The organism is Streptomyces dysideae (assembly GCF_001514305.1).
In the GTDB taxonomy this organism is placed as follows: domain Bacteria; phylum Actinomycetota; class Actinomycetes; order Streptomycetales; family Streptomycetaceae; genus Streptomyces; species Streptomyces dysideae.
The window spans coordinates 1,966-56,256 of sequence record NZ_KQ949108.1; the positions used below are offsets into that span (position 1 = coordinate 1,966).

A 54,291-nucleotide genomic window follows, 5' to 3' on the forward strand; every position below is an offset into this window, starting at 1 on the left:
CACAATGGTGATCATGACTTCGTCCATGACGTTCGCGCCGGTCCTGGAACGCATCGCCGAGGAGATCGAGCGCACTCCCGGCCGTGGCCGGCCAGCCGACTACATCCCGGCGCTCGCTGCTTGCGATCCGCGCAGTTTCGGCATGGCCGTCGCGGAACTGGACGGCACGGTGTACGGCGTCGGGGAGTGGCGCGAGCCGTTCTCGACGCAGTCCATCACCAAGGTCTTCACCCTCGCCCTCGACCTGGCCCGCGAAGGCGCCGTCCTGTGGGAGCACGTGGGCCGCGAACCCTCCGGCAACCCCTTCAACTCCCTGGTCCAGCTGGAGTACGAGAGCGGCATCCCGCGCAACCCGTTCATCAACGCGGGTGCGCTGGTCGTCACCGACCGCCTCCAGACCCGTACCGGCGACGCGGCGGGGGAGCTGCTGTCGTTCCTCCGCACGGAGAGCGGCAACCCGGCCCTGCACTTCGACAAGGAGGTCGCCGCCTCCGAGACCGCGCACGGCGACCGCAACGCCGCGCTCGCCCACTTCATGGCGGCGTACGGCAACATCGACAACCCCGTGCCGGTCCTGCTCGACCAGTACTTCCGCCAGTGCTCCATCAAGGCGTCCTGCGCCGACCTCGCCCTCGCCACCAGCTACCTGGCCCGCCACGGCATCCGAGCCGACGGCTCCCGCCTCCTCAGCCAGAGCCAGGCCAAACAGGTCAACGCGGTGATGCTGACCTGCGGCACCTACGACGCGGCGGGCGAGTTCGCCTACCGGGTCGGCCTGCCGGGGAAGAGCGGTGTGGGCGGCGGAATCATCGCGGTCGTACCGGGCCGGTGCACGCTGTGCGTGTGGAGCCCGGGGTTGGACGAGCGGGGCAATTCGGTGGCAGGGGTGGCGGCCCTGGACCGATTCACGACACTGACGGGCCTGTCAGTGTTCTGAGCTGAGTCTAAGACGGACCGTCCGCGGCGGCGCCACCGCGTCCGTGGGGAACCCTGCCCGACGGCGGGACCAGCGGATTCCGATAGCCTCACAGCCGTGACGGAACAGCACGGGTGAAGGCGGGGCGGTGGCCGGTGACCGTGGTGCCGTAGGGGAGTCGTGGCGTAGACCTGGGGCATGACTTCTCACGCCTTCGATGTGGACGCCTTCCTGCGCCAGCCCCTCACGGCACGTCTCGCCACGAACGGGCCGACGGTGCGGCCCGTGTGGTTCCTCTGGGAGGACAGGGCCTTCTGGGTCCTGACCGGGCCGTGGGCCCGCCTGTTCGACCGGGTCACGGCGGATCCGCGGGTCGCGCTCGTGGTGGACGAGTGCGACCCGGCGACCGGGCTGGTCCGGCAGGTGATCGCACGCGGGCGGGCCGAGCTGGTGCCGTTCGACGTGCCGCGGGGGCGGCGCAAGCTCGTCCGCTACCTGGGGGCGGACGAAGAGCGGTGGGACGAGCGCTTCGTCCACTATCTGCACGACGATCCGGCGGAGCGCGGGACGATGTGGCTGCGGCTCGCGCCGGACTCGCTGGTGGCGACGGATCTCAGTTACACCGTCGCCGGATGACGGTCCGTCAGAGGGCGTGGAGGAAGTCCAGCAGGACGCGGTTGAAGACCTCCGGCTTCTCCAGGTTCGGGTAGTGGCCGACGCCCTCGACGGTCTCGGCGCGGCCGTGGCGGACGGTGCGGGCGAGCCGCTCGGCGGCGTCGAGCATGGCGGCGGGTTCGAGGCCGCCGTTGAGGGTGAGCAGCGGTACGTCGATCTCCGGCGCGCGGGCGAAGGTGTCGGTCACGGGCACGAACCAGTCCTTCTCGCCGGGCGTGTGCTTCGAGAGCGTGCCGACGGCCATCCCCCGCAGCCGGCGCGCGATGTCCTGGTCGATGTCGTCGGAGGTCCGGTGCTCGCCGGCCACGCCCCGCAGGAAGGCCTTGAGCCAGCCCTCGATGTCTCCGGCGGCCAGCGTCCGCGCCATCTCGGCCTGGATCTCGCGGGTCCAGGCATCCGTGTACCGGAACTCTCCCGTTGCGGCGCCGCAGGTGACCACCGCGCGGACGAGGTCCGGGTATTCCAGCGCCGTGTTGGTGGTGATCAGCCCGCCCATCGACAGGCCGACGAGGACCGCGGGCCCGGCGTCCAGGTGGCGCAGCAGGCCGGCCAGGTCGTCGGCCCAGCGGTAGGGCTCGGTCGCGTTGGCGGAGGATCCGTGGCCGCGTACGTCCGGGGCGATCACCCGGTATGCGGCGGCCAGGGCCGGGATCTGTGCGTGCCAGACCCGGTGATCGACGTATCCGGAGTGGAGCAGGACCACCGGATCGCCGGAGCCGGTGTCGAGGTAGGCGAGGTCACCGTCGGCGGACGCGAAGAAGCTCAGTTCCGAAGCAACTGTCATGACAACCAAGGTGTCATCTTCGGGCGACTTTGGCAACCAAGGTGTCATGATGGCCGGGTGAACGACATCGACGAACCGCTGTCACCCGACGATCTCGGCGACCGGGTCAGCGAGGTGTTCGACCTGATCGGCGCGCTCTACCGGCGCGGCCTGCGCAAGCTCGAGCAGGTCGATGCAGTCGAGGCGGTCGAGGGGGTGTCCGTCGGCGTGCGCTCCGTCCTGGTTCTGCTGCACAGATACGGGCCCATGACGGTGCCTCAGATGGGCCGGGTCATGACGCTGACCCGGCAGTTCGTGCAGCGCATGGTCAACGACGCGGCGGCCAGGGGCTGGATCGAGGTCACGCCCAACCCCGCACACCAGCGGTCCTCGCTGATCCGGATCACGGACGCGGGCGAGGCCGTCATCACCGCGATCCTCGCGCGCGAGCACGCCCTGAACCGGCAGGTCGGTGGCGATCTGACCGACGGTGAGCTCCGGGCGTGCAAGCGCGTACTGAAGGAGATGCTGCGGACCTTCGACCACGTGGACGCAGACTGACCTCTACTTCCCCATGACCAGGCCGTCCTGCGCCGCGCCCCGGCTGAGGACGACGTCCCGGATGCGGTCGCGCACCGCGCCCAGGTCGGCACCCTGCGCGATCACCTGGTTGAGGTTGACCACCCGGCCGGCGTCGACGTCGAACAGCTGCGGTACGAACTCCGCCTTCGTCACCGCCCAGCGTCCGCCGGGCTTCGCGGGCGGGGTGAAGGTGAAGCGGCCGAGGGTGGACTGGTTGCCGCGCGGGTCCTGGGCGCCCTGGTGGTTGTTCATCGCGCCGGCGATCTGGTCACCCATGCCGTAGACGACCCAGGTGCCGTTGACCTTCTCGTACGCCTGCGGGACATGGGCGTGGGTACCGAGGATCAGGTCGACGTCGGGGCGGTCACCGGTGCGGGCGGCGGTGAGTTCGCGCGCCAGGGTCAGCTGCCGTTCGTCGGGGGCGTCCTGCCATTCGGTGCCCCAGTGCAGCGATACGACGACCACGTCGGCGCCGGCCTGCCGGGCGGCCCGTGCGTCGGCCAGGATCCTGTTCCCGTCGATGAGGTTGACGGCCCAGGGCTGGCCGGGCGGGAGCGGGTAGCCGTTCGTGTCGTACGTGTACGCGAGGTGGGCGACCTGGGCCGCGCCCGCGCGCAGGACGGTCACGGCGCGCGCCTCGGCCTCGGTGCGCGCCGATCCGGCGTGCCGTACGCCCGCGCGGTCGAGGGCGTCCAGGGTGCGCAGGATGCCGGCGGCGCCGTCGTCGAGGCTGTGGTTGGAGGCGGTGGAGCAGCCGTCGTAGCCGGTGGCGGCAAGGCCTGCCGCCACCTCGGGCGGGGACTTGAAGGCGGGATAGCCGGTGTAGTTGCCGTCGGCGCCGTAGACGGTCTCCATGTGGCACAGGGCCAGATCGGCGCGGGAGACGACGGGCCGGACCCCGGCGAGCATCGGGCGGAAGTCGTAGCCGGTGCCGCCCGCGTCGAAGCGGGCCCGGTCGATGATCGAGGTGTGCGGGAGGACGTCGCCGGAGGCGACGAGCGTGAAGCCGCGGGCGCCGTCGGCGGACGGAGCCGGGCGTCCCGGCGATTCGTGTTCGTGGGCCTGGCAGGCGGCGCCCGCGGCGAGGACCGCGGTCAGCACGAGGGCCACCTGTCGACTGCGTGCAATCATCAGCTCACCCCTTGTGGTCATATTTACGCAGCAATAGGTACGAAGCTGCACGCGCCCGCAAACAATCCGGCCACCGCCGTTAGCCCGTCCGGCGTGTCGGCGAGAGGCGGAAGGGACCGTTCGTCGAACCGTTCGTCGACGCGATCGACCGTCCGCCGCAGATCCGTGTGCGTGCCCTGTCCCCGGGGCGCCGCCTGAGGTGCCATACGGCCATGACGGCCGGAACCACCCTCACAAACGGGACGACCGCCGAGCACGAGCTCGCCGCACTGCAGCGGGAGCACGGCCGGCCTCTCTTCGCGCTCCTTCTCCGGCTCTGCGACGGTGACCGGCAGCGCGCCGAGGACCTTGTGCAGGAGACGCTCGTGCGCGCCTGGCAGCATCCCGAGGCACTGCGCGCCGACGACTTCGACTCCGTACGGCCGTGGCTGCTCACGGTCGGGCGCAGGCTCGCGATAGACGCGCGGCGGGCCCGGCAGGCGCGGCCCCCGGAGGTCGGGGACGCGATCCTGGAGAACGCCCGGGTGATGGCCGATCACGCCGAGCGGGCCGCGGAGATGCTCGATGTGCGCGAGGCTGTGAAGACACTCACTCCGGAGCACCGTGAAGTCCTGGTGCTCGTGTACTTCCAAGGGGCAAGTGTGGCGGAGGCCGCGGAAGCCCTGGGAATCCCGCCCGGTACCGTGAAGTCCCGCGCGTACTACGCGCTGCGCGCCCTGCGCCGGGTGCTTCCGGGATACGCGGCCGACCTGCGGTGAAACCAATGGCTGAGTCAAACCTCCGTAAAGCGCCTTGCCAGTGACCCCGGTTGAGTAATCGGCTGTCTTCATCCGTGTTCCGGACTGGGGCCCGGGGTCGGGCGACGCGCACGCACCGGAGGAAGGCAGGAAGGGATGCTGCACAGAGGTCAAGAGAGCACTGACGGCACCGGCGGCGGTGAACTGACCGTCCCCATGGCGTGGTTGTACGCCGAGTACATCGCCGACGAGCTGCTGCGGACCGGCGATCTCATGCCGCCGACGTCCTTCGAGTTCCGCGCCGGGCGCGACGCCCTGGCGCTGACCGTCTTCCTGTCCGACACCGGCGGTGAGCTCTCCGGCATCCGGGTCGTCTCCCAGCTGGAGACCTGGCTGTCGCTGACGGCGTACGACCAGCCGTGGCAGGACTGGGTGCGCGAGCGCATGGCGCACCTCGCGGCCGAGGCGATCGAGTCCGGGGGGCCGGCTCCCGACCTGGATCTGGCGGAGGCCGCCTGGCGCTGGCTGGAGGAGACCGAGCTGCTGGCGCCCGATCTGAACGCGGTACCGGGTGGTGCTGCGGTGTTCGGCGAGGACGAGGGACCGAAGGTGTGGACGCCCGCGTGGCAGCTGGGGCTGCCGCTCGGTCACCTCGCCATCCACCTTTTTTAGACCGGTTTCGTTCGGGACCAATCCTCCGCCCCGGCCGCTCCGAATCCCTTGGTTGCGATTCTGTGTGTGCCTTGAGTGATTCGGCTGTCTGGTGCGTACCGGTGGGAGCAAGGAGTAACCCACCCCGCACCCAACGGCACGAGGATTCGGCATGAGGTCCCTGGAGAGGCATCGCGACGTCGCCGCGTACGCGCTCGGCGTGCTGGACGAGGCGGACGCGTTCCGCTTCGAGGACCACCTCATGGAGTGCCCCCGCTGTGCGGCACACGTGACCGAATTTGGGCCTGCCGCACGGCAGTTGATGCTGTACCGGCGGTCCACGCCGCGCGCCGTGCACCCCATGGCCAAGCCCGGCCCACAACTGCTGAACCGGCTCCTCACCGAGGTGGCGGCCCGGCACCGGGCGCGGCGCCGGCGGCTGCTGTACGGCCTGGCCGCGTCGGTGGTGTTCGCGGTCGCCGGTCCCGGGGTCGTGATGCTCGCGGGCGGCGGCGACGAACCGGTACGCATCGAGGCGACCGACGCACGCTCCGGTGTGTGGGCGCAGGTCACGACCGAGAGCGAGCCCTGGGGCAGCCAGGTCGAACTCAAGGTCAAGGACGGCGCGGGCCCCCGGGTCTGCCATCTGATCGCCGTGGGCCGCGACGGCTCGGAACAGACGATCACCAGCTGGACGGTCTCCCGCCACGACGCCCGCGAGAACACCATGATGGGCGCGGCGGCCATGCACCCCGACCAGATCGCCCGCTACGAGCTGCGGGCGGCGGACGGGGAGCATCTGGTGACGCTGAAGTCCCAGCTCTAAGGCCTGTCCTGGCAGGGTTGGTTACTTGAGCAGCCTCGACAGCCTCCGGTCCGCCAGCGGCTTGCCGCCCGTCTGGCAGGTGGGGCAGTACTGGAGCGAGGAGTCACTGAAGGACACCTCGCGGATGGTGTCGCCGCAGACCGGGCAGGGTTCGCCGGTACGGCCGTGGACGCGCAGGCCGGATTTCTTCTCGGACTTCAGCCGTCCCGCCGCCACGCCGCGGGAACGCTCGACCGCCTCGGTGAGGGTCGTGCGCAGGGCCTCGTACAGCCGTCCCGTCTCCTCGGGCGACAGCGAGGCGGCCAGCTTGAACGGGGACATCTTCGCCGCGTGCAGGATCTCGTCGCTGTAGGCGTTCCCGACTCCGGCGATCAGGCTCTGGTCCCGCAGGGCGCCCTTCAACTGACGGCGTTCGTCCTTCAGCAACTCCGCGAAACGCTCCTCGTCGAAGTCGTCGGCCAGCGGGTCGGGGCCCAGGCGGGCCACCCCCGGGACCTCCCGCGGGTCCCGTACGACGTACACCGCCAGGCGCTTCTGGGTCCCGGCCTCCGTCAGGTCGAAGCCCGCGCCGGTCTCCAGGACCACGCGCAGGGCGAGAGGGCCCTTGCCGGGCCGTGACAAGAAGGGGTCGCGCGAAGCGCGTCGTTGAGGAGCGGTGGCCGGGCGACGGGTGGGCCCGTCGGGGAACCGGTCCTTCCAGTGCAGCCAGCCCGCCCGGGCCAGGTGGGTCACCAGACGGGGGCCGTCGGCGGTCTCGAGGTCGAGGAACTTGCCGTGGCGGTGGACGGCGACGACCTCGTGGCCCTCCATGGCGGTGAGGGGAGGGTCGTAGGTCTTCAGGACGCTGATCGCCACAGGCAGCACCCGGACGATCTCGTGGCCCACCAGGTTCTCGGTCAGGAAGTCCTTGAGGGCTTCGACCTCGGGGAGTTCCGGCATACGTCCAGAGTGCCATCCGGAGCGCGCGTCCTCAGGTCCGCTCCGGCACCAGGAACTCGCACCACACGCATTTGCCGCCGCCTCGCGCCTCCACTCCCCATACGTCCGTGAGCAGGTCGACCAGGAGCAGACCCCGGCCGGAGACGCCCGAGTCCCCGGCCTCGCGGCGGCGCGGCAGGGCGCTGGAGGAGTCCTCGACCTCGACACGCAGGCGGCGGTCGGAGCCGGTGAGGACCCTGAGGGTGACGATCGCGGAGCCCTCGGTGTGCATCAGGGCGTTGGTGATCAGTTCGTCGGCGACCAGCTCGACCTCGTCGGCGCGGTCGGCGGCGCCCCAGGAGCGGACCGCGGCCGCGATCATGTGCCGGGCCTGGGTGAGGGCCTCGGGGTCGCCGGGGGCCACGTGCTGCTGGAGGCGGCCGCCGGCCCGCGGGGCGTCCAGGACGCGGCGGCGGAGCAGGAGCAGGGCCACGTCGTCGTCGCCGCCCCGTTCCTCGGCCACGTCGATGAGGCAGTCGGCGAGGTCGCGTACGTCGTCGGGGCCGGAGGTGATCAGCGCCGTGAGGGTGTTCATGCCCTCGTCGAGGTCGATGCCGGGCTGTTCGACCAGGCCGTCGGTGCACAGGAGGAGGGCGTGGCCGGGGTCGAGCTCGACCGTGCTGACCGCGTACTCGAGGCTGCCGAACTCGGCGGACAGGCCGAGCGGCAGCCCGCCCGGGACGGAGACGCGGCGGCAGCTGCCGTCGGGCGCGCGGACCAGGGGGTCGATGTGGCCGGCCCGCACCACCTGGACGACTCCGGTGGACAGGTCGGCCTCGGCGTACAGGCAGGTCGCGAAGCGGTCGGTGTCCAGTTCGTGCAGGAAGACGGAGGCGCGGGCCATCACCGTGGCGGGGGTGTGGCCCTCGGCGGCGTAGGCGCGCAGCACGATGCGCAGCTGGCCCATGACGGCGGCGGCGTGGGTGTCGTGGCCCTGGACGTCGCCGATGACGGCGCCGACGCGGCCGCCGGGCAGCGGGATCAGGTCGTACCAGTCGCCGCCGATGTCCCGGCCGAGGGAGCCTGCGGCAGAACCAGCGCGGTAGCGGACGGCGACGTCGGCGCCGGGCACGCTGGGGATGGTGCGCGGCAGCATGGCCTGCTGGAGGCCGGTGGCGAGGTCCTTCTCCTGTTCGTGGAACATGGCCCGTTGCAGGCTCTGCGCGATGCTGCTGCCGAGGGCGACGAGCACGTTGCGCTCCTCGGTGGAGAAGCCGCGCCGGTCGCTGTAGAGCAGGCCCATGGCGCCGATCGGCCGGGCCTGGGCGATCAGCGGCAGATAGGCGGCCGCGGTGATGTTCAGGTCGGTGATGTGCGGCCAGAGGACCGGATAGGTGTCCGCGAACTCCTCCGGCGACTCGATGAAGCGCGGGCTGAGGGTGCGGACGACCTCGCTCATGGGGTACGGCTCGTCGATCCGGGTGACCAGGGTGCCGGGCACGAAGCTGCCCGCGGGCCCCTCGGCGACCAGCCGGATGCGGCCCGCCTCGACCAGGCCCATGACCAGGCTGGTGGCGCCGAGGTGGGTCAGGCCGTGGGTGTCCTTGAGGATGTCGATGACGTCCTGGACGGTGCGGGCGTGCGCGAGGGCGGCCGTGGTGAGCTGGACGACGTTGGTCTGGTGGCGGCGGGCCTCGTCCTGCGCGGCCTGTTCACGGCGGGCCTCGACCTCGGCGAACTCCTGGGTGGCGTCCCGGACGATGCCGATGATGCGGCGCGGCCGGCCCGTCTCGTCACGGCGGATGTAGCCCTGCGTGTGGGTCCAGCGCAGCGCTCCGTCGCGGCGGCGGATGCGGAAGTAGGTGCCGTAGTTCTCGCTGCCGTCCTTCATCGCCTGGGAGACCAGCGCGTCGAGCCGGTGGCCCTCCGGCCGCGGGACCCGGACGGCGAGGGACTCGGGGTGGCCGTCGTACTCGTCGGGGCGCAGGTCGAAGACCTCGTGGGCCTGGGCGTCCATGTGGAACAGGCCGCTGTCCAGGTCCCAGTCGAAGCTTCCCATGCGGTTGAGCGCCAGGATCGGATCCGGGTGGGCGGGCCAGTCGTGCGGGAGCGACAAGGCGCTCGCTCCCCGGTCAACCATGCGCCCACCTTGCCAGGATTCATCCGATTCTTCGAGTGGGGAGTCCACCGGTTCTGCTCAGCCGTCGAAGACGTCGGTGGGGCTGCCCAGGATGCTGTCGGAGGTGGCCCGATCGTCAGGGATCAGGCCGCCGCCGTCGGGCAGGTCGGGGGCTTCGGGGACGGCCTCGGGGCCGGTTTCGTCCGTGGCGTCGAGGGAGGTGTCGGGCTCCGCCGGGTCCGGCACCGGTTCCGTGCTCTCGTCGGACGGCAGGCTCTCGGGCTCGGTCGTCGGGGGCGTCGCCGTGACGGTGGCGGTGGGGCAGTCCGTCGGCCCGGTGGACGGCGTCTCCGTCGTCACGTCGTCGGTGGCGCCGGGGGTGACGGTGACCATCGGGGTCGCGCAGTCGCTCGGGGACGGGCTGTCCTCGTTCGAGAACGGGTTGTCCTCCCTCGGCGAGGCGCTGGACGCGCTGTCGTGCGGGCTCGGCGTCGGGCTCAGCGGCGGGGTCGGCGTCGGCGGCACCGGGGTCGGCGACGGTACGACGCGGTCGTGGTGGACGTCGTGGCCGATCCGCCGTTCGATCCAGGTGTTGCCGACGACGTTGATGATCGTGATGTTGGTGATCACCTGGACCGCCGGGGCCACCACGATCACCTGGGCGGGCCGGTAGCCGGACCAGGGCCGCCCGCTGGTGCCGGAGTTGCCCCCCGCCGCGACCGGCGGCGCGAGCGGGTTGCCGCAGGCGCAGCGAACGCGCGGGACGCCCCGGTTGTCGACGAGGACGGCGGTGCCCGCCTGGAGCACGGACTGGAAGGTGGTCGCCCGCCCGTCGCGGAACCCATGGCTGGTGACCCGGGTGTCGGCGCGGAGCTGCACCGGGGCCAGACCGCGCAGATAGCCCGGGATCGAGGCCTGGGAGATGCCCGCGGCCCACGCGAAGGCGCGCACCTTGGTCCGGTCCGCGGTCAGGTGGGTGACCTGGCGGCCCACGTCGCAGCTGCCGACCCGTTCGATGCCGCCGTAGAGGCCGGGCGTGCCGCCGGACACGGACCGCACCCCGGCCGCGCCCGACTGTGCCGGCTGCGGCGTTCGGGTGATGGGGGAGGGGGTGGCCGTCGAGGTGACCGTGGAGTCCGTGAAGGGGTCCGGCCCCTGGGCCGCGGCGGGCTGGAGGAAGAGTTCCCCGCCCGCCCTGGTGTCCTTGTCGCCGTCGGCGCCGCAGCCGGCGACGAGGAGCGCCGCCGAGAGCGCGCAGGCCGTGACGACGGTTCCGGTGGATGTCCGCACCACGCTCTCCCGCTTCGTATCGGGCATTTCGTCACTATTGTCTGCTTCACTCGCTTGGGTTACGCAAGCGGAGAGGTGGTATACGGAGAGTCACCCGGGGTTCCGGCGCGACAATGGTGGGAGGAGTGCGAGGCCATGGACTGGTTCACGGCACCCGACTACTGGCTGAGCCGGCTGGTATTCCAGCGGGCCCTGGCCGGTGTGTACCTCGTGGCGTTCCTGACGGCGGCCCTGCAGTTCCGGGCGCTGATGGGCGAGCGCGGCATGCTGCCCATCCCCCGCTTCGTCGAGCGCGTGCCTTTCAAACGCGCCCCGAGCCTCTTCCAGCTCCACTACTCGGACCGCTACTTCGCGGCCTGCGCGTGGTCCGGCTGCGCGGTGTCGGCGGCGCTGCTGGCCGGGCTGGACTCCCTGCTGCCGCTGTGGGGCGGCATGCTGCTGTGGCTGGTGCCCTGGGTGCTCTACCTGTCCATCGTCAACGTCGGCCAGACCTGGTACTCGTTCGGCTGGGAGTCCCTGCTCCTGGAGGTCGGCTTCCTCGCCGTCCTGCTCGGCAACGACGAGGTGGCCCCGCCGATCGTGGTGCTGTTCCTGCTGCGCTGGATCCTGTTCCGCGTCGAGTTCGGCGCGGGTCTGATCAAGATGCGCGGCGACGCGTGCTGGCGAAAGCTGACCTGCCTGGACCACCACCACGAGACCCAGCCGATGCCGGGACCGTTCAGCTGGTTCTTCCACCATCTGCCGCGGCCGCTGCACCGGGTCGAGGTGGCCGCGAACCACTTCACCCAACTGGTCGTCCCCGTCCTGCTGTTCACGCCGCAGCCGATCGCGACGGCCGCCGCCTCGCTGATGATCGTGACGCAGCTGTGGCTGGTCCTGTCCGGCAACTTCTCCTGGCTGAACTGGATCACCATCGTGCTGGCCCTGTCGGCGGTGGAGTTCCCGAGCGATCCGCCGTCCGTGCCGGACGCGCCGCTCTGGTACGAGGTCGTGGTCCTCGCGGTCGCCGCGCTGCTCGTCGGCCTCAGCTACCACCCGGTCCGCAACATGATCTCCCGCGGCCAGATCATGAACCGCTCGTTCGACCCGCTCCACCTGGTCAATACGTACGGTGCCTTCGGCAGCGTCAGCCGGATCCGCTACGAGGTGGTGATCGAGGGCACCGCCGACTCCGTGGCGCACGAGGATTCGGACTGGCGGGAGTACGAGTTCAAGGGCAAGCCCGGCGATCCCCGGCACTGGCCGCGCCAGTTCGCGCCGTACCATCTGCGGCTCGACTGGCTGATGTGGTTCGCCGCGCTGTCCCCCGCGTACGCCGGTGCCTGGTTCGGCGCGCTGGTGGAGCGGCTGCTGGAGAACGACCGGGACACGCTGAAGCTCCTGCGCCGCTCCCCCTTCCCGCCCGACGAGCCGCCCCGCTACGTCCGCGCCCGCCTCTTCCGCTACCGGTACACGACCTGGCGCGAGCTGCGGGAGACGGGCGCGTGCTGGGAGCGGACGTATGTGCGGGAGTTCCTGCCGCCGACGCGGCTGGAGAGGGTGGCTCAGAGGTCGTAGACGCGGGTGGCGGTGGCCCCGAAGATCTGCGTACGGTCCTGTGGTCCCGTCAACTGGTGTGCTGTGTCCATGACTTCGGCGTACGTCGCCGCCAGTGTGCACACCGGCCAGTCGGAGCCGAACATCAGCCGGTCCGGGCCGAAGGCGTCCAGCACCACGTCGGCGTACGGGCGCAGATCGTCGACGGTCCATCGCTCGGGGTCGGCTTCCGTGACCATGCCGGAGAGCTTGCAGACCGTGTTGGACAGGGCGGCGAGGGTACGGACGTCGGACGCCCAGGGATCCAGTGCGCCGGAGGCGATAGGGGGCTTGCCCAAGTGGTCGAGGACGAAGGTGAGTTCGGGCACGGCGGCCGCGGCCTTGACGCAGGCCGGCAGCTGGTGCGGCAGCACTACGAGGTCGTAGACCAACCCCGCTTCGGCCACAGCGGCCAGTCCGCGCCGTACGTCCGCCCGCAGCAGCCACTCCGGATCGGGCTCGCCCTGTACCTGGTGACGGATGCCCTTGAGATACCGGCCGCCGGGCAGGTCCCGCAGCCGGGCCAGTTCGTCGGCGACGTCCGGGCGGGTGAGGTCGGTCCAGCCGACGACGCCCGCGATCAGCTCATGCCCGGCGGCCAGGGCCAGGAACTCCGGGGTCTCCTCCGGGACGGTGATCGTCTGGACGAGGACCGTGCGGTCGACTCCGGCGGCTCGGGCCTCGGGGGCCAGGTCGGCGACGGTGAAGTTGCGGCGGAGGGACTGGAGTTCGGGCCCGGTGATCCAGTCCTGGTCGCGGACGGAGAGGTCCCAGACGTGGTGGTGCGCGTCGACCACGGTCACGGCAGCTCCCATACGACGGGCAGGCCCGCGTCGGCGCCCTCGCCGGAGTAGTCGTGCACCACGCCGAGGAGGTCGGCCATCCGGGCCTGCCAGGCGACGTTGACGGGCAGTTTCTCCAGCTCGACGAGGAGGCGGCCGTAGTCCTCGCAGTCCAGGACGTGGAAGAGGTCGGCGCCTCCCCCACCGCCAGATGGTCCAGGAGGTGGCGCCGGCGGCGCGGATCGCGTCCGTGAGTTCCTCGGGGACCTCGCGGTGGGCGGCCTCGTACTCGGCGATGCGGTCCGCGCGGACCTTCGTGTGCAGGGCGACTCTCATGACGGCTCCTCGGCGGGCAGGAGGCCGGTGTCCCGCAGCTCCTGCCAGAAGGCGGGTGGCACGGTGGCCTCGAACTGGTCGGCGCAGTCGTGGACTTCGGCCGCCGAGCGGACGCCGACGAGGACGCTCGCGACCGCCGGGTGGACGGCGCAGAAGGCCAGGGCTGCGGCGCGCAGGGTGGTGCCGTGGCGGTCGGCGACGGACCTCAGGTGCAGGGCGCGGTCGAGCAACTCCGGCGGTGCGGCGGCGTAGCCGTAGGTGGCGCCCGGTCTTGGATCAGCCAGGAGACCGGAGTTGAAGGCGCCGCCGATGACGACGGAGGTACCTCGTTCGACGGCGGCGGGAAGCAGCTCCGTCAGGGCGCTGTGGTCCAGCAGCGTGTAGCGGCCGGCGCACAGCACCACGTCGACGTCCGTGTCGCGGATGAAGCGGGTGAGCATCCCGGTCTGGTTCATGCCCGCGCCGATCGCGCCGACGACGCCTTCGGAGCGGAGCTTCTCCAGGGCCGGGTAGCCCTCCCGGAATGCCTCTTCGGCGTGTTCGTCGGGGTCGTGGAGGTAGACGACGTCGACGCGGTCGAGGCCGAGGCGTTCGAGGCAGGCCTCCAGGGTGCGGCGTACGCCGTCCTCGGTGAAGTCCCAGACGCGGCGGTGCGTGGCGGGGACGGCGAAGCCGTTGGCGAGGTCGTCCCCTCCGCCGGTCGACGGTTCCAGACGGCGGCCGACCTTCGTGGAGACCGTGTACTCGGCGCGAGGGTAGTCGCGCAGGGCCTCGCCCAGCCGGCGTTCCGACAGGCCGAGGCCGTAGTGCGGGGCGGTGTCGAAGTAGCGCACGCCCCGCTGCCAGGCCGCGGTCACCGCCTCGTGCGCCTGCTCCTCACCGACCTCGGTGTAGAGGTTGCCGATGCCGGCGGCGCCGAAGCCGAGCCGGCTGAGCGTCCTCACTGGCCCGCCGGGCGGAGACGCAGGCCCTGCATGCCGCCGTCGACGGCGAGGGAGGTGCCGGTGGTGGCGCCGGACAGAGGGCTCGCCAGGTAGGCGATGGCGCCCGCGACCTCGGCGGCGGAGACGAGGCGGCCGGTGGGCTGGCGGGCCTCCAGGGCGGCGCGTTCGGCGGCGGGGTCGTCGGCCGCGTCGAGCAGGCGGCCGATCCACGGGGTGTCCGCCGTGCCCGGGTTGACACAGTTGACGCGGATGCCCTCGCGGACGTGGTCGGCGGCCATGGCGAGGGTGAGGGAGTACACGGCGCCCTTGGTGGCGCTGTAGAGCGCGCGCTGCGGGAGGCCCGCGGTGGCTGCGATGGAGCAGGTGTTGACGATCGCGGCGTGCGAGGACGCCCGCAGGTGCGGCAGCGCGGCCCGGGCGGTGCGGACCATGCCGACCACGTTGACGTCGAGGACGCGGTGCCACTCGGCGTCGTCGTTGTCCTCGACGGTGCCCTGGGCGCCGATGCCCGCGTTGTTGACCAGTACGTCCAGTCCGCCGAGGTCGGCGACCGCGGCCGCCACGGCCTCGCGTACGGAGGCGTCGTCGGTGACGTCGGCGCGGTGGGCGAGCAGCGGCTTCTGCACCGACGACGGGTCCAGGTCGAGGACGGCGACCTGGGCGCCGCGCTCGGCGAGGAGTTCCGCGGTGGCCCGGCCGATGCCGGAGGCGCCGCCCGTCACCAGGGCCCTGAGGCCCTCGAAGTCGCTCATGCAGCCTGTCCCTTCTTGTCCGCTGCCAGGTCGGCGACCCAGAAGGTGCCGCCTGGGTAGGTGTACCGCGCGATCGACTCGGGTCGCATGGCGGCCGAGAAGCCCGGCGCGGTGGGTGCCGTGTAGTGACCCTGCCTGATCATCACCGGGTCGAGGAAGTGGTCGTGCAGATGGTCGACGTACTCGATGACGCGGTCCTCGGTGGTGCCGGCGACGGCCACGTAGTCGTACATCGACAGGTGCTGGACGAGTTCGCACAGGCCGACGCCGCCCGCGTGCGGGCAGACCGGGACGCCGAACTTGGCGGCGAGCAGCAGGATGGCGAGGTTCTCGTTGACGCCGCCGACGCGGGCCGCGTCGATCTGCACGATGTCCACGGACCCGGCCTGGAGGAGCTGCTTGAAGACGACCCGGTTCTGAACGTGCTCGCCGGTGGCCACCTTGACCGGGGCGACGGCCTTGCGGACGGCGGCGTGGCCGAGGATGTCGTCGGGGCTGGTGGGCTCCTCGATCCAGTATGGGTCGAACTCGGCGAGGGCCTTGATCCAGCGGATGGCCTCGTCGATGTCCCAGCGCTGGTTGGCGTCGATCGCCATGCGGATGTCCGGGCCGACGACGGAGCGGGCGACGCGACAGCGCCGTACGTCGTCTTCGAGGTCGGCATCGACCTTCAGCTTGATCTGCCGGAAGCCGTCGGCGACGGCCTCGGCGGCGAGGCGGGTGAGCGTCTCGTCGTCGTAGCCGAGCCAGCCCGCGGAGGTGGTGTAGGCGGGGAAGCCCCGCTCCAGGAGGGTGCTGGTGCGTGCCTCGGCGCCTTCCCGCCCCTTGCGCAGGATCTCGAGTGCCTCCTCGGGGGTGAGGGCGCCCAGGATGATCCCGCCGTAGATGGCCTGGATCCGGAAGGACGGGACCTGGGCGAGCGTGAGCAGGTTCTGGACGACACCCAGCAGGAGGACGCCGGTGAGGGCGCCGAACATGGTGCCCTTGCCGCCGTCGAGGCTGATGCCGCCGATCACCGCGGCCGCGAACACGGTGAAGATCATGTTGTTGCCCTGGTTGGCGCTGATCGCGCCGACGTAGCCGGTCTGGATGATGCCGCCGCCGCGGCCAGGGTGCCCGCGACGACGAACACGCCGAGCATCACGCGCTCGACGCGGATGCCGGCCGCGCGGGCCGCGTCGGCGTTGCCGCCGATGGCGTAGAGGGCGCGTCCGATGCGGTGGTACTTCAGCACGAACCCGACGACGCCGAAGGCGGCCGCGGCGAGCCACACCGACATCGGGATGTTCAGGAAGGTGGTGGTCGCGAGGGAGTAGAAGCTGTCGGGCATGCCGAAGAGCGTCTTGCCCTTGGTGGCGCCGACGAGCAGTCCGCGCAGGACGATCAGCATCGCGAGCGTCACGATGAACGCGTTCAGCTTGAACTTGACGACGAGGATGCCGTTGAAGGCGCCGACCGCGGCGCCGACGGCCAGGACAGCCAACAGGGCCAGTACGGCGGGTAGTTCGGTGCCCCAGCCGGACTGGGCGGCGGGCAGCACGAGGAGCGCCCCCACGGCGGGCGCGATGCCGACCACCGATTCCAGGGACAGGTCGAACTTGCCGGTGATGAGGACGAGCGACTCGGCGAGCACGACCATCGCGAGCGCGGCGGACGCGCCGAGGATCGAGATCAGGTTGCGCTCGGTGAGGAACGAGTCGTTGAGTACCGCGCCGAGCACCATGAGCAGCAACAGGGCCGGCACGAGGGCGAGTTCGCGGGCCCGGCGGAGGAGCATCGTCCTGGCCGATCGGGCGTCGGGGACCTTTACGGGCATGACCGGCGGAGCCTTGGTGTCAGCCATGGTCCACTCCTTCGATGGAGGCGATCAGCTCGTGGTCGCGCCAGCCCGCCGCGTGCTCGGCGACGACACGGCCGTGGAACAGGACGAGGACGCGGTCGCAGCGCCGCAGGTCGTCGAGTTCGTCGGAGACGACGAGGACGGCGGTGCCGTCCTCGCGGGCGCTGTCCATGCGGGAGAGCAGGGACTCCTTGGACTTCACGTCGACGCCCGCGGTGGGGTTGATCAGCACCAGCAGCCGGGGGTCGGAGGCAAGGGCGCGGGCCATGACGACCTTCTGCGCGTTGCCGCCGGACAGGTCGGAGACGGGTTGCTCCGGGCCCTCGGTGTGGATGTCGAGGCGTTCGATCAGCGCGGTGGCGAAGCCGCGCTTGCGTTCGGTGGCGACGAAGCCGAAGCGGCCGAGCCGGTCCAGGACGCTCATGGTGGCGTTGTCGCCGATGGTCATGCCGGAGACGAGCCCCTGCTCGTGCCGGTCGCGGGGGACGCAGGCGACCCCGGCTGTCAGCGCGGCCCGCACATCTCCGAACGGCAGCCGCACGCCGTCGAGTTGTGCGGTTCCGCCGGTGGGTGTGTGCAGTCCGGTGAAGGACTCGGCGAGCTCGATCTTGCCGCTGCCGCTGATGCCGGCGAGTCCGACGACCTCGCCGCGGCGCACGGTGAGGTCGATGTTCTGGTACGCCGGTGAGGTGAGCCCGCGGGCTTCGAGGAGGACGGGGGCGTCGTGGTCGACGTCCCCGGGGTCCACGGCCTGTTCGGCGATGGTCTCGATGCTCTCTCCCGCCATGGCCTCCACCAGAGCCCGGCGCGGGAGTTCGGCGACCGGGGCCGTGGTGATCCGGCGGGCGTCACGGAGAACCGTGACGGTCTGGCAGACCTCGTACACCTCCTGGAGATGGTGCGAGATGAACAGGAAGGTGACGCCGGACTCCTGCAGCGTGCGCATGCGGGTGAAGAGCCGCTCGATCTCCCGGTTGTCGAGCTGGGCGGTCGGTTCGTCGAGGATGATGAAGCGGGCGTAGCTGCCGACGACGGGACGCCGCGGCCCGGGGTCCCGGGAGCCGTGCCGTGGTGCGCATAGGCGGGCGGATCGCGCGGCCCTCGCGGCTGGAGCGGTTCCTGACCGCACGCTGGGGCCTGCACGTCTCCTGGCACGGCCGCACGGTGCATCTGCCGAACGACCACGCGCCGTGGCCGCTGTGCCGGGCCGAGCTGCTCGACCTGGACGACGGTCTGGTCACCGCGGCGGGCCTGCCGCCCATGACGGACCCGCCGGTCAACGTGCTCTACTCGCCCGGCGTCCCGGTCCGCTTCGGTTCCCCGTCGCTGCTGCGTGGGCGGGGCCGGTAGCCGGCCCCGCTCTGCTCGAAGGGGCGCAGCCGCAGGGCGACTGGTTCCCGGTTCCCGCGGAGGTGTCCGTGGTGGCCTGGAGGACTCGGCGCTGTGCCGCGTGCCGGTGCCGCGGCTGGTCGAGCGGGGCAGCACCGGCGTGGCGCGGGGCGCGTGCGGTCAGGAGCCCAGGCCCTGGAGCCCCTCGTAGGCGGTGGCGCAGACGCCGACTCCGCGTTCCTGGTAGCGGGGTACGTCGACCGTGCGTCCGGCGGGGACGCGGTCGCCCTGCGCGAGGAGCTGGAGGAGGGTGCGGGTGCCGTAGAAGGCGCCGGTCTCGGTCGCGCCGGTCACCGACAGCCGTTTGCCGGCGTGGAGTTCGTAGCCCTCGGCACCCAGGGACGCCTTGCCGGGCCGGACGTCGATAACGATGTCACCGGTTCGGGCTCCGCCCCGCACGACGGGCACCGTGCCGTGCCCCGCCGCCCGGAGATCGTCGGCAAGGGTGCCGGCGACCCGGCGTTCCACCGCGCTGTCGGCGACGAGCCGGGTGTCGGCCCCGAAGGCGTAACTGCCGGATTCCGGCGCCCAGTCGGTCAGCGCGGGCACCGTGACCGGCGGCGGCTCCTGCGCTTCCTGCGCGACCGCGGGCACTGGCGCGACGCTCAGCGCAAGCGCCGCCGCGACCCCGGTCAAGCGCAGCCATCCTCTTCTGACCTGCCTCAACAGCGGCCCCCAATCATCGGATGGCTGATAATTGAGCGGCCCACAATCGCTGTCAATGGGACGTGAAGAAGCCAGAGTTGGGCCATTGATCGGATGACCTGCGGTTCAGTGGGAGTCGACGGGCGGCCCTCGCGAGAAAAGCCCAAGAAGACCGGTCCGAATATCCAAGCCCGGCACCCTCTCGACGGGGCGCCCGAGCGGGGGCACAGTTCTCCCTGACGTACTACTCGCCAGTACGCCCCCGCACCCGTCGCCTTCCGAGGAGCGCCCGTGACCAGCTGGGTCGGCCGGACCGCCGCCGAGATAGCCGCCGCCGTACGCGAGAAGCGGGCCACGCCGCGTGAGGTGGTGGCCGAGCATCTGGCCCGGATCGAGCGGCTCGACGGCCGGGTCGGCGCCTTCCGGGTGGTGCGGGCGGAGTCGGCCCTCGCCGAGGCCGACGAGGTGGGCGGCCGCGCCGACCTGGCCGGACTGCCGCTGGCCGGGGTGCCGGTGGCCGTCAAGGACAACCTGGCGGTGCGGGGCGAGTCGATGCGGCTCGGCTCCGCCGCCACGCCGGACACGCCCGCCGAGGACGACCATGTCACGGTGGCCCGGCTGCGCGCCGCCGGTGCGGTGGTCCTGGGTCTGACGAACGTGCCGGAGCTGTGCGTCTTCGGTACCACGGAGGGCGTCCACGGCACCGCCCGCAACCCGTGGGACATCTCGCGCACGGCGGGCGGCTCGTCCGGCGGCAGCGCCGCCGCGGTCGCCGCGGGCATGGTGCCGATCGCCCTCGGCAACGACGGCATGGGCTCGCTGCGCATACCGGCGGCCAACTGCGGCCTGGTCACCATCAAGCCGGGCACCGGCGTGGTCCCGGCCGGCATCGGCGACGGCGACTGGTTCGGCATGTCGGAGAACGGGCCGCTGGCGACGACGGTCGAGGACGCGCGCCTGATGCTGTCGGTCATCGCCGACGCCGAGGTCGTACGCCCGGCCGCCGGGCCCGGCACGCACAGGATCGCCGTCTCGCTGCGCAGCCCGATCGCGGGGATCGCCGTCAGCAGGCCGTACACGGCCGCCGCCCGGGACGCGGCCGGGCTGCTGATGAAGGCCGGTCACCAGGTGCGGCGCGCGGATCCGCCGTACCCGGTGTCGCTGAGCTTCACCTCGCTCGCGCACTGGACGGCGGGCACATCGGTGGACGCCCAGGGCCTGGACCGGAGCCGGCTCACCCGCCGGACCCGGGTGCACGCGGCCGTGGGGCGGCGCTTCGTGGGCCGGGTACGGACCGGCGAGAGCCGGAACGAGCTGCGCAGGCGCCTGGAGCCGTTCTTCGCCGAGTACGACATCCTGCTCACCCCGGCGCTGGCCCGCCGCTCCCCCAGGTCCGAGGCCTGGCACGAGCGAGGCTGGCTGCGCAATGTGCTGGCCAACACCAACTACTCGCCGATGACCCCACCGTGGAACCTGACCGGCTGGCCCGCGATGTCCGTCCCCTTCGGCACCCTGCCCTCCGGCGCGCCGTGTGCCGTACAGCTGGTGGGGCGGCCGGGTTCGGAGGCCGATCTGCTGGAGCTGGCGGCGCAGTTGGAGAAGCAGCACCCGTGGGAGCGGACGGCGCCGCTCGATTAGCGCTCAGCGCCTCACAACGCCTTGTACATGATGTGCAGCCCCACCAGCCCGTGCCGTGGGTGTTCGTATGCGTCCGGGACCGTGCCCAGGATCGTGAAGCCGAGGGAGGTCCACAGCCGTACGGCCGGGTTGGACTCGACGACGGCGTTGAAGACCATGCCCTGGTAGCCGTCCGCCTTGGCGGCGGTCAGGAGGTGCTCGGCGAGGGCGCGGCCGATGCCGCGGCCGGACTGGTCGGGGTCGACCATGAAGCCCGCGTTGGCGATGCGGGCGGCGGGGCCGCCGTAGTTGGGGGTGACGTAGGCGGAGGCGACGATGGCGCCGGTGTCGTCCTCGACGACGAAGACACGTTTGGCCGGATTCATCCACAGGAGCCGGGCGGCCTCCTCGGAGGTGTCCGGGTCCCAGGCGTAGGTCTCGCCGGCGGCGACGATGCGGTGCCAGAAAGGCCAGATCCGCGGCCAGTCGTCGGCCGCGGCTTCTCTGATCTGCATGGGCGTGAGTCTCGCACGCCCATGCGTCGGCGATCGCGAAGGGTTCTGCCAGGAGGTCAGTCGACGCTGGGCAGGATGTGGGGCTCGGCGAGGTCGTCCTCGTAGCCGGCCAGGCGGATGGGAGCGGAACGGGCCCACACGTCGAGGCTGCCGATCTCCTTCGGGCCCCGGCCCGCGCGCTCCGCGCGCTCCGTGCGTTCCTTGGGGCGCTGTTCGCGATTCGTCTTCTCCGGTGTCACCGCGCACTCCTTATGTGTTCGGTCACCCTCGGGACGTGCCGTCCGGTCTGCCGATCCGGTACCTGACGCCCGCGCGGGTCTGGGTTGAAAGCAGTTCAGACGCGGTGGCGCCGGTAACTCGTCTGAGAGCAGGCCGTTGTGCACCGGCTTGTCCCGGGACGGACCGTGGGTGTGGGTGGGACCCCGTACTGCTGTCCGTCCCCTACAGACTAACCAAATGAGCGGGCGTCCGCTCGATAGCGCTGGAAACAAGGTGTAACTATCGTGCGTCAACCCGCATTCAGGGCATTCACTATTCACCTGTTTGTTACCAGATGCACTTTTCGCGGATCCCTCATTCGGCTCAACATCATCTTGCTGCCCGCCGCGCAGTTCAGGTCCCGTTGGCCGATTCGCAAGGCGGCCATGATCTGCTGACAGACGGCAACGGCTTGCCCGGCGGGAGGACTGACGCATGGAGCTGCGCAGTGTCGAAGAGCTGATGGATCTGCTGTACGCCTGCCGGGGCACCTGGGACGCCCCGGCGCGGGCCGGTGGCGCCTGGGTCGATCTGCACCAGCACGCGCTGCAGACCGCGGCGCTGCTGCGCCGGAGCCGCCCCGCGGACAAGGAACTCCAGGTGGCGGGCCTGGTCCACGCCATCGGCCCGCTGCTGTGCCCCGGAGCCACGGCGGCCCACTCCGGCAGCGCGGCCGACGCGGTGCGGCCCCTGCTCGGCGAACGGGTCTCCCGCCTTGTCCGCGGTGCCGCGGACCCCTCGGCCCCCTCGACCGATGAGCTGCTGCGCCTGCGTCAGGCGGACGAGGAGGGCAGGGCCGCCGGGTTCGACGCCGGGGTCCTGGAGGACTGGCGCACGGTGCTGGAGCTGGTGGCGGCGCGGAACTCGCGTCTCGGGGCTGTTGACTGACGGTCCGTCATGAGACGGTACGCCGATGACGTCGCCGTACGGACTCCGGGGCAGGGCCGCGATCGTCACCGGCGGCACGCGCGGCATCGGGCATACCGTCGCCCGGCAGCTGGCCGACGCCGGGGCGCTGGTGTGCGTGACGGCGCGGGACACCGAGGAGGTGCGGCACACCGCCGCCGAGCTGGGCGGGATCGGCCTCGCGGGCAGCGTCGCCGACCCCGGCCACCTGGAGGAGGTGGTGGACCTGGTCCTGCGCGAGTTCGGCCGGATCGACATCGTGGTCAACAACGCGGCGACGAACCAGCCGTACGGCCCCCTGATGGACGTCGATCCGGACGCCTGGCGCACCGCCTTCACCGTCAACGTCGAGGCGCCGCTGCGGCTGGTGCGGGGTGCGTGGCAGTCCTGGATGCGGGACCACGGCGGCACGGTCGTCAACGTGTGCACGGAGGGCGCCGGGCACGTCGGACCCCATGTGGGCGCCTACGGCACGACAAAGGCGGCCTTGCTCCACCTCACCCAGCAGCTGGCGGGCGAGCTGGCCCCGAAGGTACGGGTCAACTCCGTCTCCCCCGGCCTGGTCCGCACCGAGATGGCGCGATTCGTGTGGGAACCGGGCGAGGAGCAGATCGCCGCCGGTCTGCCACTGGGCCGGATCGGCGAGCCGGAGGACGTGGCGCGGGCTGTGGTGTGGCTGGCGTCGGACGCGGCGGAGTGGGTCACGGGGGCGGATCTGCTGGTGGACGGGGGGACGCGGGTACGCGCGGCGGGTACGGCAACGGGATACGCCGTACACGAGCGCTTACGAGCGGACTACCACTTGCCCGGCGCGTAGTCCTTCAGGAACACCCCGTACACGTCGTCGCCCGCCTCACCGCGCACGACCGGGTCGTAGACGCGGGCCGCGCCGTCGACCAGGTCGAGCGGGGCGTGGAAACCGTCCTCGGCGAGGCGCAGCTTGTCGAAGTGGGGGCGTTCGTCGGTGATCCAGCCGGTGTCGACCGAGGTCATGAGGATGCCGTCGCTCTGGAGCATCTCCTGGGCGCTGGTCCGCGTCACCATGTTCATCGCGGCCTTGGCGGCGTTCGTGTTCGGGTGGCCCGCGCCCTTGTAGCCACGGCCGAAGACGCCTTCCATCGCCGAGACGTTCACGATGTACGCACGCCCGCTCGTCGCCTTCCTGGCGGCGTCGGCCATGGCCGGGCGGAGCTTGCTGATCAGGATGAACGGCGCCGTGTAGTTGCACAGCTGGGTCTCGAGGAGCTCCACCGGGGAGATCTGCTCGATGGTCTGCACCCAGGTGTTGCTGTCGACGACGTCGGGAACGAGGCCGCCCGCGTCGATGGCGGTGCCGTCGAGGTGCCGGGCGACGCTGGCGTTGCCCGCGACCAGAGCGAGGTCGGCGACCTGCTGTGCGTCGAGGCCGCTGGTGCCGACGGGCAGCGCGGCCGGCCCGGTGAAACGGTCCACCGCGCCGGAGTTGAAGGCGCCGATGACATGGTGGGCGGGGAGCTCCCCGGCGGGCAGCGGGGCGCTCTCGCCGTCGACCAGGGCGGCGTAGGCGGAGGGCAGGCGGCGCACGGTCTGCGTCGCGTTGTTGATGAGGATGTCGAGGGGGCCCGCCTCGGCGACCTGGTCGGCGAGGGCCACGGCCTGCGCCGGGTCGCGCAGGTCGATGCCGACGACGTCGAGGCGGTGCATCCAGTCCGCCGAGTCGTCCATGGCCTTGAAGCGGCGGATGGCGTCCTTCGGGAAGCGCGTGGTGATCGTCGTGTGCGCGCCGTCGCGCAGCAGCCGCAGCGCGATGTACATGCCGATCTTGGCGCGGCCGCCGGTGAGCAGGGCGCGCTTGCCGGTGAGGTCGGCGCGGGCGTCGCGCTTGGTGCGGTTCAGGCGGGCGCAGTCGGGACAGAGCTGGTGGTAGAAGTAGTCGACTTCCACGTACCGGGTCTTGCAGGTGTAGCAGGAGCGGGGCCGCTGGAGTATCCCCGCGATCTGGCCCTCGTCCGTGACCGACGACGGCAGGATGCCCTCGGTCTCGTCGTCGATGCGCTGTGCGGAGCCGGTCGCCGTGGCCTCCGTGACCGCCTTGTCGTGCGCGGTCTTGGCGGCCCGGCGCTCCTGGCGGCGGCGCTGCTTCACGGTGCGGTAGACGCCCGCGGTGGCCCGGCGCACGGCGATCGCGTCGGGGTGGTCGACCTCCAGCTTGTCGAGTTCCTCGAGCACGCTGAGGCAGACGGCCAGCCGCTCGGGGTCGAGGCCGGGTCCGTACGAGGACTCAGCCAGCCCGTCCGTGGTCGTCGCGCCGTCCTCTGTCACCGTCATCGCCGCTGCCGTTCCCTGCTCACCCGCGCGGCGCTCCGGTCGCGTCCGCTGTCGAACAGGGAAGTTTACGGAGCGCCGGGCCTCACCTCCAAACCCGCGACGATCACGGGGCGCAGGCGTTGATCAGCGTCTCCACCTCCTCGGAGAGGGCGGCGGCGAACCGGTCGAGATCCGGTAGGGCCTCGGCGTCCGCGACGAGCCCGTAGTGGACGCGCCCCCGGTACGTCGAGATGGCGACCGCGAGGGACTGACCGCGGGCCAGCGGGGCGTACGGGAAGACCTCGGTGACGGGGTGGCCGCCGAGCTTCAGGCCGATGCCCGGCAGCGGCACGCTGGTGACCAGGATGTCGAACCAGAGCCGGGCGGCCTGCTTGACCAACGGTCCGCCGAACCGGTGGCCGAGGGCGGGTACGTGGTCGGCGAGCAGGGCGACGGCGCCCGCGCCCCGGTTGGGGCCGGCGTCCTTGTTGCGGTCCATGGCAGTGCGGACCGTCTCCAGGCGGCTGAGCGGGTCGGGGTCGTCGACCGGAAGCCGCATCAGGTAGCCGGAGAGCCGGTTGCCCTGTGGGTGGGCGGTGCGCGGGCGGCGCTTGGAGACGGGGATCAGGGCTCGGGGCGCGACGCCCTCGCTGCCGTCGCCGCGCTCGTCGAGCCAACGGCGCAGGGCGCCGGCGACGACGGCGATGAGGACGTCGTTGACGGTGCCGCCGACGGCCTTGCGGACCTGGTGCACGTCGTCGAGGTCGACGACGACTCCGGCGGTACGGCGGGTTCCGCTGGGCTCGGCGGTCAGCGCGGACGAGGAGCGCACCCCCAGGGTCGAGACGGCGACGGACGCGCCGATGTCGAGGGCCCGGCCCACGTCGGACAGGGCGCCGCGCACCAGCCCCGGCAGTCTGCGTACGTCGGGCAGGAGACCGCGCGGGGGCTCCGCGGGGCGGGGTCGGGGCGCGGGCATGTCCATCGGGTCCAGGACGGCGGCCGCGAGCGTCAGTGCCCGCAGTCCGTCGGCCAGCGCGTGGTGGAACTTGAAGAGGACGGCGAACGACACGCCGTCCTCTCCCGGCAGCACGTGCGCCTCCCACGGCGGCCGCTCGCGCTCCAGCGGGCGCTGCATGAGCGTGCCCGCCACCGCCTGGAAGTCGGCGGTCGGGGCGTGCAGCCGGACGTGGTCGAGGGGGTCGAAGTCGGGAGCGGGCTCACGTGTGGCGCCCCCGAAGGACAGCGGCTGCAGGAGGTCGAGCGGCTGCCAGGTGTCGCGGATCCGCATCCGCAGTCCCGGAACGGCGGCGGCCCGGGCGGCGAGCAGGTCGGCCGCGTGCGCGCCCGCGGTGGGTGAGTGCGCCGTGAAGACGCCGAGCGCGCCCAGGTGCATGGGGTGTGCGGCGGACTCGATGTTCCAGAACGCCAGGTCGAGAGGTGCGAGCAGGTCAGAAGTCAATGGCTTGCCTCGCGTCGACGAAGAGTGGGTCAGCAGTCAATCGCTTTAGGGCGATTACGGTCAAGTACGATCAAGCTACGCACAGTTAACAGCAGATTAAGTCCCGCCTCCGAGGGAGAGGCGGGACTCATGAGGTATCTGGGGTCATTTTCACGCATGTCGGCCGCTTTTTGTGACCTCAGTCACCGTGTCGTGGTGACATACAGCACCACCCGTCCGGGCGCGTCCGAATGCGCCTGGGACGGCGGTGAAGCGGGGTGCGGAGCAGCTACGGGACCAGCTGCCCCTTGCCCAGCGCGATCACCCCGCCCTTGGAGACGGTGTACAGGTCGGCGTCCCGCTCCGGGTTGACGCCGATCGTCGCGCCCGGCGGCACCTCGACGTTCTTGTCGAGCACGGCGCCCCGCACCACCGCGCCCCGCCCGATGTGCACGTTGTCGTGCAGTACCGACCCCTGGACGACGGCCCCCGGATCGACCACCACGCCCGGCGACAGCACCGACCGCGTGACCTGCCCGCGGATCAGACATCCGGCACTGATGATGGACTCGCTGGCGATGCCGCCCGCGTTGAAGCGGGCCGGGGAGAGCTGGTTGGAGTGCGTGTAGATGGGCCAACTTCGGTTGTACAGGTTGAACTTGGGGCGCTCGGCGATCAGGTCCATGTGCGCCTCGTAGTACGCGTCCATGGTGCCGACGTCCCGCCAGTAGCCCTGGTCACGGGTGGTCTCGCCCGGCACGTGGTTGGCGCTGAAGTCGTAGAGCTGCGCTTCGCCGCGGTCGGTGAGCTGGGGCAGGATCGAACCGCCCATGTCGTGCACGGAGTGCTCGTCCTCGGCGTCCCGCTGGAGAGCTTCTATCAGCGCCTTGGTGGTGAAGAGGTAGTTGCCCATCGAGGCGTAGACCGTCTCCGGGTCGTCCGGCAGGCCTGGCGGGTCGGCGGGCTTCTCCAGGAAGCTCTCCACCGTCTGGCCGTCCGAGCCGGGGCTGATCACGCCGAAGGACGACGACTCTGCGCGCGGCACCCGTATCCCGGCCACCGTGACGCCCGCGCCGCTCTCGATGTGCTGGGTGAGCATCTGACGCGGGTCCATGCGGTACACGTGGTCGGCGCCGAACACCGCGACGTACTCGGGGCGTTCGTCGTAGATCAGGTTCAGCGACTGCAGGATGGCGTCCGCGCTGCCCAGGTACCAGCGCGGTCCCAGGCGCTGCTGGGCGGGGACCGGGGTGACGTAGTTGCCGAGCAGGCTGGACATCCGCCAGGTCGTGGTGATGTGCCGGTCCAGGGAGTGCGACTTGTACTGCGTGAGGACGCAGATGCGCAGGATGTCGGCGTTGACGAGATTGGACAGGACGAAGTCGACGAGGCGGTATGTGCCGCCGAAGGTGACCGCGGGTTTCGCGCGGTCCGCGGTCAGGGGCATCAGGCGTTTGCCTTCTCCGCCCGCCAGTACGATTCCGAGCACCGAAGGTCCGCCACGACGCATGGCCGCTCCCCTCACCGTGGTTGATCCATGCCTGCCCTCACGCGGGGCGCACTACGCCTGTTTGAGGATCTCCTCGTAGAGGAGGACCGTCCGTCGTGCCACCGCGTCCCATCCGAACTCCCCCACCGCGCGCTCCCGTCCGGCCTCGCCCATCCGCCGGGCGGCCTCCGGGTCGCCGACGACCGAGTCCAGGGCCTGGGCCAGGCCGGCCTCGAAGTCATCGTCATCGCCCAGCGGGACGAGCAGGCCCGTCCTGCCGTCGTCGACGACCTCCGGGATGCCGCCGACCCGCGAGGCCACCACGGGAGTTCCGCAGGCCATCGCCTCCAGGTTGACGATGCCGAGAGGTTCGTACACCGAAGGGCACACGAACACGGCGGCGTGCGTGAGGAGTTGGATCACCTCCGGGCGCGGCAGCATCTGCGGGATCCAGTGGACGCCTTCGCGGACCCGGCTCAGCTCCTGGTAGAGGTCGCGGAACTCCTGGTCGATCTCGGGGGTGTCGGGGGCGCCGGCGCACAGCACGACCTGGGCGGCCGGGTCGATGTCCCGGACCGCGCGCAGCAGATGGGGTACGCCCTTCTGGCGGGTGATGCGGCCGACGAACAGGACGTACGGGCGGTCGGCGTCGAGGCCGATGCGGCGCAGCACGTCGGTGCCGTGGTCGGGCTGGTAGAGCGTGGTGTCGATGCCGTTGTGCACGACGTGCACCGACTCCGGGTCCAGCGCCGGGTAGCAGGTGAGGATGTCCTCGCGCATGGCTCCCGAGACGGCGATCACCGCGTCGGCGGCCTCGATAGCGGTGCGCTCGGCCCAGCTGGACAGGGCGTATCCGCCGCCGAGCTGCTCGGCCTTCCAGGGGCGCAGCGGCTCCAGGGAGTGGGCGGTCATCACATGCGGGATGCCGTACAGGAGCTTGCCGAAGTGGCCGGCGAGGTTGGCGTACCAGGTGTGGGAGTGGACCAGTTCGCGGCCTTCGAGGCCGACGGCCATGGCAAGGTCCACGGAGAAGGTGCGCAGCGCGTCGTTGGCGGTGTCCAGCGCGGACCAGGAGCGGTGCCGCAGCACGCCCTCCGCACGGCCTTCGCCCCAGCAGTGCACGTCCAGGTCGACGAGGGCCCTCAACTCCCGGGCGAGGAACTCGACATGGACACCCGCGCCGCCGTACACGTCCGGCGGGTACTCCCGGGTCAGCAGTCCCACTCGCACCCGGAACCCCCTGTCTCAGCGGCTGGTTGTACTCATGGTCACCCAGATGCGGCGTGCGGGGAAGACCGCGGGGGCCGTGTGAAGCAACAGTCGCCGCACAGGCCTCCGCCCGGCACCCGGTAGTAGAGGCAGCAGCTGCGGCGCCGGAAGGCGGTGCCGGTGAGCGTGCCCGTGGCGGTGAGGCGGGGGTGGCCGAAAAGCTCCGCCGTGAGGGAGCGGGCCAGGGCGGCGACGTCCGTGCGGCCGTTGGCGCGCGCCCAGTGGTCGAGTTGCCGGGCGGCGCCGGCGAGCGCGGAGCCGGCGTTGCCCCACAGCAGGCCGGCCGCGACGCGGTACCGGGCGCGCAGCGCCTCGGCCAGGGGTTCGAGGTGGCCGTGGACAACGACGGCCGCGACGGTTCCCGCGTCAGCGGGCAGCGGGCGCACCTCGGGCAGCCACAGGTCGTCGGGAGCGCTGCCGTCGGGGTCCCAGTGCAGCAGGTGCGGGTCGAGGTCGGGGATCCGGCCGTACAGCGCGGCGCAGCCCAGCGCCACCGACCAGAGCCGGGCCGCGAGCCCCTGCTGGGCCACGGAGGCCGCGATCCGCGGCTCGGGGGCGCGCAGGGTGTTCGCGACCTTTTCCACCCGGAAAGTCATAGAATTACGACAAATATCAGATGATTCGATTTCGTATGTCTGCGCGAGGGTCGGAAGGGGCCGGTGCGGTGCCCCTCGCGTGGGCAGTACGAAGAAGCCGCCGAGCGGCCGGAGCGCGGCGAGACCGGGGTCGAGATCCACGAAGCCCAGTAGTACCAGGACCCCTAAGGGTTCCCAGCAGGGGGCCTCCCCCAGGTGTCACCCCTCCAGGGGAGGACACGGGCCCCGTCGTACTCCATCGGCAGTAGGACCCATTGCGTGCTCAGGTACGACGACGGGAAGAGGTTTTCGAGGGATCGTGTTGCACATGGAAGCCGACCGTTCGCCGCGCCGGGGCCAGGGCCCCCGCCTCACGCAGAGGAGCAGCTCATGAGCGCCCTCGCGTTGTCCGTGCTGCTGTCGCTCGTCTCCGCCGTCGCGTACGCGGGCGGAGCGATCGTGCAGGAGCGTGTGGCGGTGTCCTCACCGAGCCAGGAGTACGCGCCGCTGCGCCGGCCGGCCTGGTGGGCGGCGGTGGCGTTGAACGGCTCGGGCGGTCTGCTGCACGTGGTGGCCCTGGCGTACGGTCCGCTCAGCCTGGTGCAGCCGCTGGGTGCCCTGACGATCGTGTTCGCGCTGCCGATGGCGGCGCTGTTCGTGGGCCGCAAGGCCGGGGCGACTGCCTGGCGGGGCGCGATCATGGCGACCGTGGGTCTGGCCGGTCTGCTGTCCTTGGTCGGCGCGTCCGAGTCGCAGTCGCTGGAGACCGCGCAGCGGGTGGGCGTGGCCGTGGTGGCCGGCGGTGTGGTCGTGGCGCTGATGATCGCGGGCCGGGCCGCGCACCGGCATCCGGCGGTGCGCAGCGTGCTGCTGGCGGTCGGTTCCGGCATAGCCTTCGGTATGTCGTCGGTGTTCACCAAGCTCGTCACGGTCGACTGGGACGGCGGGGTGTCGGCGGGCGACCTGCCGACCCTGGGCACGATCGGCGTGTTCGCGGCGGCGGGTCTGCTGCTGTCGCAGGCGGCCTACCGCGGCGCGGGCCTGGCGGCTCCGCTGGCCACACTGACGGTCGTGAACCCGGTGGTGGCGGCCGCGGTCGGCATCACGATGTTCGGTGAGACCTTCCGGTACGGCACCACGGGCACCGCGCTCGCGCTGAGCTGCGGTGTGGTGGCGGCGGGCGGACTGATCCTGCTGACGACGGAGCGGATGGCCCGTACGGAGAAGGAGACGGTGGTTCCCGAGGTGGCCGCCGAGCCGGTGGTTCCCGCCGGAGAACTGCTCACCGGGCTCCCGGAGCAGACCGTGCGCCACGAGCAGAAGATCGTGGTGACGGTCCCGGAGAGCCCGTACGACGACGAGGAGCCGCCGGGTCGGCTGCGGCATCCCGCCGAACCTCTACGGCCCGTTCTACGGGGGCCCGTACGTGCCGACGCCGGTCATCGACCGGCATCGCACGGGCGTCAAATCCTGACGCCGCCGGCCCTCAGATAGGCCACCGGGTCGACGTCCGTGCCGAAGCCGGGCCCCGTCCGCACCTCGAAGTGCAGATGAGGGCCCGAGCTGTTGCCCGTGGACCCGGAGCGGCCGATGCGCTGGCCGGCGCCCACCGACTGGCCGGACTTCACCGAGATCGCCGACAGATGGGCGTACTGGGTGTAGCGGCCGTCGGCGTGCCGGATCACCACCTGGTAGCCGAAGGATCCGCCCCACCCGGAGCTCACCACCTTGCCCGCCCCGACCGCCTTCACGGACGTACCGGTGGGGACGGGGAAGTCGACGCCGGTGTGGTAGCCCTTCGACCAGGAGGAACCCGCCTTGCGGTACGGCGTGCCCGCGCCGGCGCTCACCGGGGAGACGAGCGAGCGGCTGGTCGTGGCCTGCTGCTCCCCGGCACCGGAAGAGGCCTTCTCCGGCGACGTCTTGGGCGTGGTGTGGGTGGTCGGCGTGGTGGTGGCGGCCTTGCCGCGCAGGCTGAGCCGCTGCCCCGGCAGGATCAGGTCGGGATCCGCCCCGATGGTCTTCCGGTTCGCGGCGTACAGCCGCTGCCAACCGCCCCGTACCTTCTGCTCGTCGGCGATCGTGGAGAGCGTGTCCCCGCGGACCACGGTGTACATCTCGGCCGTACCCGCCCGCGACTGGGGCGTGGTCTGCGGCCGCACGTCCTGTACGGAGGTCTTCTTCTTGGTGGTGCCGGCAGGCTGGATCTCCGGTGTGTCCCCGCCCCGGGTCAGCCCGGCCCGAACCGAGCACACCGGCCAGGCCCCGGGACCCTGCCCGTCCAGCACCTTCTCCGCGACGGCGATCTGCTGGTCCTTGGTGGCCAGATCGGCGCGGGCCGCGTACCGGGGGCCGCCGTAGGCCTCCCAGGTGGACTGGGCGAACTGCAGCCCGCCGTAGTAGCCGTTGCCGGTGTTGACGTTCCACCGGTTGCTGGACTCACAGGCGGCGACCTTGTTCCAGGTGTCCACGTCGGCCGCCTGCGCGGCGCCGGTGCCGATGAGCGGGATCGCCATTCCGGCGCTGCCCGCCGTGACGGTGAGCGAGGCCCGGTTGATCCTGTTCGGCTGATACCGGCGGTGCCGACCGCGTACGGCCATGAAAGAAGCCCCCTCGACATGCGTCGAAAAGGCCAAAAGTAAGCGTGCCGAACAGGCCATGACAAGACGGCAATCAGCCGCCCTTCCGCCTCAAGCGACCAGGAATAAACAGCGGTTGCGCAACGGCTGAGGCAGGTGGGTCCTCCCGTGCGTATTTCCCCGCGGAACGTCGACCGGCTCGGACGTGCGCTCGACGTACCGGCAAGTCAGGATGGTCGGTGGAGCGATACTGACGGGCACACCCGGCACCACCGACAACCGGATCCTTTAGGAGCCAACGGTAATGAGCACTTCAGCGCAGATCGGCGTCACGGGACTGGCGGTCATGGGCCGCAACCTCGCCCGCAACTTCGCCCGCAACGGCTATACGGTCGCGTTGCACAACCGGACGTCGTCGCGCACGCACGCCCTGGTCGAGGAGTTCGGGAGCGAGGGCGAGTTCATCGCGGCCGAGACCGCCAAGGAGTTCGTGGCGGCGCTGGAGCGACCGCGGCGCCTGGTCATCATGGTGAAGGCCGGGGACCCGACCGACGCGGTGATCCAGGAGTTCGCCCCGCTCCTCGAGCCCGGCGACATGATCATCGACGGCGGCAACGCGCACTTCGCCGACACCCGGCGCCGGGAGCGCGAACTGCGCGAACAGGGCATCCACTTCGTCGGCATGGGCGTCTCCGGCGGCGAGGAGGGCGCGCTGCACGGCCCGAGCATCATGCCGGGCGGCCCGAAGGAGTCGTACGACTCACTGGGCCCGATGCTGGAGAAGATCTCCGCGAAGGCGGCGGACGGGGCCCCCTGTGTGACGCATGTCGGTCCGGACGGCGCCGGGCACTTCGTGAAGATGGTGCACAACGGCATCGAGTACGCCGACATGCAGCTGATCGGCGAGGCGTACCAGCTGCTGCGTGATGTCGCCGGGTACGAGCCCGCGCAGATCGCGGAGATCTTCCGCACCTGGAACACCGGCCGCCTGGACTCCTACCTGATCGAGATCACGGCCGAGGTGCTGTCGCACGTGGACGCGGCGACGGGCAAGCCGTTCGTGGACGTCGTCCAGGACCAGGCGGAGCAGAAGGGCACCGGCCGCTGGACCGTGCAGATCGCGCTGGACCTGGGCGTCCCGGTGTCCGGCATCGCGGAGGCGGTGTTCGCCCGCTCCCTGTCCGGCCACTCGGCGCTGCGGGAGGCTTCGCGGGGCCTGGCCGGGCCCAAGGCCTCCCCCCTGAGCGAGTCCGAGGCGGCGGCCTTCGCCGACCGGGTGGAGCAGGCGCTGTACGCCTCCAAGATCGTGTCGTACACGCAGGGCTTCCACGAGATCGCGGCCGGCAGCGAGGAGTACGGCTGGGACATCGACCTCGGCGCCGTCTCCGCGATCTGGCGCGGCGGCTGCATCATCCGCGCGGCGTTCCTCGACCGCATCCGCGCCGCGTACGACACCCGCGCCGACCTCCCGAGCCTGCTGGCCGACGAGACGTTCGCGGCGGAGATCGCGGCGGCCCAGGACGACTGGCGCGAGGTCCTGATCGCCGCGACCCGCCAGGGCGTCCCGACGCCGGGCTTCGCGGCGGCGCTCGCCTACTACGACGCCCTGCGCGCCGAGCGACTGCCGGCCGCGCTCACGCAGGGGCAGCGGGACTTCTTCGGGGCGCACACGTACCGCCGGACGGACCGGGAGGGCTCGTTCCACACGCTGTGGGGCGGGGACCGGTCGGAGGTGTCCGCGTAGGCGGCAGGCACGGGCGTGACGGCGGTGGGTGCCCTGGACGGGCGTCCACCGCCGTTTTTGCTGCGGTGGCGGGCGGTCGGGCGGTTCCGTCGCCGGAGCGGTGCGGTGAGCGGGGGCGGGGGCGGGTGGGGAGCGCCCATCGCCGGTCCGCTGCGACCGGCCGGGCGTCCGCCATGCGGGGATCAGGTGAGCGGTGGGCCCGGCTCGGGGTTCGGTACCGGTTCTGGGCCGGGTGGGATCGGGGACGGGGAGGGCTCCGGGGGCGGGCCGGGGCTCGGGGGCGGTGTGGGCACCGGGGTGGGCGGTGGTTCGGGGGTCGGGGTTGGTTCGGGGGGCGGGACCGGGTGGGGCTCCGGGTGTGTGGGGTCCGGTCCCAGAGGGGTGGGGTCCGGGTACGGGTTCGTCATGGCGTCCTCCGGCCAATCGGTGCACGTCGGCTCTGGACTACTCCCCCGCGTACCCGGGGGCCGCGCCACCAGTCACTCGCGCGCGTCAATGCGGGCGACCAGGTGGGTCTGCCCCGCGTGCGCCGCCGCGCCGACCGCCAGTCCCTGCCGTGGGCTGGACAGCACCGGAATCGAGGTCGTGGCCAGGTGCTCGGCGGGGGCCATGGACCCCTGGGCGAGGACGATCGCGTCCGCGTCGGTCACCTCGTCCGCCGTGGCCGCCACCCGCCGGGCGTAGCCCTCCGTGTCGCCCGCCTCGAAGTACGGCCAGGCGGCCTCGACGAGGCGGGTCCGTACCTCGACCGGGCGCCCGGCGCGGGACGACTCCTCCTCGATCAGCGTCACCGTCGGCCCGAACGTGCTCTCCACCGTGGCGAGGACGACGACACGGGGACCGGCAGCCACCGCGGCCGCGGCCATCGGACGGTCGACGCGCAGCACCGGCACCCCGGCCTCGACGGCCGCCGCCTCCGCGACCCCGCCGATGCTGGAACAGGTGCACAGCACGGCCCGCGCGCCCTCCCCGACGGCCCGGTGCAGCGCCGCACGCACGTCGTCCGTGACGGAGTCGGCGCCTTCGCGGCGGGCCCGGTCCAGCAGCTCCTCGTCGACGAAGTGCCGTAGTTCCAGGCCCTGGTGGTCCTCGTCGCGCAGCGCGTCGAAGACCGGGACGTGCGCGTGCGAGGTGTGCAGGAGGGCGAGCATCAGAACCGCCCGGGATGCGCCCGCAGCCAGTCCTTCGCCGCCCGCAGCAGCTCCGGGTCGGCCGCCGGGGCCTCGTCGGGGTGGCGTTCCGCCCACTTCACGACGTACGGGCACAGCGGTGCGACGACGATGCCCTCGCGAGCGGCCATGCCGTACAGCTCGCGCGCCAGTGAGCCCGCGATGCCCTTCCCCTCGTGGGCCGGTTCCACGATGGTGTGGACGGGGACCAGGGCGTGCCCGGGGGATTCGAGGACGAAGTACTCGATGTAGCCGACGACTTCACCGCCGGCCACGGCCTCGAGGCGGCCCGCTGCCCGGTCGTCGCGGATCTCGATGTCGTTCATGGGCACGCTCCTGGTCCGTCGAATGGCGCGTCGGGTGCCGGTCAGGCCGGTACGGCCTGCGGGCTGCGCTCCTGGTCGGAGCCCGGCACCGGTGCGGACGGGTCGGCGCCGAGGGCGACGATCCGGTTGTCACCGTCCACGTGCACGACCCGCGGCTCGAACACCCGGGCCTCGGCGTCGGTCATCTGACCGTAGCTGATGATGATCACCAGATCTCCGGGATGGACCAGATGGGCCGCCGCCCCGTTGATCCCGACCACGCCCGAGCCGCGCTCGCCCTTGATGACGTATGTCTCCAGGCGGGCCCCGTTGGTGATGTCGACGATGTGGACGAGCTCGCCGGGCAGCAGATCGGCGGCGTCGAGGAGGTCCGCGTCGATGGTCACCGATCCCACGTAGTGCAGGTCGGCCTGGGTGACGGTGGCGCGGTGGATCTTGGACTTGAACATGGTGCGCAGCATGAAGAAGCTCCCGATTTGTCTGCTCCCTGCCCGCTTGTCGCAGGTCAAGGGCGGTCTCCGGAGACTACAACGGTTCGCATCTTCGGTCAGCTGTCGCCAGGTGTTCCAGGACTCACACTGACCCGTTGCCGGCTTTCCTGACGAATGATCAGGTCGATGCGGGCTCCGATCTGCAGGCCGGACAGGAACCAGGGCAGGTAGGCGCATGCCGTCAGTGCACTGACCGCGAGAGGGTCACCGGGTGGTGGCCGCGGCCGGCAGCGGTAGGGCGACCACACGTACGCCGTCGCCACTGCCCGGAACAGGCCCGCCGTGTCGCTGGTCTCCACGACGCCCCCCTGTCTCATCACACTGACGCGGTCACAGATGTCGGCGACGACGCCGAAGTTGTGCGTCACCAGAAGCACGGCCATTCCGCGTTCCTGCCGGAGGGCGCGTATCAGGTCGAGCACTTCGGCCTGCACGGTGACGTCGAGCGCGGTGGTGGCCTCGTCCGCGATGATCAGGTCCGGTTCCGCCGCGACGGGGCGACGTCGTGGCACGAACCCGGTCGATGTCACCGTGGGCCAACGCCTTCAGGGCCTCGGGAGGCAGGCGGAGGAGGGCACGACGCACAGCACAGCCGAGAGCTGCCGACGCTGCGGACGTTCCACCGGATGCCGGAGTGCCTCGTGTGAGCGGGCAGGCAACGTGGCAGCGATCCTGCATGCCCATCATGGTCGCAGGTGCAACGGGAAGCATCGGCTCCGCTGCCGTACGACGCCCGCGTGCCGAGGCCGCGCACGACCTCCTCGGCCTGGCCCGGCGGCTGCCCGGCGGCTCTGGCAGCCGTGGCGCCGACCGGCGCTCGGTCGGCCTGAGCGCCGAGTCCTGCCACGGCACATCGGCGACACCCGCCGCCTGCTCCGAGCCGTCGCCGAGGCCGGCGTCCCGCGGTTGTTCCACATGGCCTCGCCCAGCGCCTGCTCACCGAAGCAGGACGACCGCCCGGTCGAAGAGTCCTGGCCCGCCGAGGGCGCCCGACTCGCGGTACGGCCGGCACGAATCGCCGGCCCGGCGCCTCCTGCACCAGCACGACGCCTCCGGCACCGGCTCGCTCTTCACCCGCCTACTGCCCGTTGTCGTCGGCCGGAGTGCCGCCGGCATTGCCCTGCTCCGGTGCGTACCCGCCAAGGCGCTCGGCATGCTGCCGGTCCTGCCGATGGGCCGAGGGCTGCCCCTCCGGATGGTCCACACCCAGGAGATCGCCGAGGCGATCGCCACCGTGCTCCACCAGCACTCGGGCGGTCCGTTCGAACCTGCCGCCGACACGCCCGTGACCGCGGCGGTATCCCGGACGTGTTCGGCGCCAGGCCTGTGCACGCGCCCGAGGCAGTGGTCCGCGGCCGCCATGTCGGCCGCCTGGCACGTGCCCCTTCAGCAGGTCGACACTCTGTGGCTCGACATGGGCTCCGTACTCCCGATGACGGACACGACCCGCGGGCGTACGGAGCACGGACGGCCCCCGGCCGAGGACGGCCCGGATGTGTCCACCGAGATGGTCGAGAGCATGAAGGACGCGTCCCACAGAACTCCCGTGCTGCGCCCGCGCACCGTGCTCGGCACGCTCGACGCCACGATCCGTCACAGGCCGGTCGAGGTGCGGCGATGCCCGTGACCACCCGCGCGGTCCCGGCGCGCCCCGGACCGTCGCCTGTGCCCGCGCTGCTCGCCACCGCCCACGGCGGGCCCGCCCTTGCGGTCACCGCCGTCGCGGGCCTGCTCGCTCTCCGCGCCGACCTGCACCCGCTCGACGCCGCCGCCGTCACCGCGGCGGTGTTCACCGGCCAGCTCACGATCGGCTGGGGCAACGACCTGCTGGACCTCCGTCGTGACCGCACCGTCGGCCGCACCGACAAGCCGTTGGCCACCGGAGCCCTCCCCGTCAGCCGGGTGGTGCCGGCCCTGGTCGTGGCCGCACTCGGCTGCCTCGTGCTGTCCGCGCTGGCCGACTGGCGCAGCGCGCTGGTCAACGCCACCCTTGCCACCGGTGCGGGCCACGCCTACAACCTTGGGCTCAAGGCGACCGTGTGGTCCTGGGCGCCGTACGCCTGCGCCTTCGGGACGCTGCCCTCGGTCGTCACCCTCGCCGGCCCCACCCAGGGCTGGGCACCGCTGTGGATGACCGGCGCCGGCGCCACGCTCGGTGTCGGAGCGCACCTGCTCAACACGGTGCCCGACCTCGCCGACGACGAACGTACCGGCGTCCGCGGCCTCCCTCACCGGATCGGCGAACGTCGCTCGCGCGTCCTCGCCGCCGTACTGTTGCCCGCCGCCTCGCTGCTCGCCGTCCTCGGCCCCGCAGGAACGCCCCCGGCGTGGGCGTGGGTGGTCCTTGCACTGGTGACCGTCCTCGCACTCCTCACGCTGGTCGCCCGCGACCGTACTCCCTTCCGGGCCGCGGTGGCCATCGCCCTGCTCGACGTCGTCCTGCTCGTGGCGGCCGGCTGATGGCGCCCTCACTCACCACTTCGACCCCGGGCCGGCGCCATCACCCTGGGCCAGTTCCACGCCGACCCGGGTCTGCGCGATGCCCTCCTGGACCGGGCGGACTTCGCTGCCCCAGTCGCGCCACGCCGCTCTCGCCGCCCGCCTCGCCGCGACACACGGAACCTCGGGGGCGGCTGCGCTCCTCGGCCGCCGACCGGCATGTCTCCTACGGCCTCGTCGAGCTCGGTCCCGGCCGGGGCCGGCTCACCCCGACCCTCGCGCTCAGCCTCGGTCGGGCCCTCGTTGCGCCCATCCGCCCGACCAGCCGACCACCGGAGCCAGCATGACCATGCGCGTCCTCAGCGTCCGCGGCACCCTGCCGGAGCACAGCCACCGGCAGGAGGAGATCACCGAGTCCTTCACCACCATGCTGGTCGAGGACACGGTCAAGCGCGGCATCGTGGAACGGTTCCACCGCAACGTGTGCGTCGAGACCCGGCACACCGTGCTCCCGCTGGAGGAGTACGCCCGGCTCGAGGACTTCGGCCAGTCGAACGACGTCTTCATCCGGGCCGGCGTCGAGCTCGGCGGTCGCGCGGTCGTCGACGCGCTCAAGGCCGTCGGCCTCACACCGGCCGATGTCGACTACATCGTGTCGTGCACGGTGACCGGCCTGGCCGTCCCCTCGCTCGAGGCCCGCGTCGCGGCGGAGATCGGGCTGCGGCCCGACGTGGTGCGCCTGCCCCTCGTCGGCCTCGGCTGTGTGGCGGGCGTGGCGGGTGTCGCCCGCCTGCACGACCTGCTGCGCGGCCGCCCGGACGGGGTCGCGGTGCTGATGTCGGTCGAGTTGTGCTCGCTCACACTGCAGCGCGACGACACCTCGGTCGCCAACCTCGTGGCCAGCGGCCTGTTCGGGGACGGCGCCGCGGCGGTGGTCGCCGTCGGGCCCGAGCACGCACTCGCGCAGTCCGACGACCCGGCTCGTCCCGAGGTCCTCGCGGCGCGCAGCCGTCTCTACCCCGACTCGGAGCGCATGATGGGCTGGGACGTCGGCTCGGGCGGGCTGAGGATCGTACTCGACCCCTCGGTCCCCGACCTGGTGCGTCGTCACATCGGCGACGACGTCCGTGGCTTCCTTGCCGACCACGGGCTGACCAGCGACGACCTCGGCTGGTACGTGGCGCACCCTGGCGGCCCCAAGGTCCTCGAAGCGCTACAGGACGCCCTCGGGGTCGAGCGGGACGCCCTGGGCGTGACCTGGGACTCGCTGCGCCGGATCGGCAACCTGTCCTCCTCCTCCGTGCTGCACGTCATGGCGGACACGCTCGCCGACCATCCGCCCCCGCCCGGCTCCTACGGGCTCATGCTCGCCATGGGCCCCGGCTTCTGTTCCGAGTTCGTGCTCCTGCGCGCTCCGGGTGGTGAACAGTGAACAGCGAGGTCCTGTTCACCGCCCTGGTCCTGGCCGTCGGCCTGGAGCGGGTCGCCGAACTGGTCGTGTCCCGGCGCAACGCCGCCTTCAGCCTCGCGCGGGGCGGCGTGGAGTGCGGGCGGGGGCACTACCCGTTCATGGTGGTGCTGCACACGGGCCTGCTCGTGGGCGCGCTCGTGGAGGTGTGGATGCGCCGACCGGACGCTGTAGCGGTCCTCGCCTGGGCCATGCTCGCCCTGGTCGCGGCCTCGCAGGCGCTGCGCTGGTGGTGCATCGCCACCTTGGGGCGGCAGTGGAACACCCGGGTGATCGTCATGCCGGGCGCCGCGCGCGCGACGGGCGGCCCCTACCGCTGGATCCCGCACCCCAACTACGTCGCCGTCGTCGTGGAGGGGCTCGCGCTGCCCCTGGTGCACTCGGCCTGGGTCACGGCGGTTGTCTTCACCGCGCTGAACGGGTTCCTGCTCGCCACCCGCATCCGCGCCGAGGACGCCGCACTGGCACAACTGGCCTGAAGGAGGCGCACATGGACCTGCTCGTCGTCGGCGGGGGGCCGGCAGGCCTGGCCACGGCCCTGCACGCGGCCCGGGCGGGGCTCGACGTCGCCGTATGGGAGCGGCGCGCAGGCATTGTCGACAAGGCGTGCGGCGAGGGACTGATGCCGGGTGCCGTCAGCGCCTTGGCGGCGCTCGGTGTGCGTCCGCCGGGCCACGACCTGCGGGGCATCCGCTATGTCGCCGGACCGCGCCGGGCCGATGCCGACTTCGGAGGGGGCCCGGGCCGCGGGGTGCGTCGCACGAGGCTGCACGCGGCACTGCGCGAGACGGTGCTGGCCGCGGGCGTACGGGTCGAGCAGCGCACCGCGCACCATGTCGAGCAGGACGACGACGGGGTTCGGGTCGACGACACCCGTGCCGGCCACCTCGTCGCGGCTGACGGCCTGCACTCGCCGATCCGCCGGGCCCTGGGCCTCGACCGGCCACGCCGGGCCCGCCCGCGGCACGGGCTGCGGCGCCACTACGAGCTCGCCCCCTGGAGCGACCACGTCGAAGTGCACTGGGCCCGGTACGCGGAGGCCTACGTAACCCCGGTGGCCGGCGACCTCGTGGGGGTCGCAGTGCTCACCACCGCCCGCGGGTCGTTCGACGACCACCTCGCCGCCTTCCCCGAGCTGCGGGAGCGGCTGGCCGGGGCCCGGCACGCCGGACCGGTGCGCGGGGCGGGCCCGCTCCGCCAGGACACGAGCGCACGCACCGCCGGCCGAGTGCTGCTCGTCGGCGATGCCGCCGGCTATGTCGATGCGCTGACCGGTGAGGGCATCGCACTGGCGCTCGCGCAGGCGCCGGCGGCCGTCCGGGCCGTCACCAGCGGTGACTTGGGGGGCTACGAGCGGGAGTGGCGGCAGCTCACACGGCGCTACCGCTGGCTGACCCACGCGCTGCTCGGCGCGACGCGGGTGCCCCCGGCTCGCGCGGCGCTGGTGCCTCTGGCACAGCGGCTGCCGTGGCTGTTCTCCGCGACCGTCGACACGCTGGCCCGCCCGGCCGGGCAGCACGGGTCGGCGTGACGGAGCCGACCGCGTACGCCCCCGGCACGGGCACGCTCCTGCCGGTGTCCCTCGGGTGGCCCCGGTGCCGCTGCCCGCGCTGCCGGACCGGCCACGGACCACGCGCCCGGTAGCGGCTCCCGGGGACGGCCCGTGGACGGCGTCCACCTGCGAGGCACGTCAAACAGCCCCGTCCGGCCGTCCGGCTGACGGGGCACGGGCCACGGCCCCCAGAGCGCGGCTCTGGGGGCCGCGTGCTGCCCTGCCAGAGCAAGGAACCACAGTGCACAGGTCCGCGAGGATCACGTTGTGGCCGGAATGACCCACTGCGGGCTGTCCCGTTGTTACGGTCGCCCGTATGACGCTCTCGGTACCTTCGGCGCGTGCCGTCGACTTGCGGGTTGAACCGGTTGACGACGTTCTTGATCGCGTGGAGCGGTCCCTGCAGGTCCACTTGGATCAAGGCACGGTTGTGCGCAAACGGCGCTCTGTCGGGGCGCGGACGGACCGTGACACCTGGGTACGCGTCGAGAGGCGATGCCTCGACAAGATCGGAGTCCAGGGCTGGAACGGCAACGAGTGCGCCGCGCGTCTGAAGGGCATCGCCCAGCCCGCATGGCAGGCATGTGTGGTCTGGCGGGACGCGGACGAGCTGGTGATGTGGCGGGCCGACGAGACCGAACTCCTGCCGGGGACGCCCATCGGCACCGCCGTGCTCAGCGAAGACCCGAAGCTGCCGGATGGCTGGTGGCAGGCTCTCAGCTCCTCGATGGACGCGCTCGCGGCGCAGGACACGCGACGCGTTGCCACGCCGGACACCGTAACCATCACGCAGGCCCTCGTCACCGAGTCCATCCGCAGCGCGTTCTCCGGTAACTTCGACACGGCGGTTGAGCGATGGGTGCCGACACACGCGGATCTGAACTGGGCCAACATGACAGCGCCGACGTACTGCCTCTTCGACTGGGAGGACTGGGGGAACGCGCCGCGAGGGCTGGACTCCGCCTCGCTGTGGGGAAGCTCCCTTGCCGTCCCGGCTCTGGCCGATCGCGTACGGGAGGAGCGGCGCCATGACTTCGAGAGCCGGGACGGCAAGCTGATGACGCTGTTCGTGTGCTCGAAGATCCTGGGGCCGGATGCACACCCCGAGGACCCTCAGCTGGAGCCCGCGCGCCGTATGGCGGAGCAGGTCGTCGCGGAGCTTCAGACGGGCTGACCGCGCGACCGGTTGCGGAGGAGGACCCGGACACTGGTGGATCGCCTGCTCGTCGGCCTCCCCCGCCAGAGCGCCGATCAGGTCGCCCAAGTGCGCAGGTTCGTCGGTGCCCACGGCAACGGTGTCGACCAGCGGGAGGTGGTAGGCCGCCCGGAAAGCCGCCTCTAGGCGGGAGAGCTCTGCGCTGTCCCGGAGGAAGACGCGGGGGTCGATCCGGTCCCACACCCGGGCGCCCGTGCTGCCTCCGAAGGGGCACATACCCCACACCATGCTGTCGCTCAGGCACCACGCCGCAGTTAGGGCGTCGGCGGCATCAAGCGTTCTGATGCCCACCAGCAGGCCGGCGCGGACCATGAGGACGGACGGTCTCGGCATGGTCGTGTCGATCAGATCCGGCAGCGGTGACGGATCCCACGACGCGACACCCCAGGCCCCGCACATTCCTTTCGCCGAGTTGATGAGGGTGCGGGCGTGATCGCCGTAGACGGCCATCTTCGCAAGTTGGGCGAACGCCTTGCGGTAGTCGGCGATTTCGCGAGGTTGCCTGATGTTGATCTCAGCGGTGAGGATCTCCACCACGGCGTGGGCGTCGTCGAAGACGTAGAACGCCTCCAGGGGCCAGATGACGCGCTGAGCAGTGAAGGGGATGACACCGAGCGAGACCGAGGGCAGCGGCAGGACGTCAAGAAGATGCCGGAGCTGGTTGGTCGTCGTTCCCCGGTCGCCGATCCGCGAGCGCAGAACCCACTCCTCCAACAGCACGACGAAGCGGTGGCCCCCCTCGTACAGGAACCGACTACGGGCGAGGCGGGCGGCAACGGCTTCGGCGACGTCGTTGGGCGTTCCCTGAAAGTCGGTGATCGACTGCATGAGGGCGGTGGCGAAGCCGGCGGTCTGGAAGAACCCGGGAACGGCGTTGGAGCAGTACACGCGGCACACGGTCGCCTGCTCGTGGAGGGTGTAGAAGTCCTCCTGGACCTTGCGCATTCCGTCTTTGTGAATGCGCCGCCACTCCACATACATGGAGTCGACCGCCCGCGCCGTGGCGATCAGATCCGCTGTCTGGTCCCCCGCTCCGCAGTCCGCGCACCAGGCCCTGATGTCCGCGTCGGAGGGTGCGGCGTCGCCCTTCTGGATGCGGGTCGTCTTCGCCGGATGCCAGCCGCACCGGGCGGAGAGTTCCTTCCCGGTGAGGCCGGCGTCCTGACGGAGGTGCTGCAAGCGCTTCGCGAGGGCTCACGCGCCGCCTGGGCGCTGGACGAGGGGGAGGCGGGCTTGGAGTCGTGCGCGGGATCAGACGGTGAACTTCTCGTGGTCGATGGCGCGCTCCCACACAGCCTCGAACGCGGCAACGACCATCTTCACCACGTCGGGGTCCTCGTTGAACGCATGTCCTGCCCAATCGCCGTCACCGGTGAACCAGTGGAACATCACCCGCCGGTCGTCGATCAGCCACAGGTCGTTTCCGGGAAGGGCGATGTCGGAGGCGAGACGGCGGGGGAGCCAGCGGACCTGCTCACCGACGGCGACGTTGACCGGGGTCAGGGCGTGCTCCCACCGGATGTAATCGGTCACTGGCTCGGAGACGATCCGGGCCCGGCGCATCTGGACGCCCCTGGCGACGGTCTCGCGCACCAGCGGGGTCCAGCCTTGCCAGAACGGCGAATCGGGATCGACGTCGGTCCGACCGGTCCGCAGGAAGTCCTCGAAGCCGGCCTTTTCATTGCCGACGCTGTAGATGTCGCGCATCTCCAGATGGACGGCCGTGTACTGGGCGGACCGCAGCAGCTCAGCGAAGTCCGGCACGCCGTTCTGCGACATCACACGCCTCCCTCAGAATCGGCACCATGCGGACCGGGATGCGGATCACCGTCTCGTGCACGGGAATGCCCGTGTCGTGTCCGGTGACCCATTCCGTCTCGCTCACCTGGGCCCTCAACAGCTTGTCGGCCTCCTCGCCTTGGAGAATGAGGTCGGCCGTCTCTTCCTCCGCCCACACGGTCGGCGAGCCGCCTCCGGTGGTCTCCGGGTCGATTCCGACGAACTCTAGGGCCATGGTGCCCTCCCGCTTCAAGTCGGTTGCGGGTTCTTGCGTTGCGACGCTTCCCGAGCGGTTGTGCCGGGTCAAGGAAGCGTGGCGTTCTTCGCATCAACATGGCCAGTCCACGCGGAATGTAGTACGCCGATCATCCAGTCCATGTCCACAGTCACGTCGCTGCGTCCTCCTGCGTCGCCCACCACGTGGCAGCGCAACTACCCTCATGCTGCCCAGACTTCCCGGCGTCGCCGCCCTTTCGGATCAGCTCAGAACCGGAACTGGAGCGGCACCGCTGTTCAGTCCATACAGCAGACGGTGGGGGGCTCATCTTCGACACACCCGTCTGGTGGGGCATCTGCCGCCTGTACAACGGCGGCCGGTTCAAGCACCACGCGCCGTTCATCGAGCGCCGCCGCGACGGACTGTGCCTGCGCACCGGCGACTTCCTCCGCTCCCGGGGCTGGGCGATCGACGAGGAGCTGTGGGCCATCGACGGCACGGACTGCTCACCGTGCGACGACAAGGTCCCCGACAGCCACTGACCCCGGTTACAGTCGCCCCCGCCCTCACGGCTCCCCGAGGGCGGGGGCTCCCGCATCCCGACGACCAGAGGAACAGCTGTGCCCGTACCGCACGACATCGCCGCCGAGACCGAACTGTGGGACGCCTACGCCGAGTCCGCGTTCAAGGACGACGCCGAGCCGTCGTTCTGCTGGACCCAGTACGCCGGCCACGGCCCCGGCCCCGAACTCCTCGGCAGCCCGAAGACCGTGCTGGAGATCGGATGCGGCACCGGCCGCGCCCTCGCCCACCTCGCGCGACAAGGCGTCAACGCCACCGGGGTCGACCTGTCGCCGCGCATGGTGGCGCTCGCGGGCGAGAAGTGGGCGCCGCTCGGGGTGCGGATCGAGCCGGGAGAGATCGTCGATTGGCTCGCCGCCGACGAGGGGCGGTACGACGCCGTGTACTCCATCTTCGGCGCGGCCTGGTTCACCGACCCGTCCCGCCTCTTCCCCCTCGTCCACAAGCACCTCGTCCCGGGCGGCGTCTTCGTGTTCTCCCAGCCGCCGGCCATCCCGGGCGCCTACGGGCCGCAGGGCATGTACAAGGGCGGGTTCGCGGGGAAGGCCATGTTCACGTACCGGTACAGCTACAAGCCCGCAGTGTGGGAGCGGCACCTGTTCCGGGCTGGTTTCACGTCCGCTGAGGCGACGGTGGTGGATGCCCCGAAAGCCGGGCACATCGGCACGCTCGTCGTCCAGGCCCGCGCCTGACAGTCGCGTCACGGCCCGGCCGGGATCCTCCGTAGCCGACCGGGGCCACTTCATGGCCCCCGGAATGCCCCTGGCCGGTGGCTGCGGAGGACGTTGGGGTGTCAGGTCTCCCGGTGCCCGCTCAGAACAGTGCCAGGCCCTCGCCGCTGGTGTCCGCGATGACTGGGCGGGACTGGGCGGGGAGGCCGTCCACGCGGTCGGGACCGGCCGCAGCGGCCACGGCGGGGGCCGTCTCGGCCAACCAGATGCGAAACCGTTCGACGGCTTCGCGGTAGGGGACTCGCGCCAGGACACGGTGCTCGCCGGAGGGGCAGCAGTCGACGGCGACAGTGAGCAGGCAGGAACGGGGCGCGTTCTGACTGCCCGTCCAGGACACACGCAGAACACCGCACGGCGTGCGCCCGCGGGGGGCTCGGTGGGTCGGGCGCAGCGATCGGCAGGCTATGTGGGCGGTCCATGCGGCGAGGTGCGGCAGGGGCAGGGTGGTGCGGGCGCGGCAGCCGGGGCAGCGGTGCCAGTGGCGGAGCCAGTCGTCGGTGTCGGTGTGGAAGAGGCGTGTGTAGCGGTTCGCCACCCGGATGTCGTTGCTGTACAGGTGGTCGGGACGTTCCAGTGTGTTGCAGGACTGGCAGACGGGGGCGCGGACGTAGCCGTGTTCGTGGCAGTGGTCGAGCACGGTGGCGGGCGCAGTGCGGCAGACGGCGCACGCCCACCCGGCCACCCTGCGGGAGGTACCCGGCTTCCTGCTGAGCACCGAGTACAGCTGGCCTTCCAGCTCTGCGTTGTACGGGCGCGGTGAGGCGGTGGGGCCCTCGGGGCTCGTCGTCTGCCGACCGTCGACGTCTCGCCGACCGTCGGCGTCTCGGGCCCGCCGGGGGTGGGAGGGCGGCTCGGTGGCGGCTGCGCCTGCCCGGCGGGACCGCGCGGCTTGCACCCACCGCGCTTCGGCGTGCTCGGCCGCGTCGAGCAGCCTGACCACGGCGCGCGGCAGCCACCACGTGCGCTGCGTCCCGTCGCGCGTCTGCTCCACGAGCATCAGTCGCCAGTCGATCCCCGCCAGATGGTACGGCCGGCCGAGGTCACGTCGTGGTGCCCGCTCGGGGCCGCCCGGCTCCCGCAGTTCCCCCGTGATGCGCCGGCGCCAACGCAGCGGCGTCTCCTCGTCGCACTCCTGCCTCGGCGCCCCACGAAACGGACCGATGCGGACCAGGTCCTGCCGGTCCACTCCCACCGCGTTCAGTTCCGCGGCCGCCCGGCGCACCTCACCCTCCGGGACACTCCACTGACCGCCGCTCGCCCTCACCGTCGCCACCGCATGGCCGCCGAGCAGGACGTACCCCACCCGGGCATGGGCAGGAGAGCAGGTGAATGCCCCAGAAGCCGTCGGCACAGCACTGTCGGCCGTCAGATCGACCCACAGAGCGTCCGCGGCACCCAGGGTGATCAGGCCGTCCGTGCGACCGGGCATGACACGCTCCGACATGCCCACAGGCTAACGGCGCAGACGCGGCAACGGGTCTCCAAGCGCCTCGGTCAGCCGGGCCGCCGCCCGCAACTCGGCGGCGACGTCGCGTCGTGCGACTTCCGATCACCTCGCGTGACGGCAAGATCCCCGTACCGTCCACGAGTTCATGTACAAGATCATAAACAAAGTCGACGATACCCGGGACCGCCTACTGGTATCCCGGAGTCGGCCGTCCAGGTCCTGAAGGCCGAATACGACGCTGCCCGGGCCCCGCGTCCGGCTTCTCCGTCCACCCCCTCCTCGTACCGCTCGTCAATGAGCTGGGGGGCGAGGACGAGTCGTGACCGCCGGCCGGGCATCTCACGGCACGTAAGCAGTCGGCGAAGCCGCGTTGTTACCCTCCGCGCCATGCCTCATTCAGCAGCGCGGGAGATGCGCTCTCCGATCCTTTCGATCCACCCATACGTACCGGCCATCGAGCAACAGAGCGATGTGATCTGCTCCATGGCCTCGCGCGGCGACTGCGACCACAAGCTCGTCGCGGAAGTGCGACCCGAGTTCAGCGACGGCACCTCTCCCCGCTGGCGGGTGTGCGGCGAGTGGCTGACCAGCCACCCGTCAGCCATCGCCCACATCACCACGAACGGCTTCCAGGAGCCCGCCGTCCCTTGACGGGTCAGTGCCGGAGCCCTGCGGCGGCGACTACGCCGGCCGATACACGGCCTGGTCCGGGTCCGGCCTCACGATCACACCGTCCTGGGCGAGCTCGCGCAGGTTGCGGCGGGCCTCCTTGCCCGCGGCTTCGTCGTCCGCCGGCCGGTACCCGGCGACTCGTAGAGCCAGTACGGCACGTTCGGTGTCCCAGGTGCCTCCCAGCGCCTGGATCACCGCGGCGAGCGCCTGCTTGTGCGTCAGCGGCTTCTCGGTCATCTCACCCTCCCCTTCCGAAAACCGCCACAGCATGACACAAGGCGGCAGGGCTCCTCCTGGTCGGATCAGCTCAGAAGCGGAAACCGAAGAGACCGCCCTCCTCGCTCTCATCCGTCAGCCGTGGCTCGATGATGCGGTCCTCGACGCTGAAGCCACGCTGGACCGCCTTGGAAAGGTCGTCGGAGTTGAGGATGACGATGTACTGCATGTCCTCGTCCTCGGCGACCTCGGCCGCCAGCGTGAGCGCTGCGGCGATCTGCCGATCATCGACGCCGTCGAAGAGGTGACTGTCGTGCACCAGGAAGTCGGGCCCGCGTCCGTGGCGGCGGGCGATGACCGCGACGGTGAGGTCGAACCACAACTCCGGTGAATGGCGGCTGGCCGCTCCGCTGAGGGGTATGGACCCGCAGGACGCCTGGGCGGAACTGCGCGGACAGTTCGTCCGGGCCTTCGACGCCGTCGGGGCACCAGCGCCTCGACCTTCCGGCCCGATCTCCTGCTCAGCCTTCCAGAACTTCCAGGACACGACACGGCACGACGCACGCTGCTGCCCGTGGACGCCAAGTACAAGCGCTACGACCGCCACGGCGTGAGCGCGGCCGACGTCCACCAGCTCCTCACCTACAGCAGCGGATACGCGTCCGCCGACGCCCCGACGGCCGTCATCGTCCATTCCCAACCGGGCAGTCACACCCAGCGGACCCTGCAAGTGCGCGGCCCCAAAGGCCTGTTGGACGTCATCCACGTCCTCGGTGTCGACACCCGCAGCACGCCTGAGCAGGCGACGGCCTGGATCGGCTCGGTACTGCGCTGACCATCAGACGCTACCCAGTCGGCGACAGCGGCCCAGGACGGTGAGGCGCCTGCGGGACGGGTCCGCTCGGTGGATCGGGCGCCCCAGCGCATCTCCGTTCCGAGCCGGACACCCGAACACATGTACACACATCCGTCCACAGTGAATTCATAGAAGTCTGTTGACGACGCTAACAGGCTTCCGTCATGCTCGGATCGACAACGGCTCACCGTCCCCTCGCGTCGCCTTGGGCACGCCCGCCGCAGCCATCCAGAGCACCCAAGGAAGCCGAGCCATGAGCGACACCACCAGTCTCCGTGACCTGCTCCTCGCCCGTTTGCCCGGATCAGGGCTCTCCGCCGAGGAACAGGCCCTGCTGCGCGATCTGCTGCCTGCCACTCAGTCCCGGAGCGGTGCCCGTTCCGGGACCGTGTACATGCGGTCCATCACGGCCTCGGGCTGGCGCGGTATCGGGCCCGCCGCCACTGTCCGGCTGAAGCCCGGCCCCGGTCTGACGCTGGTGGCGGGCCGCAACGGCTCCGGCAAGTCGAGCTTCGCCGAGGCCGCGGAGATGGCCTTGACGGGCGACAACTTCCGCTGGCAGGGGCGCACTCAGGTATGGAAGAAGGGCTGGCGCAACCTCCACGAGCACTCCGCCCCCGAGGTCGCGGTGGAGCTCGGCTTCGACGTCGGCAGTGACGGTGAGGGCGCCAAGGAGCCCGTGACCGTACGCCGGGTCTGGTACGGCGAAGGGCTCGAGGAGTCCCGCACCGTCGTGGAGGAAGCCGGACAGGCCACCGGCGAAGTCGTGCACGACGTGATCGACGCCGAGCAACTGTCGCTGTACCGGCCGTTTCTCCCGTACACCCAGCTCGGTGCGGTGATCAACGGGCCGCTGACCACCTTGCACGACGAGATCTCCCGGATCCTCGGCCTCGAACTGCTCAGTGACACCGACGCGGCGGCACGGGCTCGGGCCAAGACCCTGACCGACACCGAGAACGCCGCGAAGGCCCTCACCGCCACCGTGATCCAGGAGTTGTCGGAGGTGGACGACCCGCGCGCCAAGGAAGCGATCACGGCTCTCTCCGGCAGGAGCCCCGACCTGGACGCCGTCCGGGCACTGTTGCAGGGCCACGGCGCCGCCGACGAGGCGCACCTCGCCCGACTGCGCCGGCTGGCCGATCTGGAGCGCCCGGACCGGCCGTTGATCGCGAAGGCCGTGACCCGGCTGCGCTCGGCGGCCGCCGCGGCCGACGACGCACGCCACGGGTCCGCCGAGGATGCCCGGCAGTTGATCAAACTGCTCGACGCCGCGCTGGAACACCGCCGCCGCCATCCCGATGTCTCCGGCTGCCCCGTATGCGGCAGCACGGACCTCTTGGACCGCTCCTGGGCGGAACGGACGCGCGCGCAGGTCGAAAGGCTCCAGACAGAGGCCGCCGAGGCCGAGGCGGCACACCGCGAACTCGTGCACTCGGTGCGGGAGGTGCACGATCTGATGCGTCCGGCCCCCGCCTGGCTCCAGGCCGACGAGCCCTCCCTCGCCACGCTCTGGCGGGATCTGGTCGCCTGCCGCACGGTTCGTGACCCGCGCGAGCTGGCCGACCGTGCGGAACGCGCCGAGGCAGTCCTCGGCGATGCCTGTGATCAGGTCCGTGAGGACGCCCGCCGACGCGTCACGGCGCAGGACGGCCGCTGGCAGCCCGTGGCCGTACGCCTGTCCGCATGGTTGGGACAGGCGGAGGCCGCGCAGGCGGCGAAGCCCGCCCTCAAGCAGGTCAAGGCCGTACGCGCCTGGGTGCGGGCGCTCACCGACGAGTTGCGGGACGCCCGCTTCAAGCCGTTCGCCGACCAGTCCGGGCAGATCTGGCGACTGTTGTGCGAGCGCAGCAGCGTCTTGCTGGGTGCGATCGGGCTCACGGGTGTCGGTCCGCAGCGGCAGGTCAGTCTTCCCGTCTCCGTGGACGATGCCGACGCGCCCGCCTTCGGCGTCATGAGCCAGGGCGAACTGCACTCACTCGCCCTCTCCCTGTTCATCCCGCGGGCCACCCACCAGGACAGTCCCTTCGGTTTCCTGGTCATCGACGACCCGGTGCAGTCCATGGACCCGGAGAAGGTCGACGGCCTCGCCAAGGTTCTCGACCTGTACGCGCAGCACCGGCAGGTCGTCGTCTTCACCCACGACACCCGGCTCGAAGAGGCCATCCAGCGCCTCGGTCTGAGGGCGACGGTCATGCGGGTGTCCCGGCAGACCGACTCGGTCGTTCACGTCTCTTCCGTCAGCGACCCGGTGAGCCAGGCCCTGGCGGAGGCACGGGCCATCGCCCTCGATCCGCACCTGCCGCCGGAAGTCGCCGACCGGGTGCTCCCCTCCATGTGCCGTCTGGCGCTGGAGGCCGCCTACCAGGACACCGCGCGGCGTGCCCTGCGCGAGGCCGGCGTCGGGCAGCACGCCATCCAGGAGCGGGTCACCCGGCCTGGGCCCCTCACCGGCCTCGCGGCCCTCGCGATGGGCATACGGGGCAAGGAGGGGCGCGAGGTGCTGGACGCCGTCGCCCGTGACCACGGCCCGTGGGCCCGGGAGTTGATCCAGGGGCTGAACCAGGCATCGCACCAGGCGCCGGCCACGCCCGTCGGTGACCGCGTGGCCCTGGTCGACCGTACGCAGCGGCTCGCCAAGGAGGTGCTGGCCCGGTGACCACTCCCGCGCGCTCCATCCGCGTTCTCCCCACGAACGAACTCCTGGCGTCCGCAGACCAGTTGCTCAATCCCTCGGACGACACCGCGCTCTCCCCCGGTGTCCGGGCGCGCGCCGCGGCCACCCTGCTCCGGCTGGCCCTCGACGAGACCCTCGACGCCTTCTGGCGGTCGGTCAGCCCTCGTATGACCCGCAGCACCGGCCGCACCCGGATGCTCTGCCTGCAGTGGTACGTCACCTCCGTCGCGCGCCAGTGGTACACCGTCTGGTCCGGCCTCAGCGCCGCCTGTCACTACCACACGTACGACCTGCCTCCTACGCCCGCCGAGGTACGGGCCTGGCACCAGGACGTGAGCGAACTGCTTCGCGTCCTGGCCGCCGCCACCGTCTGAACCACGCCGCCCTTCCCCGTACACGTGAGGAGCAGCACGATGGACGCCCGCCGCTACCGCATGGTGGTCACCAGCCGGACCGACTATGTGCGGACCGGTGCACTCGTCGACGAGCAGCTGCGCCACAGGCTTCACCACTGGTCACCACGACGCGGCCGAGGATGACCGCTCGATCATCATGCGGTCCGGATGGACGGTGTGCTTCCAGGAGGCTGACACGGCCGCGAAGACCATCGACTTCGCGGCCGTCAAGAGCGACGAGCCGTGCCCCGGGAAGGACGGCGGACCGCTCCCGTGGCCGAAAATGCCGCACGTCGTCGGCGCCACCTACAGCACAGCGACCAAGGATCTGAAGCAGGCCGGCATCAACCTCGACAGCGTCACACTCGACGACGTCTACCTCGACATCGACGCACCCACCGCTGAGGAAGCCGCCGAGGACGGCGACGAGTGGCGCGTGTGCTTCCAGTCGCCGGACGAGGGAACCAAGGTCGCCTCCACCACCACCGTCAGCCTCGACCTGGGCCGGTGGACCGACGCCGATCTCGTCCAGCGCTGCCCGAAAGCCAAAGACGCGACCTACAAGATCCCGGCCAACGATCCCGACTACGAGAGCGACAACAGCACCGGCGAGGACGACGGTTCGGCAGGCGGCGGCTCCTCGACCTCGTCCGGCGGCTCCACCGGCGGCGGCAGCGTCGGCACCGTCCACCCCGGCTCGTTCTGTTCTCCGCAGGGAGCGACCGGCGTCACCAAGGCGGGAACGCCCATGGTCTGCGGCCCCGGCTCCGACGGCCGCAACCGCTGGCGCTCCTCCTGACCCCACACGAACCCAGAACTCCACAGCCGGCCGGTCCGGCGCACTCCACCACCGGGGAGCCCCATTCCGTACGCAGAGGAAGACACCCGCAAGGTCCAGAAGGCCCCACTCCTCATACCCCTGGTCAAGGACTGGCGGAGGAGGACCCCGCGTAGTCCCCCACCCCGGTGCCAAACAGTGGCCGCGCAGCCATGTAGAACGAGTAGTACAGTGGACGGATGAGTGACAGCGCGGAGGTCCCGCTGAGGGAGCTCAACCAGCAGACATCGCGTGTCCTGGCCCGAGTGGCGGCCGGGGAGACAGTGACCATCACCAAGGACGGCGTCCCGATAGGAGACATCGTGCCCCGCGGTGCGCTGACGGGCCGACCCGCATACTCCTTTCGCACCGATCCCATGGGCGATTTGGACATCCCGGACTTGGGCGGCCCCGTGCTCGACGACGAGGAGATCGAGGCGACGCTACGGGGTATGGGCGATGACGTGGGCGGGGGGACCGATGCCTGACATCCCGGTCGCCATCGCCGACACGAACGCCCTGTACCGACTGTTCACACCGAAGGACCCCCGCCACTCCGCTCACCGGGAAGCTCTCGCACGAACGGGGCACCTCGTGGTCTCACCCATGGTGCTCACCGAACTGGACTACCTGCTGACCTCACGAGTCGGCACCAAGGCCGCCATGAACGCGCTGGACTTCATCACCGGACAGGCGGAGGCCCGCCGGTTCGAGGTCCCCGACACCGCACCGCATCTGAGGAGTGCCATGGCGGTGATGCGCGGGTACGTCGACGCGGACGGCGGTGCGGGAGTGGGCCTGACGGACGCGATGAACGTTGCCCTGGCGGCGGCCTTCCAGACGGCCGATATCTTCACGACGGACGGCCACTTTCGCATGATGCGGCCACTGACCGGGCAGCCCACCTTCCGGCTGCTGCCCGATGACCTCTGACGTCGCCGCGGCACTTCGAGGTCTACTCCGAAGCCGACTGTCAGTGGGAGCCCCTACTGTTTTCGTTCAATCTTCTGTTATTAGGTGAGAGCGGTGACGATGGTGGGCGCGGACATGCGGTACCCAGAGTTCTTGCTGCGGCTGCCGAACGGGGGGCCGCACGCGCGAGGGCGCGTACTGCCCGAGAAAGGGATGAACGGAAGCCTGAAGTTCCTCGTCCTCGCCGGCTCGCCCGTTCGCGCGGAGACCATGCCCGGCATCGGGCCTCATCCGTCGGCGCAGCGGGAACGGCTGCTGGCGGACGGCGGTATCGGGACGGCGTCGGACCGGTGGCCCGGCTATTGGGAGACGACCCGGGACATCGAATGCAACTCCCCGTCCGCAGCCGCCTCGGTGGTGACCGGGCGTAGTTCCGACGGTCTCTCGGAATGGCGCACGGAAGAGGGCTTCCCCCTCGTCGACTACCTCGGCGCCTCGTGGCGCACCCCGCACAAGGCCTGGCTGGTGCGGGGCTCGAACGTGTCCGGCCGTGATCTGGTGAAGCGACTGTGGGTGACCGACGGCTGGGTGACTCTCGCGGCCACGCACCTGCCTCAGGTGGACGAGGACGCGCCGACCAAGAGCGTCCTGCGGCGGTACGTACAGGAGGGATACGACGCCACCACCTCGTACAGCCAGAAGCAGGTGATGGCCGACGAACTGCACTACTTCCTGTCCCAGATGCGGCAGGGTGACACCGTCTGCACCATCTCGGACGG

At 71.3% G+C, this 54,291-nt stretch carries 54 protein-coding genes and 7 pseudogenes (1 of these 61 only partly in view); 30 read left to right on the forward strand and 31 right to left on the reverse strand.

Features of this window, described 5'->3' with window-relative positions:
- The first annotated feature begins 4 nt into the window (after positions 1-4).
- Both AQJ91_RS37320 and AQJ91_RS37325 read left to right on the forward strand, forming a co-directional pair.
- Positions 5-937: a glutaminase gene (locus tag AQJ91_RS37320; protein WP_067030877.1), complete on the forward strand. Its 933-nt coding sequence runs from the start codon at positions 5-7 to the stop codon at positions 935-937.
- Positions 938-1,114: 177 nt separating this feature from the next.
- Positions 1,115-1,552 (forward strand): pyridoxamine 5'-phosphate oxidase family protein, encoded by a 438-nt coding sequence (locus AQJ91_RS37325; RefSeq protein WP_067030881.1) that lies wholly within the window; start codon positions 1,115-1,117, stop codon positions 1,550-1,552.
- Between the two features lie 7 nt (positions 1,553-1,559).
- Here the strand turns inward: AQJ91_RS37325 and AQJ91_RS37330 are convergent, their stop codons facing one another.
- Positions 1,560-2,375, reverse strand: coding sequence for an alpha/beta fold hydrolase (locus AQJ91_RS37330; RefSeq protein WP_067030884.1), 816 nt, complete (start codon positions 2,373-2,375; stop codon positions 1,560-1,562).
- A 57-nt stretch (positions 2,376-2,432) separates the two neighbouring features.
- Between AQJ91_RS37330 and AQJ91_RS37335 the strand changes: the two genes are divergently transcribed.
- Entirely contained in the window at positions 2,433-2,915 is a 483-nt protein-coding gene (locus AQJ91_RS37335; RefSeq protein WP_067030887.1) for a MarR family winged helix-turn-helix transcriptional regulator, read from the forward strand.
- 3 nt (positions 2,916-2,918) lie between these two features.
- Here AQJ91_RS37335 and AQJ91_RS37340 read toward each other — a convergent pair whose 3' ends face one another.
- Positions 2,919-4,067 carry a CapA family protein gene (locus AQJ91_RS37340; RefSeq protein WP_067030890.1) on the reverse strand — a complete coding sequence of 383 codons (1,149 nt, stop codon included), beginning with the start codon at positions 4,065-4,067 and terminating at the stop codon, positions 2,919-2,921.
- A 212-nt stretch (positions 4,068-4,279) separates the two neighbouring features.
- On the opposite strand from AQJ91_RS37340, the gene AQJ91_RS37345 reads away from it, so the two are divergent.
- The 3 genes from AQJ91_RS37345 to AQJ91_RS37355 all read left to right on the forward strand — a co-directional run bounded on the left by AQJ91_RS37345 (position 4,280) and on the right by AQJ91_RS37355 (position 6,281).
- The gene (locus tag AQJ91_RS37345) at positions 4,280-4,825 is read left to right on the forward strand and encodes a sigma-70 family RNA polymerase sigma factor (RefSeq protein WP_067030893.1); all 546 of its coding nucleotides are present in this window, start codon (positions 4,280-4,282) and stop codon (positions 4,823-4,825) included.
- A 135-nt stretch (positions 4,826-4,960) separates the two neighbouring features.
- Positions 4,961-5,476, forward strand: coding sequence for a hypothetical protein (locus AQJ91_RS37350; protein ID WP_067030895.1), 516 nt, complete (start codon positions 4,961-4,963; stop codon positions 5,474-5,476).
- A 151-nt stretch (positions 5,477-5,627) separates the two neighbouring features.
- A complete protein-coding gene (locus tag AQJ91_RS37355) occupies positions 5,628-6,281 on the forward strand; it encodes a zf-HC2 domain-containing protein (protein ID WP_067030898.1) in 654 nt (217 codons plus the stop codon).
- A 21-nt stretch (positions 6,282-6,302) separates the two neighbouring features.
- Here AQJ91_RS37355 and AQJ91_RS37360 read toward each other — a convergent pair whose 3' ends face one another.
- Genes AQJ91_RS37360 through AQJ91_RS37370 form a run of 3 tightly spaced genes read right to left on the reverse strand, consistent with a single transcriptional unit; the run spans position 6,303 to position 10,635 of the window.
- Positions 6,303-7,220, reverse strand: a complete 918-nt coding sequence (locus AQJ91_RS37360) for an Fpg/Nei family DNA glycosylase (RefSeq protein ID WP_067030900.1) — start codon at positions 7,218-7,220, stop codon at positions 6,303-6,305.
- Positions 7,221-7,251: 31 nt separating this feature from the next.
- Positions 7,252-9,339, reverse strand: coding sequence for a SpoIIE family protein phosphatase (locus AQJ91_RS37365; protein ID WP_067030904.1), 2,088 nt, complete (start codon positions 9,337-9,339; stop codon positions 7,252-7,254).
- A gap of 57 nt (positions 9,340-9,396) precedes the next feature.
- Positions 9,397-10,635, reverse strand: a complete 1,239-nt coding sequence (locus tag AQJ91_RS37370) for a DUF6777 domain-containing protein (protein ID WP_234383273.1) — start codon at positions 10,633-10,635, stop codon at positions 9,397-9,399.
- A 108-nt stretch (positions 10,636-10,743) separates the two neighbouring features.
- On the opposite strand from AQJ91_RS37370, the gene AQJ91_RS37375 reads away from it, so the two are divergent.
- Positions 10,744-12,165: a lipase maturation factor family protein gene (locus AQJ91_RS37375; RefSeq protein WP_067030909.1), complete on the forward strand. Its 1,422-nt coding sequence runs from the start codon at positions 10,744-10,746 to the stop codon at positions 12,163-12,165.
- Here AQJ91_RS37375 and AQJ91_RS37380 read toward each other — a convergent pair.
- The 7 genes and pseudogenes from AQJ91_RS37380 to AQJ91_RS37405 all read right to left on the reverse strand — a co-directional run.
- On the reverse strand, positions 12,153-12,998 hold the full coding sequence (locus AQJ91_RS37380) for an amidohydrolase family protein (protein ID WP_067030912.1): 846 nt from the start codon (positions 12,996-12,998) through the stop codon (positions 12,153-12,155). The genes AQJ91_RS37375 and AQJ91_RS37380 overlap by 13 nt on opposite strands.
- Positions 12,983-13,301: pseudogene (locus tag AQJ91_RS37385) on the reverse strand (L-rhamnose mutarotase). Before AQJ91_RS37385 ends, AQJ91_RS37380 begins: the two are co-directional and overlap by 16 nt.
- The gene (locus tag AQJ91_RS37390) at positions 13,298-14,245 is read right to left on the reverse strand and encodes an aldo/keto reductase (protein WP_067030914.1); all 948 of its coding nucleotides are present in this window, start codon (positions 14,243-14,245) and stop codon (positions 13,298-13,300) included. Before AQJ91_RS37390 ends, AQJ91_RS37385 begins: the two are co-directional and overlap by 4 nt.
- On the reverse strand, positions 14,242-14,997 hold the full coding sequence (locus AQJ91_RS37395) for an SDR family NAD(P)-dependent oxidoreductase (protein ID WP_067030918.1): 756 nt from the start codon (positions 14,995-14,997) through the stop codon (positions 14,242-14,244). Before AQJ91_RS37395 ends, AQJ91_RS37390 begins: the two co-directional genes overlap by 4 nt.
- Positions 14,994-16,040, reverse strand: coding sequence for an enolase C-terminal domain-like protein (locus tag AQJ91_RS56535; RefSeq protein ID WP_234383274.1), 1,047 nt, complete (start codon positions 16,038-16,040; stop codon positions 14,994-14,996). Before AQJ91_RS56535 ends, AQJ91_RS37395 begins: the two co-directional genes overlap by 4 nt.
- Positions 16,037-16,840 (reverse strand): ABC transporter permease, encoded by an 804-nt coding sequence (locus AQJ91_RS56540; RefSeq protein ID WP_234383275.1) that lies wholly within the window; start codon positions 16,838-16,840, stop codon positions 16,037-16,039. Before AQJ91_RS56540 ends, AQJ91_RS56535 begins: the two co-directional genes overlap by 4 nt.
- Positions 16,833-17,855: pseudogene (locus tag AQJ91_RS37405) on the reverse strand (ATP-binding cassette domain-containing protein); the annotation flags it as partial. The gene AQJ91_RS56540 and the pseudogene AQJ91_RS37405, both read right to left, overlap by 8 nt.
- 41 nt (positions 17,856-17,896) lie before the next feature.
- Here AQJ91_RS37405 and AQJ91_RS37410 point away from each other — a divergent pair.
- A pseudogene (locus AQJ91_RS37410) lies at positions 17,897-18,187 on the forward strand (DUF2071 domain-containing protein); the annotation flags it as partial.
- A gap of 195 nt (positions 18,188-18,382) precedes the next feature.
- Here AQJ91_RS37410 and AQJ91_RS37415 read toward each other — a convergent pair.
- A pseudogene (locus AQJ91_RS37415) lies at positions 18,383-18,895 on the reverse strand (glycoside hydrolase family 20 zincin-like fold domain-containing protein); the annotation flags it as partial.
- Between the two features lie 267 nt (positions 18,896-19,162).
- Between AQJ91_RS37415 and AQJ91_RS37420 the strand changes: the two are divergent.
- Positions 19,163-20,509, forward strand: a complete 1,347-nt coding sequence (locus AQJ91_RS37420; protein WP_067030924.1) for an amidase — start codon at positions 19,163-19,165, stop codon at positions 20,507-20,509.
- 11 nt (positions 20,510-20,520) lie between these two features.
- Here AQJ91_RS37420 and AQJ91_RS37425 read toward each other — a convergent pair whose 3' ends face one another.
- A complete protein-coding gene (locus AQJ91_RS37425; RefSeq protein ID WP_067030927.1) occupies positions 20,521-21,003 on the reverse strand; it encodes a GNAT family N-acetyltransferase in 483 nt (160 codons plus the stop codon).
- Positions 21,004-21,059: 56 nt separating this feature from the next.
- Complete coding sequence (locus AQJ91_RS37430; protein ID WP_067030930.1) at positions 21,060-21,242, reverse strand: hypothetical protein; 183 nt, start codon at positions 21,240-21,242, stop codon at positions 21,060-21,062.
- A gap of 454 nt (positions 21,243-21,696) precedes the next feature.
- Between AQJ91_RS37430 and AQJ91_RS37435 the strand changes: the two genes are divergently transcribed.
- On the forward strand, positions 21,697-22,149 hold the full coding sequence (locus AQJ91_RS37435) for an HD domain-containing protein (RefSeq protein WP_067030933.1): 453 nt from the start codon (positions 21,697-21,699) through the stop codon (positions 22,147-22,149).
- A 25-nt stretch (positions 22,150-22,174) separates the two neighbouring features.
- A complete protein-coding gene (locus AQJ91_RS37440) occupies positions 22,175-22,984 on the forward strand; it encodes an SDR family oxidoreductase (RefSeq protein ID WP_067030936.1) in 810 nt (269 codons plus the stop codon).
- Here AQJ91_RS37440 and AQJ91_RS37445 read toward each other — a convergent pair.
- The 5 genes from AQJ91_RS37445 to AQJ91_RS37465 all read right to left on the reverse strand — a co-directional run bounded on the left by AQJ91_RS37445 (position 22,963) and on the right by AQJ91_RS37465 (position 29,407).
- Entirely contained in the window at positions 22,963-24,474 is a 1,512-nt protein-coding gene (locus AQJ91_RS37445; RefSeq protein ID WP_067030939.1) for an SDR family NAD(P)-dependent oxidoreductase, read from the reverse strand. The genes AQJ91_RS37440 and AQJ91_RS37445 overlap by 22 nt on opposite strands.
- Positions 24,475-24,577: 103 nt before the next feature.
- Positions 24,578-25,915 carry a wax ester/triacylglycerol synthase family O-acyltransferase gene (locus AQJ91_RS37450; protein ID WP_067030942.1) on the reverse strand — a complete coding sequence of 446 codons (1,338 nt, stop codon included), beginning with the start codon at positions 25,913-25,915 and terminating at the stop codon, positions 24,578-24,580.
- 268 nt (positions 25,916-26,183) lie between these two features.
- Complete coding sequence (glgC, locus tag AQJ91_RS37455) at positions 26,184-27,404, reverse strand: glucose-1-phosphate adenylyltransferase (RefSeq protein WP_067030945.1); 1,221 nt, start codon at positions 27,402-27,404, stop codon at positions 26,184-26,186.
- 51 nt (positions 27,405-27,455) lie between these two features.
- On the reverse strand, positions 27,456-28,613 hold the full coding sequence (gene glgA / locus AQJ91_RS37460; protein WP_067030948.1) for a glycogen synthase: 1,158 nt from the start codon (positions 28,611-28,613) through the stop codon (positions 27,456-27,458).
- 38 nt (positions 28,614-28,651) lie between these two features.
- The gene (locus AQJ91_RS37465) at positions 28,652-29,407 is read right to left on the reverse strand and encodes a (2Fe-2S)-binding protein (protein ID WP_079085515.1); all 756 of its coding nucleotides are present in this window, start codon (positions 29,405-29,407) and stop codon (positions 28,652-28,654) included.
- 210 nt (positions 29,408-29,617) lie between these two features.
- On the opposite strand from AQJ91_RS37465, the gene AQJ91_RS37470 reads away from it, so the two are divergent.
- Positions 29,618-30,721, forward strand: coding sequence for a DMT family transporter (locus tag AQJ91_RS37470; RefSeq protein ID WP_234383276.1), 1,104 nt, complete (start codon positions 29,618-29,620; stop codon positions 30,719-30,721).
- Here the strand turns inward: AQJ91_RS37470 and AQJ91_RS37475 are convergent.
- On the reverse strand, positions 30,691-31,827 hold the full coding sequence (locus AQJ91_RS37475; RefSeq protein WP_067030954.1) for a transglycosylase family protein: 1,137 nt from the start codon (positions 31,825-31,827) through the stop codon (positions 30,691-30,693). The genes AQJ91_RS37470 and AQJ91_RS37475 overlap by 31 nt on opposite strands.
- Positions 31,828-32,110: 283 nt before the next feature.
- On the opposite strand from AQJ91_RS37475, the gene gndA reads away from it, so the two are divergent.
- On the forward strand, positions 32,111-33,550 hold the full coding sequence (gene gndA / locus AQJ91_RS37480; protein ID WP_067030957.1) for an NADP-dependent phosphogluconate dehydrogenase: 1,440 nt from the start codon (positions 32,111-32,113) through the stop codon (positions 33,548-33,550).
- A 479-nt stretch (positions 33,551-34,029) separates the two neighbouring features.
- Here gndA and AQJ91_RS37485 read toward each other — a convergent pair whose 3' ends face one another.
- The 4 genes and pseudogenes from AQJ91_RS37485 to AQJ91_RS58785 all read right to left on the reverse strand — a co-directional run.
- Positions 34,030-34,701, reverse strand: a complete 672-nt coding sequence (locus AQJ91_RS37485; protein WP_199848124.1) for an aspartate/glutamate racemase family protein — start codon at positions 34,699-34,701, stop codon at positions 34,030-34,032.
- Positions 34,701-35,045: a GNAT family N-acetyltransferase gene (locus AQJ91_RS37490; RefSeq protein ID WP_067030960.1), complete on the reverse strand. Its 345-nt coding sequence runs from the start codon at positions 35,043-35,045 to the stop codon at positions 34,701-34,703. Before AQJ91_RS37490 ends, AQJ91_RS37485 begins: the two co-directional genes overlap by 1 nt.
- 41 nt (positions 35,046-35,086) lie before the next feature.
- Positions 35,087-35,506, reverse strand: coding sequence for an aspartate 1-decarboxylase (gene panD / locus AQJ91_RS37495; RefSeq protein WP_067030963.1), 420 nt, complete (start codon positions 35,504-35,506; stop codon positions 35,087-35,089).
- A gap of 311 nt (positions 35,507-35,817) precedes the next feature.
- Positions 35,818-36,030, reverse strand: a pseudogene (locus AQJ91_RS58785) (ABC transporter); the annotation flags it as partial.
- A gap of 191 nt (positions 36,031-36,221) precedes the next feature.
- Between AQJ91_RS58785 and AQJ91_RS37505 the strand changes: the two are divergent.
- From AQJ91_RS37505 to AQJ91_RS37530, 6 genes are all read left to right on the forward strand, one after another.
- Complete coding sequence (locus AQJ91_RS37505) at positions 36,222-37,163, forward strand: epimerase (RefSeq protein WP_234383277.1); 942 nt, start codon at positions 36,222-36,224, stop codon at positions 37,161-37,163.
- Positions 37,154-37,996: a UbiA family prenyltransferase gene (locus tag AQJ91_RS37510; protein ID WP_067030969.1), complete on the forward strand. Its 843-nt coding sequence runs from the start codon at positions 37,154-37,156 to the stop codon at positions 37,994-37,996. Before AQJ91_RS37505 ends, AQJ91_RS37510 begins: the two co-directional genes overlap by 10 nt.
- Before the next feature lie 322 nt (positions 37,997-38,318).
- Positions 38,319-39,407, forward strand: coding sequence for a type III polyketide synthase (locus AQJ91_RS37515; RefSeq protein WP_067030972.1), 1,089 nt, complete (start codon positions 38,319-38,321; stop codon positions 39,405-39,407).
- The gene (locus AQJ91_RS37520) at positions 39,404-39,922 is read left to right on the forward strand and encodes an isoprenylcysteine carboxyl methyltransferase family protein (RefSeq protein ID WP_067030976.1); all 519 of its coding nucleotides are present in this window, start codon (positions 39,404-39,406) and stop codon (positions 39,920-39,922) included. Before AQJ91_RS37515 ends, AQJ91_RS37520 begins: the two co-directional genes overlap by 4 nt.
- An 11-nt stretch (positions 39,923-39,933) precedes the next feature.
- Positions 39,934-40,974: an NAD(P)/FAD-dependent oxidoreductase gene (locus AQJ91_RS37525; protein ID WP_067030979.1), complete on the forward strand. Its 1,041-nt coding sequence runs from the start codon at positions 39,934-39,936 to the stop codon at positions 40,972-40,974.
- Positions 40,975-41,311: 337 nt separating this feature from the next.
- On the forward strand, positions 41,312-42,169 hold the full coding sequence (locus AQJ91_RS37530; protein ID WP_067030982.1) for a hypothetical protein: 858 nt from the start codon (positions 41,312-41,314) through the stop codon (positions 42,167-42,169).
- A gap of 447 nt (positions 42,170-42,616) precedes the next feature.
- On the opposite strand, the pseudogene AQJ91_RS50835 reads toward AQJ91_RS37530, so the two are convergent.
- The 3 genes and pseudogenes from AQJ91_RS50835 to AQJ91_RS37545 form a co-directional block, all read right to left on the reverse strand.
- A pseudogene (locus tag AQJ91_RS50835) lies at positions 42,617-43,440 on the reverse strand (helix-turn-helix domain-containing protein); the annotation flags it as partial.
- A gap of 22 nt (positions 43,441-43,462) precedes the next feature.
- Positions 43,463-43,990: a DUF6879 family protein gene (locus tag AQJ91_RS37540; RefSeq protein ID WP_067030990.1), complete on the reverse strand. Its 528-nt coding sequence runs from the start codon at positions 43,988-43,990 to the stop codon at positions 43,463-43,465.
- Positions 43,959-44,225 carry a hypothetical protein gene (locus AQJ91_RS37545; protein ID WP_067030993.1) on the reverse strand — a complete coding sequence of 89 codons (267 nt, stop codon included), beginning with the start codon at positions 44,223-44,225 and terminating at the stop codon, positions 43,959-43,961. Before AQJ91_RS37545 ends, AQJ91_RS37540 begins: the two co-directional genes overlap by 32 nt.
- A gap of 305 nt (positions 44,226-44,530) precedes the next feature.
- On the opposite strand from AQJ91_RS37545, the pseudogene AQJ91_RS37550 reads away from it, so the two are divergent.
- Both AQJ91_RS37550 and AQJ91_RS37555 read left to right on the forward strand, forming a co-directional pair.
- Positions 44,531-44,749 (forward strand): annotated as a pseudogene (locus AQJ91_RS37550) (hypothetical protein); the annotation flags it as partial.
- A gap of 78 nt (positions 44,750-44,827) precedes the next feature.
- Complete coding sequence (locus AQJ91_RS37555) at positions 44,828-45,481, forward strand: class I SAM-dependent methyltransferase (RefSeq protein WP_067030996.1); 654 nt, start codon at positions 44,828-44,830, stop codon at positions 45,479-45,481.
- 121 nt (positions 45,482-45,602) lie between these two features.
- On the opposite strand, the gene AQJ91_RS37560 is transcribed toward AQJ91_RS37555, so the two are convergent.
- Positions 45,603-46,964, reverse strand: coding sequence for an endonuclease domain-containing protein (locus AQJ91_RS37560; protein ID WP_067031157.1), 1,362 nt, complete (start codon positions 46,962-46,964; stop codon positions 45,603-45,605).
- A gap of 390 nt (positions 46,965-47,354) precedes the next feature.
- On the opposite strand from AQJ91_RS37560, the gene AQJ91_RS37565 reads away from it, so the two are divergent.
- Positions 47,355-47,618, forward strand: coding sequence for a hypothetical protein (locus AQJ91_RS37565; RefSeq protein ID WP_159054739.1), 264 nt, complete (start codon positions 47,355-47,357; stop codon positions 47,616-47,618).
- A 30-nt stretch (positions 47,619-47,648) separates the two neighbouring features.
- Here the strand turns inward: AQJ91_RS37565 and AQJ91_RS37570 are convergent, their stop codons facing one another.
- Complete coding sequence (locus tag AQJ91_RS37570; protein WP_199848125.1) at positions 47,649-47,876, reverse strand: hypothetical protein; 228 nt, start codon at positions 47,874-47,876, stop codon at positions 47,649-47,651.
- Positions 47,877-47,946: 70 nt separating this feature from the next.
- Positions 47,947-48,237, reverse strand: coding sequence for a DUF2326 domain-containing protein (locus AQJ91_RS56545; protein WP_067031004.1), 291 nt, complete (start codon positions 48,235-48,237; stop codon positions 47,947-47,949).
- 192 nt (positions 48,238-48,429) lie between these two features.
- Between AQJ91_RS56545 and AQJ91_RS54795 the strand changes: the two genes are divergently transcribed.
- The 8 genes from AQJ91_RS54795 to AQJ91_RS37610 all read left to right on the forward strand — a co-directional run.
- The gene (locus tag AQJ91_RS54795; protein WP_067031007.1) at positions 48,430-48,690 is read left to right on the forward strand and encodes a hypothetical protein; all 261 of its coding nucleotides are present in this window, start codon (positions 48,430-48,432) and stop codon (positions 48,688-48,690) included.
- A gap of 274 nt (positions 48,691-48,964) precedes the next feature.
- Entirely contained in the window at positions 48,965-51,370 is a 2,406-nt protein-coding gene (locus AQJ91_RS37585; RefSeq protein WP_067031009.1) for an AAA family ATPase, read from the forward strand.
- The gene (locus AQJ91_RS37590; RefSeq protein WP_079085518.1) at positions 51,367-51,762 is read left to right on the forward strand and encodes a hypothetical protein; all 396 of its coding nucleotides are present in this window, start codon (positions 51,367-51,369) and stop codon (positions 51,760-51,762) included. Before AQJ91_RS37585 ends, AQJ91_RS37590 begins: the two co-directional genes overlap by 4 nt.
- Before the next feature lie 39 nt (positions 51,763-51,801).
- Complete coding sequence (locus AQJ91_RS57560; protein ID WP_267891279.1) at positions 51,802-51,927, forward strand: hypothetical protein; 126 nt, start codon at positions 51,802-51,804, stop codon at positions 51,925-51,927.
- 13 nt (positions 51,928-51,940) lie between these two features.
- The gene (locus AQJ91_RS37595; protein WP_234383278.1) at positions 51,941-52,582 is read left to right on the forward strand and encodes a PASTA domain-containing protein; all 642 of its coding nucleotides are present in this window, start codon (positions 51,941-51,943) and stop codon (positions 52,580-52,582) included.
- 218 nt (positions 52,583-52,800) lie between these two features.
- Positions 52,801-53,088: a type II toxin-antitoxin system Phd/YefM family antitoxin gene (locus AQJ91_RS37600; RefSeq protein WP_067031012.1), complete on the forward strand. Its 288-nt coding sequence runs from the start codon at positions 52,801-52,803 to the stop codon at positions 53,086-53,088.
- On the forward strand, positions 53,081-53,533 hold the full coding sequence (locus AQJ91_RS37605; RefSeq protein WP_067031015.1) for a PIN domain-containing protein: 453 nt from the start codon (positions 53,081-53,083) through the stop codon (positions 53,531-53,533). The genes AQJ91_RS37600 and AQJ91_RS37605 overlap by 8 nt, the downstream gene beginning before the upstream one ends.
- Before the next feature lie 99 nt (positions 53,534-53,632).
- Positions 53,633-54,291, forward strand: partial view of a DUF4357 domain-containing protein gene (locus tag AQJ91_RS37610; RefSeq protein ID WP_067031163.1) — the 5' end (the start) only. 1,153 nt of this gene lie beyond the right edge of the window; the window shows 659 of its 1,812 coding nt (coding positions 1-659); its start codon is at positions 53,633-53,635; its stop codon lies off the right edge, out of view.

What these genes read in the sequence shown, in the direction of transcription:
- AQJ91_RS37565 (WP_159054739.1), top strand. Translation starts at nt 47,355, where the DNA reads ATGCCTCATTCAGCAGCGCGGGAGATGCGCTCTCCGATCCTTTCGATC.
- AQJ91_RS37560 (WP_067031157.1), bottom strand. Translation starts at nt 46,964, where the DNA reads ATGTCGGAGCGTGTCATGCCCGGTCGCACGGACGGCCTGATCACCCTG.
- AQJ91_RS56535 (WP_234383274.1), bottom strand. Translation starts at nt 16,040, where the DNA reads ATGATCTTCACCGTGTTCGCGGCCGCGGTGATCGGCGGCATCAGCCTC.
- AQJ91_RS37320 (WP_067030877.1), top strand. Translation starts at nt 5, where the DNA reads ATGGTGATCATGACTTCGTCCATGACGTTCGCGCCGGTCCTGGAACGC.
- AQJ91_RS37360 (WP_067030900.1), bottom strand. Translation starts at nt 7,220, where the DNA reads ATGCCGGAACTCCCCGAGGTCGAAGCCCTCAAGGACTTCCTGACCGAG.
- AQJ91_RS37395 (WP_067030918.1), bottom strand. Translation starts at nt 14,997, where the DNA reads ATGAGCGACTTCGAGGGCCTCAGGGCCCTGGTGACGGGCGGCGCCTCC.
- AQJ91_RS37425 (WP_067030927.1), bottom strand. Translation starts at nt 21,003, where the DNA reads ATGCAGATCAGAGAAGCCGCGGCCGACGACTGGCCGCGGATCTGGCCT.
- AQJ91_RS37340 (WP_067030890.1), bottom strand. Translation starts at nt 4,067, where the DNA reads ATGATTGCACGCAGTCGACAGGTGGCCCTCGTGCTGACCGCGGTCCTC.
- AQJ91_RS37475 (WP_067030954.1), bottom strand. Translation starts at nt 31,827, where the DNA reads ATGGCCGTACGCGGTCGGCACCGCCGGTATCAGCCGAACAGGATCAAC.
- AQJ91_RS37485 (WP_199848124.1), bottom strand. Translation starts at nt 34,701, where the DNA reads ATGCTCGCCCTCCTGCACACCTCGCACGCGCACGTCCCGGTCTTCGAC.
- AQJ91_RS37330 (WP_067030884.1), bottom strand. Translation starts at nt 2,375, where the DNA reads ATGACAGTTGCTTCGGAACTGAGCTTCTTCGCGTCCGCCGACGGTGAC.
- AQJ91_RS37545 (WP_067030993.1), bottom strand. Translation starts at nt 44,225, where the DNA reads ATGGCCCTAGAGTTCGTCGGAATCGACCCGGAGACCACCGGAGGCGGC.
- AQJ91_RS37365 (WP_067030904.1), bottom strand. Translation starts at nt 9,339, where the DNA reads ATGGTTGACCGGGGAGCGAGCGCCTTGTCGCTCCCGCACGACTGGCCC.
- glgC (WP_067030945.1), bottom strand. Translation starts at nt 27,404, where the DNA reads ATGCGTCGTGGCGGACCTTCGGTGCTCGGAATCGTACTGGCGGGCGGA.
- AQJ91_RS37530 (WP_067030982.1), top strand. Translation starts at nt 41,312, where the DNA reads ATGACGCTCTCGGTACCTTCGGCGCGTGCCGTCGACTTGCGGGTTGAA.
- AQJ91_RS37585 (WP_067031009.1), top strand. Translation starts at nt 48,965, where the DNA reads ATGAGCGACACCACCAGTCTCCGTGACCTGCTCCTCGCCCGTTTGCCC.
- AQJ91_RS37375 (WP_067030909.1), top strand. Translation starts at nt 10,744, where the DNA reads ATGGACTGGTTCACGGCACCCGACTACTGGCTGAGCCGGCTGGTATTC.
- AQJ91_RS37600 (WP_067031012.1), top strand. Translation starts at nt 52,801, where the DNA reads ATGAGTGACAGCGCGGAGGTCCCGCTGAGGGAGCTCAACCAGCAGACA.
- AQJ91_RS37540 (WP_067030990.1), bottom strand. Translation starts at nt 43,990, where the DNA reads ATGTCGCAGAACGGCGTGCCGGACTTCGCTGAGCTGCTGCGGTCCGCC.
- AQJ91_RS37345 (WP_067030893.1), top strand. Translation starts at nt 4,280, where the DNA reads ATGACGGCCGGAACCACCCTCACAAACGGGACGACCGCCGAGCACGAG.
- AQJ91_RS37525 (WP_067030979.1), top strand. Translation starts at nt 39,934, where the DNA reads ATGGACCTGCTCGTCGTCGGCGGGGGGCCGGCAGGCCTGGCCACGGCC.
- panD (WP_067030963.1), bottom strand. Translation starts at nt 35,506, where the DNA reads ATGCTGCGCACCATGTTCAAGTCCAAGATCCACCGCGCCACCGTCACC.
- AQJ91_RS37380 (WP_067030912.1), bottom strand. Translation starts at nt 12,998, where the DNA reads ATGGGAGCTGCCGTGACCGTGGTCGACGCGCACCACCACGTCTGGGAC.
- AQJ91_RS37445 (WP_067030939.1), bottom strand. Translation starts at nt 24,474, where the DNA reads ATGACGGTGACAGAGGACGGCGCGACGACCACGGACGGGCTGGCTGAG.
- gndA (WP_067030957.1), top strand. Translation starts at nt 32,111, where the DNA reads ATGAGCACTTCAGCGCAGATCGGCGTCACGGGACTGGCGGTCATGGGC.
- AQJ91_RS37515 (WP_067030972.1), top strand. Translation starts at nt 38,319, where the DNA reads ATGACCATGCGCGTCCTCAGCGTCCGCGGCACCCTGCCGGAGCACAGC.
- AQJ91_RS37440 (WP_067030936.1), top strand. Translation starts at nt 22,175, where the DNA reads ATGACGTCGCCGTACGGACTCCGGGGCAGGGCCGCGATCGTCACCGGC.
- AQJ91_RS37325 (WP_067030881.1), top strand. Translation starts at nt 1,115, where the DNA reads ATGACTTCTCACGCCTTCGATGTGGACGCCTTCCTGCGCCAGCCCCTC.
- AQJ91_RS37595 (WP_234383278.1), top strand. Translation starts at nt 51,941, where the DNA reads ATGCGGTCCGGATGGACGGTGTGCTTCCAGGAGGCTGACACGGCCGCG.
- AQJ91_RS37505 (WP_234383277.1), top strand. Translation starts at nt 36,222, where the DNA reads ATGGTCGCAGGTGCAACGGGAAGCATCGGCTCCGCTGCCGTACGACGC.
- AQJ91_RS37470 (WP_234383276.1), top strand. Translation starts at nt 29,618, where the DNA reads ATGAGCGCCCTCGCGTTGTCCGTGCTGCTGTCGCTCGTCTCCGCCGTC.
- AQJ91_RS37350 (WP_067030895.1), top strand. Translation starts at nt 4,961, where the DNA reads ATGCTGCACAGAGGTCAAGAGAGCACTGACGGCACCGGCGGCGGTGAA.
- AQJ91_RS37370 (WP_234383273.1), bottom strand. Translation starts at nt 10,635, where the DNA reads ATGCCCGATACGAAGCGGGAGAGCGTGGTGCGGACATCCACCGGAACC.
- AQJ91_RS37355 (WP_067030898.1), top strand. Translation starts at nt 5,628, where the DNA reads ATGAGGTCCCTGGAGAGGCATCGCGACGTCGCCGCGTACGCGCTCGGC.
- AQJ91_RS56540 (WP_234383275.1), bottom strand. Translation starts at nt 16,840, where the DNA reads ATGGCTGACACCAAGGCTCCGCCGGTCATGCCCGTAAAGGTCCCCGAC.
- AQJ91_RS37510 (WP_067030969.1), top strand. Translation starts at nt 37,154, where the DNA reads ATGCCCGTGACCACCCGCGCGGTCCCGGCGCGCCCCGGACCGTCGCCT.
- AQJ91_RS37570 (WP_199848125.1), bottom strand. Translation starts at nt 47,876, where the DNA reads ATGACCGAGAAGCCGCTGACGCACAAGCAGGCGCTCGCCGCGGTGATC.
- AQJ91_RS57560 (WP_267891279.1), top strand. Translation starts at nt 51,802, where the DNA reads ATGGACGCCCGCCGCTACCGCATGGTGGTCACCAGCCGGACCGACTAT.
- AQJ91_RS37490 (WP_067030960.1), bottom strand. Translation starts at nt 35,045, where the DNA reads ATGAACGACATCGAGATCCGCGACGACCGGGCAGCGGGCCGCCTCGAG.
- AQJ91_RS37605 (WP_067031015.1), top strand. Translation starts at nt 53,081, where the DNA reads ATGCCTGACATCCCGGTCGCCATCGCCGACACGAACGCCCTGTACCGA.
- AQJ91_RS37435 (WP_067030933.1), top strand. Translation starts at nt 21,697, where the DNA reads ATGGAGCTGCGCAGTGTCGAAGAGCTGATGGATCTGCTGTACGCCTGC.